The organism is Pseudoalteromonas sp. AWH4_217 (assembly GCF_056161105.1).
Window position 1 is genome coordinate 1 of the sequence record NZ_JBSWYM010000009.1, and the last position, 57671, is coordinate 57671.

43 protein-coding genes (1 of these 43 running past the window's edge) are annotated in these 57671 nt (G+C 46.6%); 31 read left to right on the forward strand and 12 right to left on the reverse strand.

Going from position 1 to position 57671, the window contains the following annotated elements:
• The first annotated feature begins 470 nt into the window (after nucleotides 1–470).
• The 8 genes from ACXAH1_RS12465 to ACXAH1_RS12500 all read left to right on the forward strand — a co-directional run bounded on the left by ACXAH1_RS12465 (nucleotide 471) and on the right by ACXAH1_RS12500 (nucleotide 9060).
• A complete protein-coding gene (locus tag ACXAH1_RS12465; protein ID WP_475197109.1) occupies nucleotides 471–638 on the forward strand; it encodes a hypothetical protein in 168 nt (55 codons plus the stop codon).
• A 92-nt stretch (nucleotides 639–730) separates the two neighbouring features.
• On the forward strand, nucleotides 731–1372 hold the full coding sequence (locus ACXAH1_RS12470; protein WP_253048234.1) for a TetR/AcrR family transcriptional regulator: 642 nt from the start codon (nucleotides 731–733) through the stop codon (nucleotides 1370–1372).
• Nucleotides 1362–2678: an efflux RND transporter periplasmic adaptor subunit gene (locus ACXAH1_RS12475; protein ID WP_475197111.1), complete on the forward strand. Its 1317-nt coding sequence runs from the start codon at nucleotides 1362–1364 to the stop codon at nucleotides 2676–2678. Before ACXAH1_RS12470 ends, ACXAH1_RS12475 begins: the two co-directional genes overlap by 11 nt.
• A complete protein-coding gene (locus ACXAH1_RS12480) occupies nucleotides 2675–5791 on the forward strand; it encodes an efflux RND transporter permease subunit (protein ID WP_475197113.1) in 3117 nt (1038 codons plus the stop codon). The genes ACXAH1_RS12475 and ACXAH1_RS12480 overlap by 4 nt, the downstream gene beginning before the upstream one ends.
• Nucleotides 5792–7009: 1218 nt before the next feature.
• The gene (locus tag ACXAH1_RS12485; RefSeq protein ID WP_475197116.1) at nucleotides 7010–7411 is read left to right on the forward strand and encodes a VOC family protein; all 402 of its coding nucleotides are present in this window, start codon (nucleotides 7010–7012) and stop codon (nucleotides 7409–7411) included.
• Between the two features lie 68 nt (nucleotides 7412–7479).
• The gene (ltaE, locus tag ACXAH1_RS12490) at nucleotides 7480–8487 is read left to right on the forward strand and encodes a low-specificity L-threonine aldolase (protein ID WP_475197118.1); all 1008 of its coding nucleotides are present in this window, start codon (nucleotides 7480–7482) and stop codon (nucleotides 8485–8487) included.
• Between the two features lie 87 nt (nucleotides 8488–8574).
• Complete coding sequence (locus ACXAH1_RS12495) at nucleotides 8575–8802, forward strand: hypothetical protein (protein WP_475197120.1); 228 nt, start codon at nucleotides 8575–8577, stop codon at nucleotides 8800–8802.
• Between the two features lie 30 nt (nucleotides 8803–8832).
• On the forward strand, nucleotides 8833–9060 hold the full coding sequence (locus tag ACXAH1_RS12500; protein WP_138552014.1) for a hypothetical protein: 228 nt from the start codon (nucleotides 8833–8835) through the stop codon (nucleotides 9058–9060).
• Nucleotides 9061–9138: 78 nt separating this feature from the next.
• Here ACXAH1_RS12500 and ACXAH1_RS12505 read toward each other — a convergent pair whose 3' ends face one another.
• A complete protein-coding gene (locus tag ACXAH1_RS12505) occupies nucleotides 9139–10746 on the reverse strand; it encodes an esterase-like activity of phytase family protein (RefSeq protein ID WP_475197123.1) in 1608 nt (535 codons plus the stop codon).
• 278 nt (nucleotides 10747–11024) lie between these two features.
• Here ACXAH1_RS12505 and ACXAH1_RS12510 point away from each other — a divergent pair, with 278 nt between their 5' ends.
• From ACXAH1_RS12510 to ACXAH1_RS12520, 3 genes are all read left to right on the forward strand, one after another.
• Nucleotides 11025–11729: an aspartate/glutamate racemase family protein gene (locus ACXAH1_RS12510; protein ID WP_475197125.1), complete on the forward strand. Its 705-nt coding sequence runs from the start codon at nucleotides 11025–11027 to the stop codon at nucleotides 11727–11729.
• 109 nt (nucleotides 11730–11838) lie between these two features.
• Nucleotides 11839–12747 carry a phytanoyl-CoA dioxygenase family protein gene (locus ACXAH1_RS12515; protein ID WP_475197128.1) on the forward strand — a complete coding sequence of 303 codons (909 nt, stop codon included), beginning with the start codon at nucleotides 11839–11841 and terminating at the stop codon, nucleotides 12745–12747.
• Between the two features lie 333 nt (nucleotides 12748–13080).
• The gene (locus ACXAH1_RS12520) at nucleotides 13081–14772 is read left to right on the forward strand and encodes a hemolysin D (protein ID WP_475197130.1); all 1692 of its coding nucleotides are present in this window, start codon (nucleotides 13081–13083) and stop codon (nucleotides 14770–14772) included.
• Between the two features lie 99 nt (nucleotides 14773–14871).
• Here ACXAH1_RS12520 and ACXAH1_RS12525 read toward each other — a convergent pair whose 3' ends face one another.
• On the reverse strand, nucleotides 14872–15831 hold the full coding sequence (locus tag ACXAH1_RS12525; protein WP_475197132.1) for a PI-PLC domain-containing protein: 960 nt from the start codon (nucleotides 15829–15831) through the stop codon (nucleotides 14872–14874).
• 838 nt (nucleotides 15832–16669) lie between these two features.
• Between ACXAH1_RS12525 and lanKC the strand changes: the two genes are divergently transcribed.
• The 4 genes from lanKC to ACXAH1_RS12545 all read left to right on the forward strand — a co-directional run bounded on the left by lanKC (nucleotide 16670) and on the right by ACXAH1_RS12545 (nucleotide 24283).
• Complete coding sequence (gene lanKC / locus ACXAH1_RS12530) at nucleotides 16670–19390, forward strand: class III lanthionine synthetase LanKC (protein WP_475197133.1); 2721 nt, start codon at nucleotides 16670–16672, stop codon at nucleotides 19388–19390.
• Nucleotides 19387–20280 (forward strand): hypothetical protein, encoded by an 894-nt coding sequence (locus ACXAH1_RS12535; RefSeq protein ID WP_475197137.1) that lies wholly within the window; start codon nucleotides 19387–19389, stop codon nucleotides 20278–20280. Before lanKC ends, ACXAH1_RS12535 begins: the two co-directional genes overlap by 4 nt.
• Nucleotides 20277–22109 carry a S9 family peptidase gene (locus ACXAH1_RS12540; RefSeq protein WP_475197138.1) on the forward strand — a complete coding sequence of 611 codons (1833 nt, stop codon included), beginning with the start codon at nucleotides 20277–20279 and terminating at the stop codon, nucleotides 22107–22109. The genes ACXAH1_RS12535 and ACXAH1_RS12540 overlap by 4 nt, the downstream gene beginning before the upstream one ends.
• Nucleotides 22110–22174: 65 nt before the next feature.
• Nucleotides 22175–24283: an ABC transporter ATP-binding protein gene (locus ACXAH1_RS12545; RefSeq protein ID WP_475197139.1), complete on the forward strand. Its 2109-nt coding sequence runs from the start codon at nucleotides 22175–22177 to the stop codon at nucleotides 24281–24283.
• Between the two features lie 29 nt (nucleotides 24284–24312).
• Here the strand turns inward: ACXAH1_RS12545 and ACXAH1_RS12550 are convergent, their stop codons facing one another.
• From ACXAH1_RS12550 to ACXAH1_RS12560, 3 genes are all read right to left on the reverse strand, one after another.
• On the reverse strand, nucleotides 24313–24687 hold the full coding sequence (locus ACXAH1_RS12550; RefSeq protein WP_475197141.1) for a DUF6072 family protein: 375 nt from the start codon (nucleotides 24685–24687) through the stop codon (nucleotides 24313–24315).
• Between the two features lie 497 nt (nucleotides 24688–25184).
• Nucleotides 25185–25376 carry a hypothetical protein gene (locus ACXAH1_RS12555; protein ID WP_138552009.1) on the reverse strand — a complete coding sequence of 64 codons (192 nt, stop codon included), beginning with the start codon at nucleotides 25374–25376 and terminating at the stop codon, nucleotides 25185–25187.
• A 125-nt stretch (nucleotides 25377–25501) separates the two neighbouring features.
• Nucleotides 25502–27754, reverse strand: coding sequence for a TonB-dependent receptor (locus ACXAH1_RS12560; RefSeq protein ID WP_475197143.1), 2253 nt, complete (start codon nucleotides 27752–27754; stop codon nucleotides 25502–25504).
• Between the two features lie 391 nt (nucleotides 27755–28145).
• Between ACXAH1_RS12560 and ACXAH1_RS12565 the strand changes: the two genes are divergently transcribed.
• The 3 genes from ACXAH1_RS12565 (at nucleotide 28146) to ACXAH1_RS12575 (ending at nucleotide 31998) form a co-directional block, all read left to right on the forward strand.
• Entirely contained in the window at nucleotides 28146–29150 is a 1005-nt protein-coding gene (locus tag ACXAH1_RS12565; RefSeq protein WP_054017425.1) for a LacI family DNA-binding transcriptional regulator, read from the forward strand.
• Nucleotides 29151–29271: 121 nt separating this feature from the next.
• Nucleotides 29272–30507, forward strand: coding sequence for an MFS transporter (locus ACXAH1_RS12570; protein WP_475197145.1), 1236 nt, complete (start codon nucleotides 29272–29274; stop codon nucleotides 30505–30507).
• A gap of 9 nt (nucleotides 30508–30516) precedes the next feature.
• Nucleotides 30517–31998, forward strand: a complete 1482-nt coding sequence (locus ACXAH1_RS12575; protein WP_475197146.1) for a trehalase family glycosidase — start codon at nucleotides 30517–30519, stop codon at nucleotides 31996–31998.
• Nucleotides 31999–32045: 47 nt separating this feature from the next.
• Here ACXAH1_RS12575 and ACXAH1_RS12580 read toward each other — a convergent pair whose 3' ends face one another.
• Nucleotides 32046–32261, reverse strand: coding sequence for a hypothetical protein (locus tag ACXAH1_RS12580; RefSeq protein WP_475197148.1), 216 nt, complete (start codon nucleotides 32259–32261; stop codon nucleotides 32046–32048).
• A 410-nt stretch (nucleotides 32262–32671) separates the two neighbouring features.
• On the opposite strand from ACXAH1_RS12580, the gene ACXAH1_RS12585 reads away from it, so the two are divergent.
• The 5 genes from ACXAH1_RS12585 to ACXAH1_RS12605 all read left to right on the forward strand — a co-directional run bounded on the left by ACXAH1_RS12585 (nucleotide 32672) and on the right by ACXAH1_RS12605 (nucleotide 39673).
• The gene (locus tag ACXAH1_RS12585) at nucleotides 32672–33697 is read left to right on the forward strand and encodes a WD40 repeat domain-containing protein (RefSeq protein ID WP_475197149.1); all 1026 of its coding nucleotides are present in this window, start codon (nucleotides 32672–32674) and stop codon (nucleotides 33695–33697) included.
• A 183-nt stretch (nucleotides 33698–33880) separates the two neighbouring features.
• Entirely contained in the window at nucleotides 33881–34870 is a 990-nt protein-coding gene (locus ACXAH1_RS12590) for a WD40 repeat domain-containing protein (RefSeq protein ID WP_253049810.1), read from the forward strand.
• 13 nt (nucleotides 34871–34883) lie between these two features.
• Nucleotides 34884–35594 carry a nuclease-related domain-containing protein gene (locus ACXAH1_RS12595; RefSeq protein WP_475197150.1) on the forward strand — a complete coding sequence of 237 codons (711 nt, stop codon included), beginning with the start codon at nucleotides 34884–34886 and terminating at the stop codon, nucleotides 35592–35594.
• Between the two features lie 109 nt (nucleotides 35595–35703).
• Nucleotides 35704–36594: a cation diffusion facilitator family transporter gene (locus ACXAH1_RS12600; RefSeq protein WP_475197151.1), complete on the forward strand. Its 891-nt coding sequence runs from the start codon at nucleotides 35704–35706 to the stop codon at nucleotides 36592–36594.
• 319 nt (nucleotides 36595–36913) lie between these two features.
• Nucleotides 36914–39673, forward strand: coding sequence for a hybrid sensor histidine kinase/response regulator (locus ACXAH1_RS12605; RefSeq protein WP_475197152.1), 2760 nt, complete (start codon nucleotides 36914–36916; stop codon nucleotides 39671–39673).
• A gap of 42 nt (nucleotides 39674–39715) precedes the next feature.
• Here ACXAH1_RS12605 and ACXAH1_RS12610 read toward each other — a convergent pair whose 3' ends face one another.
• On the reverse strand, nucleotides 39716–44212 hold the full coding sequence (locus ACXAH1_RS12610; protein WP_475197154.1) for an EAL domain-containing protein: 4497 nt from the start codon (nucleotides 44210–44212) through the stop codon (nucleotides 39716–39718).
• 330 nt (nucleotides 44213–44542) lie between these two features.
• Between ACXAH1_RS12610 and ACXAH1_RS12615 the strand changes: the two genes are divergently transcribed.
• Nucleotides 44543–44737 carry a (2Fe-2S)-binding protein gene (locus tag ACXAH1_RS12615; protein ID WP_010380974.1) on the forward strand — a complete coding sequence of 65 codons (195 nt, stop codon included), beginning with the start codon at nucleotides 44543–44545 and terminating at the stop codon, nucleotides 44735–44737.
• Between the two features lie 58 nt (nucleotides 44738–44795).
• Here ACXAH1_RS12615 and bfr (ACXAH1_RS12620) read toward each other — a convergent pair whose 3' ends face one another.
• Both bfr (ACXAH1_RS12620) and bfr (ACXAH1_RS12625) read right to left on the reverse strand, forming a co-directional pair.
• Complete coding sequence (bfr, locus tag ACXAH1_RS12620; protein ID WP_475197155.1) at nucleotides 44796–45260, reverse strand: bacterioferritin; 465 nt, start codon at nucleotides 45258–45260, stop codon at nucleotides 44796–44798.
• Between the two features lie 9 nt (nucleotides 45261–45269).
• On the reverse strand, nucleotides 45270–45740 hold the full coding sequence (gene bfr, locus ACXAH1_RS12625; protein ID WP_046003410.1) for a bacterioferritin: 471 nt from the start codon (nucleotides 45738–45740) through the stop codon (nucleotides 45270–45272).
• 358 nt (nucleotides 45741–46098) lie between these two features.
• Between bfr (ACXAH1_RS12625) and ACXAH1_RS12630 the strand changes: the two genes are divergently transcribed.
• From ACXAH1_RS12630 to ACXAH1_RS12645, 4 genes are all read left to right on the forward strand, one after another.
• Nucleotides 46099–47457 carry a DNA-3-methyladenine glycosylase 2 family protein gene (locus ACXAH1_RS12630; protein ID WP_475197157.1) on the forward strand — a complete coding sequence of 453 codons (1359 nt, stop codon included), beginning with the start codon at nucleotides 46099–46101 and terminating at the stop codon, nucleotides 47455–47457.
• A 28-nt stretch (nucleotides 47458–47485) separates the two neighbouring features.
• A complete protein-coding gene (locus ACXAH1_RS12635; RefSeq protein ID WP_475197158.1) occupies nucleotides 47486–47950 on the forward strand; it encodes a methylated-DNA--[protein]-cysteine S-methyltransferase in 465 nt (154 codons plus the stop codon).
• A 72-nt stretch (nucleotides 47951–48022) separates the two neighbouring features.
• Nucleotides 48023–48853 carry a type 2 periplasmic-binding domain-containing protein gene (locus ACXAH1_RS12640; RefSeq protein WP_475197159.1) on the forward strand — a complete coding sequence of 277 codons (831 nt, stop codon included), beginning with the start codon at nucleotides 48023–48025 and terminating at the stop codon, nucleotides 48851–48853.
• A gap of 63 nt (nucleotides 48854–48916) precedes the next feature.
• A complete protein-coding gene (locus ACXAH1_RS12645) occupies nucleotides 48917–49498 on the forward strand; it encodes a thymidine kinase (protein WP_253049828.1) in 582 nt (193 codons plus the stop codon).
• 14 nt (nucleotides 49499–49512) lie between these two features.
• Here ACXAH1_RS12645 and rlmF read toward each other — a convergent pair whose 3' ends face one another.
• Complete coding sequence (gene rlmF / locus ACXAH1_RS12650; protein ID WP_475197161.1) at nucleotides 49513–50379, reverse strand: 23S rRNA (adenine(1618)-N(6))-methyltransferase RlmF; 867 nt, start codon at nucleotides 50377–50379, stop codon at nucleotides 49513–49515.
• Nucleotides 50380–50546: 167 nt separating this feature from the next.
• On the opposite strand from rlmF, the gene ACXAH1_RS12655 reads away from it, so the two are divergent.
• Nucleotides 50547–51452 carry an alpha/beta fold hydrolase gene (locus ACXAH1_RS12655; RefSeq protein WP_475197163.1) on the forward strand — a complete coding sequence of 302 codons (906 nt, stop codon included), beginning with the start codon at nucleotides 50547–50549 and terminating at the stop codon, nucleotides 51450–51452.
• On the opposite strand, the gene ACXAH1_RS12660 is transcribed toward ACXAH1_RS12655, so the two are convergent.
• Together ACXAH1_RS12660 and ACXAH1_RS12665 are read right to left on the reverse strand one after the other, a co-directional pair.
• Nucleotides 51453–52940 (reverse strand): tetratricopeptide repeat-containing sulfotransferase family protein, encoded by a 1488-nt coding sequence (locus tag ACXAH1_RS12660; protein ID WP_475197165.1) that lies wholly within the window; start codon nucleotides 52938–52940, stop codon nucleotides 51453–51455.
• A gap of 66 nt (nucleotides 52941–53006) precedes the next feature.
• The gene (locus ACXAH1_RS12665) at nucleotides 53007–55667 is read right to left on the reverse strand and encodes a TonB-dependent receptor plug domain-containing protein (RefSeq protein WP_475197166.1); all 2661 of its coding nucleotides are present in this window, start codon (nucleotides 55665–55667) and stop codon (nucleotides 53007–53009) included.
• A 449-nt stretch (nucleotides 55668–56116) separates the two neighbouring features.
• Here ACXAH1_RS12665 and ACXAH1_RS12670 point away from each other — a divergent pair, with 449 nt between their 5' ends.
• Both ACXAH1_RS12670 and ACXAH1_RS12675 read left to right on the forward strand, forming a co-directional pair.
• Nucleotides 56117–56497: a hypothetical protein gene (locus tag ACXAH1_RS12670; protein WP_475197168.1), complete on the forward strand. Its 381-nt coding sequence runs from the start codon at nucleotides 56117–56119 to the stop codon at nucleotides 56495–56497.
• Nucleotides 56498–56611: 114 nt separating this feature from the next.
• A protein-coding gene (locus tag ACXAH1_RS12675) for a leucyl aminopeptidase family protein (RefSeq protein ID WP_475197170.1) crosses the window boundary here: on the forward strand, nucleotides 56612–57671 show its 5' portion. Its footprint extends 308 nt past the window's final position; only the first 1060 of its 1368 coding nucleotides appear in the window; its start codon is at nucleotides 56612–56614; its stop codon lies beyond the right edge, outside the window.

Genomic DNA, 57671 nt, shown 5'->3' on the forward strand with positions numbered 1-57671 from the left:
TAACACCGAAATGACCCTATACGCGGTCATCCCGCACAACTCCCTGTCATCCCGCACTTGATGCGGGATCTACTTACCGGCGGCTCGGTTTAGCAATCTTTACTCAGTAAAAAGCGCACTGCATCTCGTTATCTGACACTTAGCGTCATTATCCGTAGGACTTGAATTGACTGCAGAATGGTTCCCGGCTCGCTGGCCGGGATGACGAGGGTAGGTGAGGAGCTGGGGACGCTTTGGTACTGGAGGTCAATCTAACACCGAAATGACCCTATACGCGGTCATCCCGCACAACTCCCTGTCATCCCGCACTTGATGCGGGATCTACTTACCGGCGGCTCGGTTTAGCAATCTTTACTCAGTAAAAAGCGCACTGCATCTCGTTATCTGACACTCAGCGTTATTATCTGTAGGACTTGAATTGACTGCCGAATGGTTCCCGGCTCGCTGGCCGGGATGACGAGGTGAGCAGGATGACGAATAGAGGTGAGCTGGATGATGAGCGTATCGGAAGCCGTGGAGAAGTTCAGGATCGAATCACCGAGCAGGAAGCGCCAAGCAGGCACCCTCAGCGTTGCTATTCATCAAACCACCGCGAATTGGAGAATTGTTTCTGTGGTCAAAAATTATCAGTGCCCTAGAATTACTTTATTCATCAGGTGTTGAATTAACGTTCTGCTCATTCAACCGGCGATTGAATGGTACGGAACGAGCAGAGACATACAGGAGCATTATGAAAACCCGAGGTCGTCCCGACAAAAACGATGAAGATGGCAGAGCCCGCCTGGTGCTGGCTGCCAGACGTTGCTTTACCACGGCACCCTATTCACAGGTTACTACGCGCATGCTGGCACAGGAAGCCGGTGTAGATGCTGCGTTGATCCGCTACTACTTTGAAAACAAAGAAGGTCTTTACAAGGCTATGTTTATGGAGGTAACAGGTGAGGTTATTACTGGCATTGAGCAAGCAATTGGTGATGACAAGCCATTTGACCTGGAAGATATCTTTCACATCTTTTATGACGTGATCAAACAGTCTCCGTCATTTCCTATTTTAATGTTTAAGGAAATTGTGCTTGAGCAGGGGATCTGCCGCGACTATCTGATAGACAAACTACAAAACACCCGCAAGCCGTTTTTCTTCGGCATGCTTGCCCAGTTTAAGCAGCAAGGGCTGATCAAAGATGAACTGGACGACAGGTTACTCATTTTGAACCTGATGGGGTTGTTGATTTTCCCCTGGTATATGCGTGAAGGCATGGCAAAAGCTATGGGCATTGAATTTAACGATGAGCAGCTGTCAAAAATGGCAACCCACAATGCCAATATGTTCAAGTATGGCTGTTTTAAAGAGCGAGAAAAGCATGAAGATTAACTGGCAACAAAGACGCTGGCTGTTGGTATTACCTGTGCTGGGTATTGTCATTTTAGTGGCCCTGGCGTCGGGGAAAAAGCCGCCACAAAAACACCGCAATGGCGTAGATGCATTACTGGTCGAGACAGCTGAAGTTAAAAGTACTCTGATCGAGCCTTATGTGACAGGGTTTGGCAGGGTGCGGCCAAAAGAGCGTTGGCAGGCATTGTCTGAAGTCAGTGGTCGAGTCATCTATCGACATCCAAAGCTGGAAAAAGGTAAAGCGCTTAGCGCTGGCACCGTATTGCTGAAAATAGACCCCATTGATTATGAGCTAAAGCTGGCTCAGGCTCGCTCCGACCTTAATTCCGCGGAAGCCGAGCTGTCTCGTACTCAGCTTAACGATGAAAAGCTGGCGTTATCGTTGCGACTGGAAGAGCAGCGCCTGAGTGTGTTGCAAAAGGAGCTGAAACGTAAGCAGGGGCTTTTAAATTCGGGCTCTGTGTCTGCTTCTACGGTGGATGCCGAGCAGGCTAATGTTTGGGCACAAGAGCAAAAAGTCCTGGATGTGAAAAACGCCGTGGACCAGCATCCCGATAATATGGCAGTGGCACAGGCTAAAGTTAAACTGGCACAGGCCAGGCTGAGTGAGGCCGAGCGCAAACTGGCAAAAACCACCATCACCTTACCGTTTGACGCGCGAATAGCCAATGTGAACGTTGAAATGCAGCAAGTGGTTGCCGAGCGTGAAAGCCTGGTCACAGCGCACCGAACGGACCTGATGGAGATACCGGTACAGGTTGCACTCAGCGATATGCGGTATTTTGGACAATACCTGTCTCCTCAACTGATTAAAGGGGAATTTCCGGATGTACAAACCTGGGACCTCGAAGCTGAGGCCAGTTTATATATTGGTAATAAACAGTATAGCTGGCAGGGCAACTTAACCAGTGTGGGTGAGAGTATTGACCCTGAAGGTAATACGGTCACCTTGATTGTCGACGTAGCGTTTGATTACAAAGCTTTTGAGCCTGGCAAACGGCCACCTTTGATCAGCGATATGTATGTGCAGGTTAAAGTAAAAGGTGCGCCAAGGCCGCTGTTGTCGGTGCCTTCCGACGCACTTCATGGTAGCAGACTTTATCTGCTCGAAGACGGAAAACTGACGATCCGTCACGTTGAAGTGGCATTTGAATCCAATGGCCGAACTGTGATCAGAAGCGGTGTGCGTGAAGGTGAAGTGATAGTCGTAAGTGATGTGATCCCCGCTGTGCCGGGTCGTGCATTGCGCACTCAAAACCAGGTGAGCGAGGAGCAGACGTTATGATTGCCTACTTTGCCCGTCACCCGACGGCAGCCAACTTGCTTATGTTGGCCATTATTGTACTTGGGCTGAGCGCACTGCCACAGCTTAAGCGGGAAACTTTTCCGGAAATTGCACCCAGTCAAATCCAGGTCAGTGTGCCATATCCCGGGGCCAATCCGGAGGAATCGGAACTGGCATTATGTGTGCCACTGGAAGAAGCAATGGATGGGCTCAGCGACATAGAGCAGATCAGCTGTGAAGCGCGCGAAAGCATGGCCAAAATGATAGTCGAGATTCAAGAAGGTGGTGATATCACCCGACTGATGTCGGATGTAAAAACCGAGGTAGATGCCATCGATACGTTTCCGGACAAGGCTGAAAGCCCGGTCATTAAGGAACTTGGCCGTACCGAGTCCCTGATCACTTTGGCCATCAGTGCAGATTTACCTTCTGCGGAACTCAAAGATTATGCTGAGTCAGTTAAGCATAAGTTGCAGCGATTACCCGATATCTCTTTGGTAGAAATTCATGGTTTTTCAGATCGACAGTTACGAGTTGAGTTGTCGCTGGCTTTACTGCGTCAATATGGATTGTCCATCAATGATGTCGTAAGCCATATTGAACGGCAAAATATCAAACTGCCGGCAGGTAATTTAGAGACTCAGGGAAAAACTCTGCAAATTCGCTTTGACCAGCAAGGGGTGACGGCCAAAGAGCTGGGCGAGCTGGTGATTGCCAGTACTCAGTCTGGCGGGCAGCTAAAATTGAAAGATCTTGGTCAGATCACGGAGCGGTTTGAACTGGATGAGGCGAAAGTTGAGTTTAATGGCAAACCTGCTGCATTGCTGAAAATTAAGAAAACCAAAGCACAGGATGCACTCGATCTGGTCGAGCAAGTGTATAACTTTGTTGAGTCAGAGCGCCGGCTATTGCCGGCAGGTATTGAGATGGCATTAACCTCTGATCAGGCAAAAATTGTCTCTGATCGCCTGGCCATGTTGACGACTAACTCCTGGCAAGGTTTTCTGCTGGTCTTTGCGGTAATGTGGCTGTTTTTCACCTGGCGTTATTCTTTTTGGGTGTCGATGGGGCTACCCATTTCCTTTCTTGGCGCATTCTGGCTGATGACTGTGCTGGGTGTGAGCATCAATATGATCTCTATGGTCGGCATGCTCATGGCCATAGGTATTCTGATGGACGATGCGATAGTGATTGCCGAGAGTATTGCCAGCCACGTTGAGCGAGGTGAAAGCATTGATGACGGGGTGATTAAAGGTGTAAAACAAGTGGCGCCCGGCGTATTGTCGTCTTTTTTAACCACGGCATCGGTATTTGTCGGGCTGGCTTTTATTGCCGGTGATATCGGTCAAATTATGAAAGTGTTTCCGCAAATGTTGCTGGCTGTGTTGGTGGTGAGCCTGGTCGAGGCTTTCCTTATTTTACCCAATCATCTGTTGCATTCTCTGCATAAAAAACAGGATGAGCCGGAGTCTGGATTCAAAGCTCGGTTTAATCAGCGCTTTGAACGCTTTCGCACAGAGGTGCTGGTTGAATGGGTTGAACGTGCGGTGACTTACCGTTATGCCGCAGTTGGTGGGGTACTGGCGCTGTTCTTCCTCAGTATTTCTTTAATGGCGGGGGGATTTTTAAAGTTCAAAGCGTTCCCCGAGCTGGAAGGCGATATTCTTGAAATGAGACTGCTGATGCCGCAAGGCACGCCGTTATACGAGACTGAACAGCTGGTTGCCCACGCAGTAGATGAACTTAACAAACTAAATCAGGAGCTTACACCAGCGCAACCTGAGCAGCAGGCGCTGGTGCAAAATGTGATAGTTGAATACAACAACAATCAGGATGCCGGTGAAGAAGGGACCCATGTTGCCACTGTACGTGCCGATTTGCTCACGGCTGAAACGCGCAATACCAGCCTGCTGGTACTTCAGGATCGCTGGCGTGATGCAGTCGGTGAAATCCCGGGCGCGCTGGCGCTGGCCTTTAAGCAACCAGCAGTTGGCCCAGCCGGGCGGGCAATAGAGATCCGCTTGTATGGCAATGATCTCGCCATGTTATCGAGTGCCTCGTTTGAAATCCAGCAGGCGCTGGCCGAGTATGATGGTGTGCAAAATCTGATGGATGATCTGCGCCCGGGTAAGGAGGAGTGGCTGGTGCGCCTGTTGCCGGGGGCTATGTCTTTGGGTGTTGATGGGGCAACGATTGCCAACCAGCTCAGAACCGCTTTTTTCGGTCAAAAGGCCGATGAGTTTCAGCGTGGAGACGAAACTATTGAACTGGACGTACGACTAAGAAAAGAAGATAAGGCATCCTGGTGGCAGTTACAGAATTACCCAATCACACTGGCCGATGGCAGGCAGATCCCGTTATCGGCAGTGGCCGAGCTTATCCCGGCCCGGGGCTATGCACGAATTAATCGGGTTGATGGTCAACGTTCGGTGACCATTATTGGTGATGTTGACGCTGCGATTGCCAATACCGGTGAGATAATTGCCGCGGTCGACAAAACCGTCGTTGCCCAGCTGCTGGATAAATATCCTTCTCTGTCAGTAAGCTATGAAGGTGAGGTGAAAGAAGGGGGCAGTACAGGTTCATCTATCGGTAAGAAGTTCCTGATGGGTCTGGTCGGTGTGTTTATCATTTTGAGTTTTCAGTTCAGAAGTTATATGGAACCTGTGATGGTCATGCTGGCTATACCACTGGCACTGATTGGCGCACTTTGGGGGCATGTGTTGCTGGGCTACGATTTTACCATTCCCAGCATGATGGGATTTGTATCTCTGGCGGGCATCGTGGTGAATGACTCCATTTTGTTGGTCACCTATATTAAGGAACATCAAAAAGAGGGGCTGGATGCCCACCAGGCTGCGGTGCAGGCCGCACGCGAAAGGTTCAGAGCGGTATTTATCACCACCGCAACCACAGTCGCAGGCATGCTACCTTTGCTACTGGAAACCAGCTTGCAGGCGCAGATCTTACAGCCGCTGGTAGTGAGTTTGCTCTTTGGTATTGCGGCTTCGTCTTTCCTGGTGTTGTTTATTTTGCCCTGTCTGTATGTGATCCTCGAAGACCGAGGGCTGGCGGCACAACATCACCTGACTGAATCGCAGGTAAGAGCTTAGGTTGTTCATTTAAGTACCGTACTTGGTACTGGAGGCCAATCTAACACCGAAATGAGCTCATACTTCGTCATGGGGACGCTTTGGTATTGGAGGCCAGTCTAACACCAGAATGAGCTCATACTTCGTCATGGGGACGCTTTGGTATTAGAGGCCAGTCTAACACCGGAATGACCCCATACGCGGTCATTCTGCATAACTCCCGGTCATTCTGCACAACTCCCGGTCATCCCGCACAACTCCCTGTCATCCCGCACAAACCCCTGTCATCCCGCACTTGATGCGGGATCTACTCACCGACGGCTCGGTTTGGCAATCTTTACTCAGTAAAAAGCGTACTGTATCTCGTTATCTGACACTCGGCGTTATTATCTGTAGCACTTGAATTGACTGCCGAATGGTTCCCGGCTCGTTGGCCGGGATGACGAGGGAAGGTGAGGAGCTGGGGACGAATTGGTACTGGAGGCCAGTCTAACACCGAAATGACCTCATATGCGGTCATCCCGCACAACCCCCGGTCATTCTACACAACTCCCGGTCATCCCGCACTTGATGCGGGATCTACTCACCGGCGGCTCGGTTTGGCAATCTTTACTCAGTAAAAAGCGCACTGCATCTCGTTATCTGACACTCAGCGTTATTATCTGTAGCACTTGAATTGACTGCCGAATGGTTCCCGGCTCGTTGGCCGGGATGACGAGGGAAGGTGAGGAGCTGGGGACGCTTTGGTATTGGAGGCCAATCTAACACCGGAATGAGCTCATATGCGGTCATCCCGCAAAACTCCCTGTCATCCCGCACAAACCCCTGTCATCCCGCACTTGATGCGGGATCTACTCACCGGCGGCTCGGTTTGGCAATCTTTACTCAGTAAAAAGCGTACTGTATCTCGTTATCTAACACTCAACGTTATTATCTGTAGCACTTGAATTGACTGCCGGATGGTTCCCGGCTCGTTGGCCGGGATGACGAGGGAAGGTGAGGAGCTGGGGACGAATTGGTACTGGAGGCCAGTCTAACACCAGAATGAGCTCACACTTCGTCATGGGGACGCTTTGGTATTGGAGGCCAATCTAACACCGAAATGACCCCATAAGCGGTCATCAATAAAAGAGCCACTTAGTTTATAAAAAGTCATTGACCTAAATCTAAGTTGAGGTTTTATCTTTGCTGCACTTTCAGCGCAATACCGCGTATGAAAAATAAAAAAGGATAAAAAATATGAACTTAAATCAGGTCACATTGAGCGTTAGCAATATGGATGATGCTGTCTCGTTTTATCTTAAGCTGGGTTTTATACAAATTGTTGATACGCCCCATTATGCACGCTTCGTGTGTCCACAGGGAGATGCGACTTTCTCTTTGTCCCTGAGTACAGACGAAATCATGCATAACACCACCATTTATTTTGAGCATCAGGCACTGGATGAATGGATCGCACTGATTGAATCGCGGGACATTGCGTTGTTGCAGGCACCCACCGAAGAGTCATACCTCTGGCGCGAAGCCATTGTGGCAGATCCATCAGGTAATAAAATTAAATTATACTGGGCTGGTGAGAATCGCCTTAACCCGCCGTGGCGGGTAGAAAAACGTTACCGCGATCTGTGTAACAGCCTCTGACTTGTATAAAGGGTAAAAATGTTTTCTACTGGCGCTTTAGTTTATCGCTGCAAACAGGAAAAACGACAATGATAGATTTCAGATCCGATACCGTGACCAAACCAAGTAAAAACATGCTTCAAACTATGCTGGAGGCAGAAGTGGGGGATGATGTATATGGCGATGACCCGACGGTAAACCAGCTTGAGCAGTTTGCAGCACAGCGCCACGGGTTTGAAGCGGCGGTGTTTGTGAGTTCCGGCACACAGGCTAACTTGTTGGCCATTTTGGCACATTGTGAGCGTGGCGATGAGTATTTGTGTGGGCAAAGTGCGCATAACTATCGCTATGAAGCGGGTGGTGCAGCGGTACTGGGATCGGTGCAACCGCAACCTGTTGAAAACGAAGCTGATGGCAGTTTAGACCTGAAAAAGCTGGCAACGTATATAAAACCGGATGACTTTCATTTTGCCCGTACCAAGCTGCTTAGCCTGGAAAATACCATTGGCGGTAAGGTTCTCAGCCTGGATTATCTGGCACAGGCACGTGCCTTTTGTGATTTACACAAACTGCAGCTACATCTTGACGGCGCCCGTGTATATAACGCCGCAGTAGCGTTAGAGGTCGACATTCGGGCAATCGCTCAGCATTTTGATTCTATGACAATTTGTCTGTCAAAAGGCCTGGGTGCTCCAATTGGCTCTTTACTATTGGGAAGTAAGGCGCTGATTTACAGAGCTAGACGCTTGAGAAAAATGTTGGGAGGCGGTATGCGTCAGGCAGGTATACTCGCTGCAGCAGGCTTGTACGCACTGGAAAACAACGTCGAGCGTTTATGTGAAGATCACCAAAATGCGCGTTATCTGGCTGAGCGACTTAATGAAGTGGATGGATTTAATACTTCGGCTTATCTGGTGCAAACCAACCTGGTCTACGTGGATGTTGCCAGTGAAATTGATATTCATAAGATTGCTAAAAAGCTGGTCGAGCAGGGGATCCAAATTACCCCAGGATATCAGGGAATGAGGCTGGTGACCCACCTGGGTGTTAGCCGTGCAGATATAGATAAGCTGATCCTCGCACTTAATACTCTGTAACCGCCAAGTCACCGTTGTTGTTTATTTGTTGAGTTATTGTTTGTTTTGTGTTCATAATTGGGCTTTGTCTATATAAGGAACATTACCATGAAACTGACACTCAACAAGAAGAAACTCAAAGGTCTGACGGCTGACAGAAAGGCTTTGCCAGGTGAAATGACACCTGAGGTTGCGGGTGGTACGTATACCAACCATCCGATCCTGTGTTACCCAACGATTGACCCTGCCTGCAATACCGACATACAGCAGGGTTGCCCAACCAATGGTGACTGCTATACCGCGTATGGAGATCAGTACTGCCGGATCCCCGCATAAACTCAGTATATAGTATAAGGAAAACAAGCTATGAAATTGACACTTAACAAGAAAAAGCTCAAGGGTCTGACAGCTGACGATAAGTCGTTGCCAAACAATATGACACCAAAAGTAGCCGGTGGTTATCCGACCGATTTTGCACCTTTATGTGGACCAACTATGCAACCACATTGTAATACGGCAGTCTTTTATGGTTGCCCTACTAATGGGAACTGCTATTCAAATGAGTTTATGAACTGCCCCGATCCAAGCATCTGATTGTTCAAAAACTAAATAATAAAAGCCAGGACATCCTGGCTTTTAACGTTATTGGAGCCGTGTAAATTCGGTAGCAAGTTAATTGGTCACCAGGGTAAGGTTTTCAAATAAAAACAGTCGATTACTGTCTACTTGTGTTTTGCCTGGATCCAGGTATTTTTGCTCAAGTACACCATCGGTGGACCAAGTCGCAAAGTCGTCATCGTTTAGTACACCCAGCCTTGTGTTATCAATCAGCCACATACCTTCGAGTTTGTCGTGTGGATAACCAACCTGATCAATCAGATCGAGTACCAGAGATTTAGTGACAGGCACAATCCCAGCGTCACTCAGTGCTTCCCAGCCTTGTTCCATGACCACTTCTTCCAGTGTTTTGCCTGAAATAACCAAACCGAGCGCGTCATCTTGCGTTATCAACGGCGATGAAGCGATTTCTTCCAGGTTAGTGGCGTCACTGAGGTTGATTTTATAAATGCGTTTCATGGCATCCGGGTTGGTGCCATAAAATGCGCCATCTCGCTCAATAACCAGAAACTCAGAGTCAGATAGCGCAACGATACCAGAGTTTGAATTCTGGTTCTTTTCCTGTTTGTACAGGTATTGTCCCACTGCTTTGGTTTCCAGGTTGACGGTTACAATACGAACGATATCTAAATCTTTGACAGTCTTGGAGGGGTTATACAGGGTAGACTGCATTATACCTACCAGTGTTTTTTCGTCTGGTGTGATTGCCAGGCCTTCCATGCCTCGATTGGCACGTCTATTGGCAAATTCAGCAGGCAGGTGTAGTGCAACTCGGTCATCTTCTGTGAATGCGTTAATTCTTGCCAGCTCCACGCCGTTGGCATCAAAGTGGACAATATGCGGGCCATATTCATCGCTGACCCAGAAGCTACCATCTTTTAAGGCAACCAGGCCTTCTCCGTCCAGGCCATAATCGTCTAGTTTGAGCGGGTTATCCTGCTCATGATACGGCTGAGAGTTATCAACCAAAATGGGCGCTCCTTCAGCTGTGTAGGGCGTTTCTCCTGTGCCCCCGAGATCAGAGCTATTAGGCAGACCGGTGATTGGTGTGCCATCAGGGCGCTTAAGTAAAATTTCTTTTAACTTGACTACGCGACCGTCGCTTTGCAGCTCAAATAAGCCGATGCGGGGCGTATAGTCAGGGGTCGGAAACTTCTTACCTTTACCGTATTCCCCGGTATATGTGGCATTGGGTCCGCGGTCAGTCAAAGCATAAAACTGCGTTTTGTTGGTTGGGTGGGCAACCATATCCGAACCATAACCGCCATTTCGGATTTCGAAGGTGCTGCCTGCAATATCGCCATTTTGCAGATCACTGCGTAGCGCGGTATGAGGCAATACAGACCCTTGTGCTGAGAGCGGAGAAGGTTGACACACATAATTAGTCTGGATGATTTCCACGTCACTGAGTTGGTTATCACTGTTAATGTCGACGCCTGAGTGCAACGCTATGCCGCCAAAATAGCATTGGGGATCACCCATCGGCAGGGATCCCTGACTTAACAGGCTGGTCAATCCTTTCGCACCGGTATTGCCATTTACGCCGTTGATGCCATCTTCACCGTTAATTCCTGCCTGTCCGTCTTTTCCATTATCACCATCGCAGGCCGCAAGGGCGAATATCACCGATAAAGCCAGCAGGGGTTTTGTACTAGGTTTCATTGTCGAATCCTTTTAATGATTGTCGCCAGAGTTTGCACATTCTGGCTGATTGAGTTTTGGGGCGAATACAAAACAATCTAAACGGGTACAATAACGAATTGATGACAGGGCTTAGCCAGAGCATTGACACAATTGATATATATTGACGAGCGGTGAGACAGGCCTGAATAAAATACCGCTGGCATGGCCTGAGCTGCGGCTGGGATAAAAAAGCTGCATTACCCCGTTCATTTGTGAGAGTCTGGCAATATCAGAACAAACACAATGGGATAACAACAATGAAGACAATCGGATTGATAGGCGGTATGAGTTGGGAGTCAACGTTAAGCTACTACACTTTGCTTAATGAAGGGGTAAAAGCACAGCTGGGGGGCTTACATTCGGCCAAAATTGTTTTGGTCAGCGTTGATTTTGCAGAGATAGAAGCGCAGCAGCACAAAGGTGACTGGCACGGTGCGGCTGAGTTACTGGCTCAGGCGGCACAGTCTGTCGAAGCTGCGGGGGCTGACTTCGTGTTGATATGCACCAATACTATGCACAAAGTAGCAGACGAGGTTCAGCAGGCCATTTCCGTCCCCTTGTTACATATTGCCGATGCAACGGGGCAGGCGCTGGTACGGGACAACATAAAGAAAGTCGGGCTGCTCGGTACACGTTTTACAATGCAGGAGACTTTTTATCGTCAGCGGCTGGAAGACAAGTACGCTCTGGAAGTCTGTGTGCCAGATAGTGCCGATCAGCAGCGCGTTCATGATGTGATATACCAGGAACTGTGCCTGGGCAAAATAGTCGACAGCTCTCGGGACGAGTACTTAAAAATCATCGCGGCACTGAAAGCCGCCGGTGCCGAAGCGGTTATTTTGGGTTGTACTGAAATAGCCCTGCTTATTGGCGATGAAAATCTGGAAATACCGCTTTACGATACCACGAGTCTGCATGTACGAAGTGCGCTTAATTTATCGCTTGAACCAGAGCAATCATAGCCCAGGGTCGTAAAATACGAGCACAAAGGCGTAATAAAGCGTAATTGCTATTTTGGTGATGATAAGTAATGCTAAGTTATTGGTTAAAGGACAAAGAAAGAGTCAGGTTATGGCATCAATAGAAAAACAAAAGCTGAGCTTTTATGCACAAAATGGGTTTGTTCGCTTTGAGCAGGCGTTGTCACAAGACTTGTTGCAGCGCTTGAGAGATTTGTCTGTCAAATTGGAAGCGTCGGCAAAGGAAGATTTGGCAAAAGGGGCATTACGCAATCAGTACTATTTGTCTACTGAATCTGGCGAACCGAAACTATTTCGTTACAATGATCTGCTGTTTGATGACCCTGAGCTTGTTTTAGATTTGCTTGCCAGCCCAACTATGATGGCGATTTGTGAGCAAATGGTGGGTGAGGGCTGTGTGCCTATGCAGCTTGATTTGGTATACAAATATCAGCATCCCCACCCACATATTTCCTGGCACCACGGTGCACCACATCCCAGAAATTATCCATATCTCAATGTTGGTGTTTACCTGGATGATGCGGATTTGGATGATGGCTGTCTGCGTTATATTCCGGACTCGCAACATGAGATTTTAGATATCTATGAGCTTTCAAGTCAGTATGGCTGGAACATTCCCGGCGTCGTGCAGCAACCGGCGAAGGCGGGGGATATTTTGGTGCAGGATATGATGATACTGCATAGTTCTGAACCGAAAAGAAGTGAAGGGCCACGGCGCACTATCTATATCGAGTTGCGGCCTGTTGCCGGCATCGCAGAAAGTGAAAAGCAATCTGCACAATGGGCTGAGCTCAGAAAGCAATGGATGGCACATGTGATTCAGGCGGCTGCGCCGGAAAATGTGCCTTCAGGTTGGCTGGACTATTATGGTAAACCTGAGCATGACCTGGCAACCCTGGTTAACTTGATTAAAGATAGATGGGAACCGGCAATCCCAGCCGTGTGGTCTCATCAAAATGTTGAACACCCGGATTACCCAACACCGGCAGATTTACGCTGATACCTCGGGGTTTTACTCGATTCCATCTGCATGAGGTTGGTAAGACGCACAAAGTTTGCCGACCTCCTGACTCCACTTAGTGTGATATTCCTGACACTCGCTAATATCGGTCCGGCTCCCAACTAACGGGTGGACCGAGTGACTTACCATTGCTGCTTTTAATAATAAGCCATTTCTTCTCCGCTATTTGATGGATTTATATACTGAATGTCGGGTGTTGGGTCACTAATTATTCTTATTTTTATGCATGATATGAATTTTTTATGTTTTTATTAAAGATTTCATATTTCAATTGTGTGACAATGATGCGGCTAAATTAATTAAGGAGTAATTATGAAGTTAAAATCTCTTGCCTGTTTTGTTGCCATTGCAGCAAGCGCTCAAGTCACGGCATTTACCCAGCTGGGCGGCAGCGGGGTAATGCCCATTGGCCATGAATGGCTAACCCGAACCTCAGCTCTTGAGCTTTTGTCACAAAACACTCAGGTAGAAGATGCCAATGACCCTCGTCTGAGCTGGAACAAAGGCTTAGCAAAATCAACAGAGCTCAATATCGCACAAACTGAAGTCGCAAAAATTCTTGCCAGTCGTCGTAATGACAACACTTATTACTCAGAATATGACGCAATCTTCGCGGCAATAGTCGGTGAGCGCTGGGTGGATATTGCTGGTTTTAATGTCACCAATGCCAGTATCGATCCCACAGGTCCAAACTGTTTTAATGCCGTCGCTCAGGAGCCTGCTGACCTGCAGCAGGATCACTTTATGCGTCGCTATGACGATGTGGGTGGAGCGGGTGGTGTAGATGCCGCAAAGCGCGGACAAGCCCGGTTTATTGATCATTTCGTCAATGCTGCCATGGCGCAGAGCAAGCAGATTAAAGTGTGGGATGGGGGAGGCTATGCCAGCGCGGTAGAGGTGGATCATAACTACTTCCTGTTTGGTCGCGCTGTGCATCTGTTCCAGGATTCATTTAGCCCTGAGCATACGGTACGTCTGCCTGAAGACAACTATGAAAAAGTCTGGCAAGTAAAAGCCTATTTGTGCTCCGAAGGAGCTGAGCAGCATACCCATGCCACTGGCGACGCCATCAGTTATGAAAGTGGCGATGTGATCTGGTACCCGGGCACGCGTACAGATGGCAGCTGGGATGGTTATCGCCCGAGCAATATGAAGCCCGTGGCGCTGGTGGCATTGGAAGCCAGTAAAGATCTGTGGGCGGCATTTATCCGCACTATGGCAACGCCGGTTGAACAACGTGAAACGTATGCACGTACGCAAGCTCAGATGCTGGTTGATGCCTGGTTATCATTTGACGAAACCGCCATGCGTCAATGGTATGATGACGAAAGCCGTCGCGATCACACTTATGTACTGGCACCGGGGGAATCTGGCAAAGGGAAGTCTCTTGAACAGTGTATGGCAGAGCTGAATGTCGGGACCGTCAGCCAGCTAGAGCGTGTCGCTCAGTTGGATGAAGAGCGCCGTCAGTGCCTGTATAATGTTGAAGCCGTAGAGGGCTATGAAGACCTTAACGATCCTCTGATGGATATGCCTTACAACTGGCAATGGAAATCAACTTTCTGGAAAACGGCCCCTGATGGCTGGCAGGCACCAGACTTACCTGCGGATGCGGGCCAGGCCATGATCCTGAAAAGTGCAGAAACAGGACTGGCGGTATCAAGCGAGTCAGGTCTGGAGAATCATGCCAGACTTAAGGCCAGTGGTAATACGCCCGTTGAATTCATCAGTGTGACCGGTAAAAACCAGCAAGTGTATTTTCGCGCCAGGGAAAATGCAGGTCTGTTCCTAAGTTACAGTGCCTCTTCAAGTGGCTACGTAAAGCTTTGGGATTCTGCAAAAGACTCGGGATTTGACCTGATCGATCAAGGTGGTGTGTGGAATCTCAAAAGCACGCGTTGGGCGCAATATGTCTGGCTTGATAGCAGCTCGCAGCAACTGCACCTGAACCGTCATGGTAAGGCCAGCAATGACAACGCGAAATGGGTGTTCAAATACCAATAATGTTTGTAAGTGCCTGAAAGTCAGGCACGCACAATATCACTAGAAGTTGCAAAGCCAGTCAATTTGCCTGGCTTACCCATACATAACAACTCGTTTAGGTTATGGCGCTGCTTGTTCATTTATTGACATCGCCACTTGCGCGCTGGTGTCGTCAATGATGTTATCCGTGTAAAGGATATTCGGGTAAAGCTTAGGTGTTGTATGCTGCGCAATTTGCGATGACAATTGTGCATTGGCTTGATCGGCGGCGGTACGTATTGATGTTGGATCACCGGGAAGCAGGCAGGCTAACACTTCCTCCGTACCTTGCGTGAGTGTCCATGATAGTAAAAAATACTCTGACTGGCTTCTCACTGTTTCCATTTTTGCAAATTGATCGTTCGCCATTTTACTAAAGTCACTGGTATCGGCATACTCGTTATAAACCTTGAAGCTGGCATTGGGGTAGAAACCTTTGCCCAGATATGGTCCGAGATCGACGTTATCAGGTTCAACGATCACGATGACTTTGGCCTTACCATCACCAATTAGACTGTTCAATGTCGATTCGCAAAAGTTCTGTTTTGAACTTGTAACATACAGTGCCTGGAGCTTTGCAAGCACCTCAAATAGGCCATTCCACTGAGCTTGAGAGAATGAAGGGTAATTCTCATTGTCGCTGTCAGTGTCCATATCATGAGACAAATTTAAAATAACCAGTTCTGCGTGTTGCGCCGTAAAGGTATTAATTTCGTCAACAATGTTTTCAATCGACTGCCCTCTGGATCCTTGCATTGAAGGACCGTACACCGGAATTGAAATCTTGGAGTAATGCCCCGTGTAATAGTTGCCACTGCCGATAACAGGGCGAATGTCGAAGTATCTTGCACCAAGCGCCAATTGCTGGCCTATGTTGTAAGTTTGGGTCTGGGTATTACATGAATTTGAACCGAGCGTGCCATGCTGGACCAGGCTCATTCCTGAGTCATGTGAACCGGTAATACAAATGTTGATGAGCTTGCGATCGCCAATCAGGGGTAAACTATTTTGCATCCAGTCTGATGCGTTAAATCTATTCATTGTACCTATTCCTTTATTTTAACGCATACTTTTATATATGCGTGAGAGACGTTGATTAAAGGATTAACTTAGCGAGAAAGTCCCGTTAATAAATCATTCCAGTATAGCCTCACTACTTATGAGCCATAATGTTGAGATTTTATCCTATCTTAATACTTTGAGTTTGCCCTGCTTATGAAAGACAACCCCATGATGGGCATACAGACTAGCAAACGACATATTTTCAGGAGCAAATACCAGAGTAAATGCTCACAGAATCAGCCCAAATCCGATTAAATTTAGAACAAATTTCAGTGTTGTCTATTACAGTATATTACATCTGGATATTGGTTAATAATCTGAAATGTTTTTTATCTTACAGTGTGTTCTTTTTTCACTTCGACTGCAGAGAATAAATTTATAATATTCAGTTGTTTAGTTTTGAGGGCTTGATTTGATAAAGCTTAGGTTAAAATTTTTTTAATTTTTTTGTTTTTTTAACTGGCGTAAACTCTGTAAGCGGCTATATTCATTAACGCTAAGTTCATTTACATGTTCTGGCATTATTAAATCTAAATTTAAATCAAATTAATAAGGAATGTAATCATGAAAAAAGTAATCGATCTTCAGAAGCTTAATGCAGACGCAGGTACTTGCCACCCTTCACAAATCAGTGCTTGGTAAGGCCCTGAGTTAGATGAAATCTACCCCAGATTGAGCGCAGCTAATATTTATAATGGTAACGTTCGTTACGGGCTAGAGGATTCTAATTGATTACAACAGAGCTTCTTAAAATGAAGCTTTGTTGTATGTCTTTATTTTTAGGTGTTACTTTTATTTTTTATATTTAAGGAAGAGTATGGGTAATTCAATAGATAAGCGTATATCTGCAAGTGATTTGCCGCACTTTTTATTTAGTAAATCTAACTTTTTCACTAAAATGCAGTCATATGAAGCGCTTGATAAAGAATACCTCCATATTGTCGACGAATTATTGGATGATGTTTGGGTAATCCAACGCAGAGAAGCCTGGTATGTTGCAAAACCTGACTCACTAGAACTGCCCAGACATGGTTTTAAAATACATATCTCATTATTATCCGGGATCACCCCTGATGCACTCAAAGACATTGTGCCTGTTATGGCCGAGTTTGGTGTGGCATTTAAGTTTCTGGTCGACAGTCATGTCCAGGACTTTTTTAATTCACAGGCCTGCAATAAGGTTGCATCAGGTAAATTTCTCACCGCATACCCTGCAAATCAGGCTGAGTTTGAAGCACTTATAGAAGCGCTTTATAAGGTGACTGGCGCATATTATGGGCCATATATTTTGAGTGATAGAGCATATAAAGAAAGCCGTTGTCTGTTTTATCGATATGGTGCGTTTGTTGGTAATAAAGAATGCGATGTAACCGGTGCTTCGACACCCGTAGTCATCAATGAAGAGACGGGAGAAACTGACTATCGCTTACCCTATTTTCAGTTGCCAGAAGATATTATGGACCCATTTCCCTGTACAGCTGAAGAATCTGAAACCGAACTCCTTAATCAGCGCTATGAGGTGATAGATGCGCTGACAAGCCACTCCAGTAAAGGGGGTGTATACCTTGCCAGAGATACGCAATCTGGCTTGACGGTGGTGATCAAAGAGGCACGGCCGTATATCAACCGAAGCCTGATAAATGAACATGACGCCATATCAGGTTTGATGCACGAGGCACATATTCTGCAGCGACTTGAGCACACTGGCGTCACGCCTAAGGTGGTAGAGGTATTCAAAGAGTGGCAGCATCAGTTTTTAGTACTGGAGCATATTCCCTTTGAGACCCTTAACTACAGCGATTGGGAAAATCATAATGTACTGATAAATGGCCAAGGTGAGCAGGCTGTTCGGCTCTGTCAGCGTTATTTATTGTTGTTAACCAATATTATAGAGGCTGTGCAACAGCTTCATCAGGCCGGCGTTATCATTGGTGACATTGCGCCTCAAAACATTTTGCTACACCCCGAGACGCTACAGATTAAGTTGATCGACCTCGAAGGGGCATATGATCAACTTAACGATAAGTTTTACGCGCGGATTTCAAGCCGGGGCTTTAGCGAATACGATAAAAACAAAGGCAGAAAACCCACCGCGGATGAGGACTGGCAAGCGGTTAGTGCGTTGTGTATTCATTTATTGCACCCGATTTGTCCGCTTTTTGCTCTAAACCCAAAGGCCAAGGACGCGTATTTAAACGCACTGGTAAAAAGCCATGGCCTGCCCGAGCAGATTATCGAAATTGCTGCGTTGTTGCAGTCTGCGCAAGTCGATAAAGTGACGCAAGTGATAGAAACAGCTCTGGGACAATTAAATCAGTCTGCTTTTGAAACCTGTTTGTTTGAAGGGGAAAGGCTGAATCTGAACAAGCGTGATTGCGCACAGTTACTGGAAAAAATGCATGATGGTCTTGCTTTTTTTATGGATAATCCAGTCGGAGAAAGCATATTTCCTGTTGACTATCGAGCATTAAATACTCATCACTTTAGCGTATCTTACGGCCAGTTCGGCATTCTCTACTATCTCAATAAGCATACTAATATTGTTACAGAACCCACAATTGAATCAGCCATCAACGCGCTAAAAGTTCAGGATTTGGAAAGCATGCCTCCAGGTCTTTATTCTGGCTTGTCAGGCATTGCCTGGGTACTGTATGAATGTGGTTATTGTTCAGATGCAATTAACTTGATGAGACAGGTGCTTAACAGCGAGCTGCGTAATCAGGCTTGTGACTTATTCTATGGCGCGGCCGGATGGGGGTTAGCATGTATGCAATTTTACAGCAAAACTCAACAACCTGAGTTTTTGCAAGGCGCGAAAGAGGCCGCGGATATCATCACCAGTGAGCTAAATGAGCATCAGGGGACCTTGTACTATAAAAACCTCGATGGCCAGCCATACTCTGGTCTGCTTCATGGTAATGCGGGCATAGCGTTGTTCTTTTTACGTTTGTACCAGCTCACACATAAAGAAGAAGACTTGCGACTCGCTATGCGCTGTTTGCAGTTTGAAATTAATAGGGGTGAGCGAATCAATAACGAACTGGTATGGCGAAAAAACTATAATGAAAAAACCACTTATCCTTACTTCCAGTTTGGCTCGGTTGGGTTGGGCTGTGTGTTGTTACGTTTTTACCGTGTAACCCAGGAAATTAAATACCTGAGCCTTGCGCAAGAGATTGCAAAGGCAACACAAGGAAAGTTTTGCATCTACCCCGGCGCTTTTGTGGGCATGAGTGGTATAGGTGGGTTTTTTCTGGATTTATATCAGGTAACCGGAGAAATCCAGTATCGTCAGGAGGCGCATGCTATTGCTTACCGCATAAGCCTTTATCAGTGTCCTACTGGAGAAGGAGTCGCCTTCCCCGGAGATAAACTGGCCGCACTCACCACAGATTATGCAACCGGCACGGTTGGCATTGGATTTTTTCTATCTCGTTTACTGGAAAGTGGCCACGGAGTTGAGCTATTTCTTGATCCCTGTTTTGCCAGCTTGGAGGTAGGTAAACAGGTTGCCAAAACGCAGCAGGACTCGATATGACCCTGTTTAATAATTACATTGAGGTTAGTCAGCAAGCGGGATCGAAGGTGTTCGAGAATATGGTTGAGGCACTGGATTGTGCTTTTGATTTTATGCATACCAAACAGTCTCAGGATTTTACCGGCGGTGCATTTATTCCGTTGTATGACTTAACAACGGAATTTTATCAAAGACATTTTCCGCACGTATTTCAAGACTATATACCTTTGTACTTTTCACTCTGGAAGCTGAGGGTCAAAGAAGCGATAGGGTTGAACAATACCCATCAGGATGGCGGTATTCATTATTTTGCCAATAATGGGTATCAATCGAGAATGATCACACTCTGGAGCGCACTGTATAAAGACGCGGTGCCGGGTTTGTCTGCCAGTGATTTGGGTTTGTTTGTGATTGACAGTGAAAACCCCAAACATTTTCCAGTTTATGAACAAATGGCAAAGACCAATACACATTATTACCGCAGTGCAGCTGGCGTGCTGCGTGACATCAGACAGATCGGTAACTTATCCGTTTTTTATGATGAGAAAACATTGGAGCGGCAAGTTTTCGATTATGATAAGGGAACTACAATACAGTTCAACAGCCATTTACTGCATGGTACGAATAGCCTGGCAACGCAGTTTGAAGCGAGTCCGGATGAATATGATCGCTTTCGGGCAGCCTTGACTAGCGTTTGGGTCCACAGAGATGACTTTAATCATGAGATTTTAAACATGCATCAGGACGACTATGCGCAATTATATCTTAGCTCAATGGCACCGAAAGAGCGGGCTGACATTCTGCGCCAGCAGGTTCGGTTTTGCCAAAAGGAAATTGGGCGCATAGAGATCATTTCGCAGCTGGTACGTCATCACTTGAGTAACCCGGTTTTTGCAAAGGTGAGAATATGATCCCAGTGAGTGTTGATATCACAGATGCATCTCACTTTTATGAGAATACCACTTTAACTGGCTTGTCTTGCTCATTTGATGGTCGTTATTTTTTGCTGAGCTCAGATCAATCAGGCTGTGCGAATGTGTACCGGGTTGCAACTCAGTCCAACAGCATAGAACAATTAACGCATTCAACCACTCAGCCGACCTTTGCCATAAGTTTTTTTCCAGGAGATTATCGGTTTTTATTTCGTCAGGACGAAAGTGGCAATGAACTTGATCATATTTGGGTGTGTACACCTGGTGGGCACTGCCGGGACCTGACGCCTGGCGAAGGCCTTAAAGCCCGTTTTTTACAGTGGAGCGAAAGCGGGGAACAATTTTGGCTGCTGAATAATATGCGAGACGCCAGTGTTTATGACGTCTACAGCTATTGCGTGGATGACTATATAAATATGCGTGTATTTACCAATCTCGATGAAGTAAACATTTGTGGTATAAGTCGAGACGGTATGTGGTTGGCGTGTGAAAAAGAGTTAAGTAGTCGTGCAAATCAATTAGTGTTTTATCGCTCAGATGCTTCTTTGGGGCCGCGTTGTGACTACCAGCCCTGTTACCGAGTGGGCGATATTGAGGCGCAAACGCGGCACATGATAATGAGCTTTGCCCCGGATAGCCAAAGCGTGTTTTATACAAGCGATCAAGACTGTGAGTATAAGAATGTATGGGTTTTAGACTTAATGACGGGTAATGCCACTAGTATCATGCAGCTTGGCTGGGACGTGACGGCATTTTATTTTTCGCCATCGGGCCGTTATCAGATCTGCGAAGTGAACCGTGATGCTAAAACCTATACTCAGGTAATCGACACCAGTACACACAAGCCTTGCATTTTAACAACCGAACAGAGCGCTGCTTTTGGGCTGTGTTTTTCACCCGATGAAAGTTTGCTTGGCTATTATACTCAAAGTTGTATTTGCCCAGCTAGTTTGCATATCTGCCGCACTGATGGCAGCAATCAACGGCTGCTTCAGGCACACAATCCCAAGCTACCTCAGCAGCGTCTTGTCCGCGCTGAAGTGATATACTACCCAAGTTTTGACGGCTTATCGATTCCTGCTTTATTGTATCGGCCGAGTCAGGCCCGTGAAGACGAGCCTGTAGCGGCCATGCTCTGGATCCACGGCGGGCCCGGCGATCAGTCTCAGCAGAAATTTGACCCTATGATCCAACATTTAGTGAGTAATGGTTATGCCGTTTTAGCTGTGAATCACAGGGGATCCAGCGGCTATGGCAAAACCTTTTTTCACATGGCAGACAGACAACACGGCAACCTTGATTTAGAAGATTGCCTGTACGCCAGACAGTACCTGAGTGGGTTAGATTGGGTGGATGGTGAACGTATTGGTATTATGGGTTGCAGCTATGGTGGGTTTTTAGCCCTTGCGGCATTAACATTTAAGCCTGATGCTTTTGCACTGGCAATTGACATCTTTGGTGTAACAAACTGGTTGCGTACTTTAAACAGTATTCCGCCCTGGATGGAGGGCGTACGTAAGCGAATTTATGATGTGATGGGTGACCCCAATCAGGATTCTCAAAGGCTTAGACAGATCTCACCATTATTTCATGCTTCCCGTATTCGGCGTCCCTTGCTGGTGGTGCAAGGAAAAAATGATCAGCGCGTATTACAAGTTGAAAGTGATGAAATTGTTCAGGCCGTCAGCAACAATGGTGTGCCAGTAGAGTACTTACTGTTTGATGATGAAGGGCATGGGTTTAATCGAAGGGAGAACTTAATTGCAGCATCTAACCACTACCTTAATTTTTTAAATCAATATTTGTAGCGGCGATATTGATGTTGTCGTCATGTGAATATATGCACACTGATCAAACTGAAATGGGATAAATAATGACCTCATCAATGCTAACTGATACGCACATTTATCCCAGGTCAACTTTACCCGGGCGTGAGCGTTGGCATATTGGGGAGATGTTAAACCAGCCAGGGCTTGCTAAACAGCTAAGTAACTATCTGAGCGAACAGCCAGGTATGATACAAGTGATGGCTAACCCGCTGACCGGCAGGGTCTTATTGCTGTTTGATCCCGCTTGTTGGCAAACGAAAACCATTCGGCAACTGCTCAGGCAAGCTATGCAGTATTGCCAACAGCAAGGCGGCTACGTACATAGCCAGATCCCTGTACAAACAACAGGACTGGAGGGGTTCAAACAAAGGCTATATAAAAACCACTTGTATAGCTTAGTGCAACAGATTGAAGATGAGCAGTGCCGAGCAATGAGACACACTGCTATCAGAGCCAGTGCCATCAATTCCTTCTTTAAGATACTGTCGCCCATTATGACGGGCCTGATGATCTCAAGTGTGTTGTCGCCCATTGCTGCACTAACAAAGCTAGGTTTATCACAAGGGGCGCAACTGGCTTTTTTCACCGGGGCGTTCGGGCTCTCTAAAGGGGCTGAATCCGTTACGGCTCACTATAAAAATAAGCACTGGAGCAAGTACTCTAATGAAATAGACAAAAAAATGAGTGAGAAAGTATTTGCCCATATACAGTCGCTGCCTATGCCTTTTTTAGACAGCAAAAGTCCAGATAAACTTCAGCATCTGGTTAGCCATGATGTGGATATCATCAAGCGCTTTCTTAATTACACGCCGGCTGAATTTACAGACAAAGCGACAACCATGGTGTTTAGCTCTGTAATTATCCTTGCTATTTCTCCAATTGCATTTGCGCTGTGTTTGCTTCCGGTGCCATTTATTACCAAACTAAATAAGCGTCATCAGGCCAGTGTCCGGGAACAAGCTAGTAAAGCGGATGAGCTGACAGACAGCTACAGGAAGGTGCTGTCTAATAACTTAAATGGCCTGTCGACGGTTAAAAGCTTTACTGCCGAACACATTGAGTTTGAGAGGTTTTGTAACGCTAAAGACACAGCCTGTGAACATACTGTGAGGCTGGATAAGGAAAACTCATATTATTCCAGCACAAGCGAGCTTATCTTTGTAATGGGGATTATGGGGCCTGTTGTCTATGGTTGTATGAATGTTTTACGAGGTGGTATTGGCACCACAGAATTTATGGTTCAGATTGGTATCGCACCCAGCATATTAAACTCAGCGACCGGGTTGGAGTATGGAAAGTCTTTATATCGGGATGCTATAGCCGCGGCAACTCGCTTGAGAGCGGTATTAAGTATTGAACCTGAAATGATTTCGCGAGTCGACCAGCAGCCGCTTACAGTGGGAGTCGGTGGCATAGAATTTAGCAATATTCATTTTGGTTATGATCAACATAAGGTGATTAAAGGGGTATCTTTTGAGGTCATGGCCAACAAAAAAGTCGCTTTTGTTGGGCCTACCGGCTCAGGGAAAAGTACACTTATCAAACTGTTGTTGGGCTTTTACCAGGCACAGCAGGGGCAAATTTTTATTGATGGGAAGAACATAGAACAGGTAAGTTTAAAAAGCTTGAGGCAATCCATTGCATTGGTGAGTCAGGAGCCATTTTTATTCAATGGTTCCATCTATGACAATCTTGTCTATGGTCGGCCCTCCGCCACCTTTGATGAAGTGGTCGCGGCTTGCAAGATAGCACAAGCTTATGAATTTATTGATGCTCACCCGGACGGTTTTAATGCGCAGATCGGCGAAAGAGGACACAAACTATCTGGTGGTCAACGTCAGCGCCTTTCCATTGCGCGGGCGGTACTTAAAAATGCCGCAATACTGGTCTTAGATGAGGCCACCTCGGCGGTTGACAATAAAACGGAGGCAGCCATCCGCCAAGCCGTTGATTTAATCTCGCACACTTGTACTGTAATTATTATTGCTCACCGTTTATCGAGTATTCGTTATGTTGATACGATTTACCATATTAAGGAAGGTGAGATCAGTGAAGCCGGGACACATGAACAACTATTAGCCAGGAATGGCGATTATGCCGCATTGTGGCAATTACAAATTTCCGAACAAGGGGAGTTTGTAGCGATTAGGTAACTAATCGCTGCGTATTAAAAGGCGGGAATTTAAGGTGATTTTTTCTCGTAATAGATATCTTCCACATCTTCAATCACACTTTCAATCACCTGCTCAATGGGCTGACCTTGTTCTAGCGCCTGCGATACATCTTCCCGCAGGCTTTGATCGCCAGCGCCTTTTGTGGTGGTAAATTGGGTGAGTAAACTTTGCCCGGTTTTACTCAAGCAGTAGGAGTTAGCTGCCACAACTAGCATTCCTATCGGGCCCAGCGCCATCTTGGCTGCAAGGCCGGCCCCGACATGAGCCAGACCTTGTTTACCTTTACCCTGGGCCAGCAGGCTGACGCCCGGTGAGAGCAGGGTTTCGCCTGCGATACATGCGGCATCTTTTGCCATTTCTTTATTAGTCCGTTTGACAGTCATCCCAGCTATCCTTTCTAACACATTGACTCTTAAGTGTAATCACACTTTGTAAAAAATCCAGGCGAGGCGATATTTCTTAGTGTCGATCAATCACTGCATTGCCAGCAATGTAGCCCTTTGAAGATCAGGTTAAAGAGGTTTTTGCCCAGGCCTTTGACAATGATGATAATCAGATTTATTTTTGCTCCAGGGCCGATTTCGATGCGCTCCAGACGGAGTTTAACTATACCGATTTGCGGGCTGGGGTCGGCAAGTACTGCTTTGATGACTGGCCAGGTTTAACTTTGAGTCGTTACTAACTTATGCTCGCAGCTACTATAGTGACGGCGAATTTAGTGTTGGCGTTGAAGGTGACTTCTGTGGTGGGGGAGAAGGGGGAGGCGATTAGCGTGCTAATGACTTGTGTTGGCAGTTTAACGAAACGGTTAAGAGTGTCGGCCAAAAACAGGGCCCGCCAGAGTCAAAATAGGGCAGGCCTGACACGATTAATGCCTTAATCAAAAGTACAAATAGGAGTCGCAGTGACACTGAGGGTCATCTTTGAGTTCATCAATATGTACGTCGACTTTACTTTGTGAGCGCGCATCATATATGGTAACCATGTTATGCTGCTTGTCTATGCTGAGCACCTCGACCGGGTGTTTGTGATATTCAACCCATTCTCCATTGCGGACATCTTCAATATTCATCTTTTCTACCCCATTAGTCAGTGAACCTGTGCAAAGAGTCATGAACATATTGTTGTAATAAAGAGTTTAGTGACAAAAACGAAAAAGCCCAAGCATAGTGCCTGGGCTTTACGATTTTCAGGGAGTTAGAAGCTGTAACTTACGCTGAACTTGACGCTGCGCGGCATAATATAGCGGCCGTTTGGTGCGTCGGCATTACGTGGGTCGCCCTCGGTGATACCCTGTTCATCGGTCAGGTTATCCACCGATACCATCAGTTTTACCTGCTCTGTTGGCTCCAGCGTAAAGCCCAGATCGAACTTTTCATAGCCATCCAGTACCACCGTGTTTTCATTGTTACCAAAACGGTCATCAACGGCTGAGATGGTTCCGTAAACAGTGGCAAACATATCACCCAGCTCAAACTCATAGCTAGGTGTGACACGCACCTGCCAGGCTGGCTGACGCTGTGCTTCGTTGCCCACATTGTCGGGACTTTCAGTGATTTCGGTTTTCTGCCACGTGGCGTTCATGTTTACGCTAAAGCCTGAGCTATGATTGAAGTTATAATCGACTTCAATACCCATGGCCTCGTTGGTCAGGATTTCTGCCGGGTCGCCTGGTTTTCTGACGAAGGTGTCGCCCTGTACTTCGTTGGCAAACAAGGTCGCGAACAGGTCGCTGCTTTCACCCATATATTTGTAGCCGATTTCTGCCTGAGTCACTTCTTTGATCAGACGTTCCCCATCCTGATAAGCTCCATAGTTGTCGCGGAAGTCGTCGAAGTAAGGCATTTTGTAGCCTTTGTTCATACGTGCGAATACACCACTTTGGTCGTCCAGTTTAAAATCAGCGCCCAGAGTCCAGGACGTTTTGCGTTCATCATAGGTGACAAACTTATTGATGGTACCGTCAAGATCTTCATCAACAGAGTAGTCTACTTCGTGCTTTTCGCTACGCAGGCCTAGGTCAAGAGTTAGCGCGTCGGTGGCGCGATAGCTGTGTGTGGTATAAAAGGCGACTGTGGTTGCATCGCCGGTACTATTGATATCGTAGTTGAAGCCACAGCCGTCATCGCTGCTGTTACAGTCGATACCAGTAAGGGCCTCACCGCCGGCGCTCAGAACATGATAAGCTGAGTTACCCAGGCTCCACCAGTCTTTTGCTGAGGTGGTTGCCGTGTATATACCAAATGCGCTGTTAACCTTTGAAAACTCTTTACTGATGGCTAAGTCATTGGTGAAGGCATCAATCTCTTTCAGCACAACCCAGCGGCCATAGTTTTGCACCATGGTATTGCCATCGTAGACAGTGCCTGTCACAGAGCCTACTGCACTTGTGCCATTGTCTGCCACGCTGGCCAGGTTAGTTGCTGCACCATCAGGGACCAGGCCATAGGTATTGGCATCACCCTGAGTCAGACTAAAGCGGTCTATCAGTTGCCAGCCGTTGGGTAATTCGAGTTTCAGACTACCGCCCGAAACGTGGCCTTTCCAGCCACGACCTTCGCCCAGGTCAATTTCCATGTCCTGTCCGGCAACATGGATGGTTGCCTGACGGTTAAGCGTACCTAGCTGGGTAAAGCCTGCGTCAACGCCATCAACATTTAGTGGTGTAGGCAGATACCAGGCGCCGGTGTCATCGGTTTGGCGGGTATAGACATTAAACTCACCCTTATCGAACTCTTTGGTCAGATTAACGGTAAACTGATGACCTTTTTCAGAAGTAAAGCCAGCGTCACGGATACCAGAGGAGCGTTTTGCATAGCCGCCGATCATATAATAGAAATCGTCGCTAAGTTCACCGCTTAACACGCCGTCAATGCGCTGAAGCCCGTAATCAGAAGTGGTATATTTAACTGTGCCCTCTGTTTCTTCTGAACCACGCTTAAGATGGAAGTTCGTTGTCAGGCCCGGCTGACCATTTGATACGACCGGGTTAGGGCCGCCACGCAGGCCTTCCATGCGGGCAATGGTTTCATCAAGACGGAATATCGATGAGTTTTCTAAAAATGATAATGTTGGTGCAGGATAAATCGGCGAGCCTTGCAGGCTCACTGTCAAAAAAGGCGCATCGCCGCCGCCAGGAAATCCGCGCACAAATACATTGGCGCCAGACTCTCCGCCAGAGCTTTCGACCCAGATCCCGGGTACCGATTTAAGCAGATCAGCTGTGCTTTTCGGCGCTAAACGTTCAATTTGTACGGCATCGACGTTGGTAACCGCAAAGCTGGCGTCCAGCTTACGAATACCAGCACCACCAGGCGTACCAGAAACGATGATGGTTTCGACTTTTTTGCCTTGCTTCGCGTCTTGCTGCTGTGCATGTGCTGTGCCCGATACGGTGATTGCCGCTGCTACCGCTGATGCGATTAGAGAATATTTGTTGCCTAGGTTCACAGGAACTGCCCCCTTGGTTGTCATATGTGTTGTCAGTCATTGCATAGCTTTGTGTATGCATGCTCTTTGCTATTGTTATGCGCCGCCCATAGCCTGTTTGTTTGGCTTTAAACTCCCTAACCATTCTGCGAAAGGATAGGCACAAGCGTCAGGTTGCACGCGGCGTCATTTTAAAATAGAACGTTATGCAAACGTTTGCAATAGGGTGTTTGCAAGTTTTTCCCCACTTTATGGCAATCTGGTTACTGGACGGATGAGTGGCGATGCTCGCTGAGAAAAGCTGAGACAGGTAAGCAGGCGCTGCGCTATAATGCTAGGTCAGAGCATTGACTCTGTTTTAAAAATGAATATATTCAAATTGTTACATTGGTTCTTTGGTGGTGCGTTATACATGCAGTCAAAAAAAATGAAACTGGCGGATCTGGCAAAGCTGGCGGGCGTGTCTACGTCAACGGCATCCCGGGCGCTGAATAATAATCCGCTGATTAAGGAAGAAACCCGCAATAAGTTGCAGGCGCTGGCTAAAAAGCACAACTTTAGCCTCAATGCGGCGGCCAGCCGCCTTAGATTACAAAAAACCAATGTGATTGCGGTATTAATTAACTTTGATGCTGAAACGGAGCAATCAATCGACGATCCGTTTTTGCTTAAAGTGGTCAGTGACATTAATCTGGCGGTTAATCGCCAGGGCTACGAACTTTTGCTGTCTAACTCGTATATGGCAGGTGACGACTGGCACGGGTACTTTATTGATGGTCGTCGGGCCGATGGCGTGATAGTGGTTGGTCAGGGGAAGCAGCAGGCACGCATCGAACGTGCCGCCAGCGAGGGCACCCCTCTGGTCGTATGGGGTGATCCCAAAACACAGGGAGAGTATGCCATTGTCGGGAGCGATAATTATCTGGCTGGCTGTACCGCGACCCGACACTTGCTGGACAGGGGAGCTCGACGCTTGCTATTTATGGGCGATCCTGCCCATGCAGAGTTGGCAGAGCGCTACCGCGGGTTTTGCGATCAAATCAGTAAAGAGCCGGAGGCTTCGGCTTCACTATTGAAAATCGACATCACCAGTTTGGCGGCGTATGAGGTGATTAATCAGACTTTGCTGAGCGAAGGACTGAGCTTTGATGGTATTTTTGCTTGCAGTGATATGGTTGCCCTGGGCGCAATGAAAGCCCTTAAAGAGCGTTATGTCAGCATTCCCAATGATGTGCGACTGGTCGGGTTTGATGATATAGCGATGGCAGATATCAGCTCGCCTTCACTGACCACCATCAAACAGAATACCCGTCTGGCAGGGCAAGTGTTGGTAGATAAGCTTCTGGCGCAGTTAAAGGGCGATAAGCCTGATTCTGCCCAACTGGATGTTGAACTGGTCATGCGTCAGTCAAGCTGATTACGGCCGTTGACGCTGTAAACAAACTGAGCAATTTTTTTTACTTTAGAATTGCAAACGATTGCAAAAATGAATTCCCGCGGCTAGACTGACTGTTATTGAATAGTTACAGAGTCATCCTATGAAGCACACCAGAGTCGTGCTGGCCATGGCGGCCTGCTACTTTTTGTTTGCGATTTTACTCAACAGTGTCGGCACCGTCATTTTGCAGGCGATCAACACCTTTGCAGTGTCAAAAGCCCAGGCTGCCAGCCTGGAAGGGTTTAAAGATATCCCCATTGCCATTGTGTCGTTTCTTGTTGCCTCGTTTATTCCCAGGATCGGTTATCGCTTAGCGTTATTAGGCGCTTTGTTTGTGGTTGCGGTTATGTGTTTGCTAACGCCTGTACTGGGGGCTTTCTGGGCTTTAAAAGCCTTATTTGCAAGCGTTGGCTGTGCATTTGCGATAGTCAAAGTAACGGTTTACGCGTTAATAGGTCAGGTAACAGACGATGCAAAGGGGCACTCGAGTTTGCTTAACACCATTGAAGGCCTGTTTATGGTTGGGGTACTCAGTGGTTACTGGATCTTTGCCGCGTTTATCGGCGAGCAGGCTGATTCACTGGCATGGCTCAATGTCTATTACCTGCTGGGCGCACTGACCCTGGTGACCGCATTGTTAGTGATCAGTGCACCCATGAAGAAGCCCCAATACAGCAAAGAGCAGCCACTAAAAGACGAATTTTTAGGCATGCTGAAACTGGCCTATCAGCCTCTGGTATTGGTTTTTGTGTTATCGGCGTTTTTATATGTGTTAATTGAGCAGGGCGTAGGCACCTGGCTGCCGACTTTTAACAATCAGGTACTGAATTTGCCAGTGGATATCGCGGTGCAGCTGACCAGTATTTTTGCAGCCAGTCTGGCCATTGGGCGTTTGCTGGCCGGTCAGTTACTCAAGCATATCCATTGGTACAAGCTGCTAAATGTGTGTTTAGTTGGTATGGCGGCGCTGGTATTGCTGACCTTACCTATGACGGAAAATCTACATCCAAAAGAAGTGAACAGTTTGTTTGAAGCGCCGCTGGCAGCCTACCTTATGCCTTTAATTGGACTACTGATGGCACCTATTTATCCGGTGATCAACTCGGTAATGCTGAGCAGCCTGGATGAACGTCAGCATGCACCAATGACAGGTCTTATTGTGGTGTTTTCGGCTCTGGGCGGCACAACTGGCTCATTAATTACCGGGTTTGTTTTTGAATACATTGGTGGTCAGCAGGCGTTTTATCTGTCTTTGATCCCCATGAGCGGCATCGCCGTCACGTTATTTTTGTTTAAGCGACGCGCACAGGCACAGACCAGCGCTTGCGCGCTCTAGGAGTTACAGATGCAGTTTGAACAATCAAACTTGTTTAAAGCGGTGCAGATGCAGGGCATTTTTTCGGATAGTAAACAGTTTGCAGATGCTATTCCAAAACAGAGCTGGGAGCAGGCCTGTGCGCTGTATGACAGCGAATGCCCTCAAGATCTGACTGAGTTTGTCGCACGTCATTTTGATTTTGCGCCACAGCCAGAACTGACTGAACTCCATGCTACCTCGGTCAAAGATTATATCGACCAGCTATGGCAACGCCTGGCGCGTGACCCACAGACGGGCAATGTGTCGTCATTGCTTGATTTGCCCGCGAGCTATACGGTTCCGGGTGGCCGCTTTAACGAAATATATTACTGGGACAGTTATTTTACGGCTTTGGGCCTGATGGATGCCGGCCACGTCGAGCAAGTGTCGAATATGCTGGATAACTTTGTCAGTCTTATTGAGCGTATTGGTCATGTGCCAAATGGTAACCGCAGCTACTACACCAGTCGATCACAGCCGCCAGTGACAGCTTTGATGGTGTCTTTACTCTGGCAAACGCATCATCAGGATACGACATGGCTACGTAAAGTGACTGATGCGCTTAGAAAGGAGCACAGTTTCTGGATGGCTGACAGCGAGCAGCTGAACGATGAACTGACTGAAAGCCGCAGGGTCGTACGTATGCCTTGTGGCGGGGTAATGAATCGCTTCTGGGATGACTGCGCAGAGCCAAGGCCTGAATCTTACAAGGAGGATATCGAGTCGGCCAGTATGCTGGAACCTGAATATCGCGCATTGTTTTATCGTAATATTCGTGCTGCGTGTGAGTCCGGCTGGGATTTCAGCAGCCGCTGGCTGGACGATCCTGATCAGCTTTGCAGTATTAATACGGTTCAGCGTATACCTGTTGACCTTAATGCCCTGTTGCAACAGCTGGAATGGCAGCTCAGTGAATGTTACGCGGCACTTGGCAACAGCGTACAAAGCGCCTGTTATCTGCAACTATCCCAGCAACGCAAACGGCTTATTCAGGCCTATTTATGGGATAAAGAGCAGGGCTGGTTTATGGATTACCACATTGCCTTGCAAACGCGCAGCCAGGTGATGTCACTGGCGGGGGTGGTACCTATGTTTTTGGGACTTGCTAGTCAGTCTCAGGCGGAGTCTATGACGCAGAGACTGGAGCTGGACTTTCTAAAAGCCGGGGGGCTGGTGACCACGCTAACCAATACAGCGCAACAGTGGGATAGCCCAAATGGCTGGGCACCCTTACAATGGTTTGCCGTGAAAGGCATGTTGAATTATGGCTATGTGAAGCTGGCAGTCACAGTGGCCAGACGCTGGCTGGCTATGCTCGAGCGCGACTTTGAGCAACACGCTTGCCTGCTGGAAAAGTATAACGTGGTTGAACCTGGTGTACGCGCAGGTGGCGGTGAATATCTGGTACAGCAAGGCTTCGGCTGGACCAATGGGGTGACCAGCCGGTTATACCGGTTGCTGGAAGATTAGCGTTCACGGGTCATGATGTGACGGCTGTCATGACCCGTTTTACTTGCTCAATCCATAAATACAATGCGCACAATAATGGCGACCAGAACAATAACAAACAGTACCAACTCAAGTTTGTAAACGATTGATTTAGCTTCTCTCTCCGCCTTGTTTTTGGCAATTTCCTTCTTTATATTAGTTTGCTCTGGGTGCTTCTTTTCATAAGCCTGATTGGCTTTCTCGGCAAATTTTTTACGTTTGTCAGCGCTAAGCGCCTTATTCATAGCGGCACCATGATCAGAAACATGACCTTTGGCTGTGCGCCTTGGGGGGGCGGGCATGGAAACCTCCTGAATTAGCATTTAAAGTTAAAACTAATTCGCATACATAGAAACCATTCTTGAGATACTTAAATCATGGGCGATAGCCAGGCAAAATTGACTCTTTAGTTGCGCTAAGTTGAGAAAACCTTAACAGTCGGCAATCAGTTTATTCTCCCAAGTTGGTAATGTGTTTATGCTTACCAATATTAAGTATAGCCCCAGATGCAAAAGACTGGCAGCAAACCTCGCTGCCAGGGGAAATAAGAGACGCTGCCAAATGAACCAGTTCACGGCAGGCAGGTCAAAATCTATATATTTGTGTAATATTTGTACATTACAGCACATTACAGGTTAAACAGGAGGTGAGGCTGGTGACTCAATTAGCAAAACAACTCTTCGTTGGTTTGTATATGGCTATCGTCTTGAATTTGACCGGATGTAAGGAGCCACTTCAGGATACTGACACGCAATTGGTCAATTTAGAGCAAAGTGGGGCTCAGGGTCAGTTTTCCGCTGATGGTCGTTATGCCGTCTTGCATGACCCCGGAGATAAACTTGCCGTTTTTGACGTCGCAACGCAACTGCGTTTGTTTCAGCTAGCCGATCCTGTCCCCGCAAGCGATGCTAAAAAGGGCAATATTCTGGCATTCAGTCTCAGTGAAGATAACACACAACTCGCCATCGGCTTTCGTCAGTTTGTTGAAGTGTGGGATATTGAGCAAGGAAAACTTTTGGGAACCGTTACTGTTCACCCAAGCGATGAGCTGGCGAAAGTGTCAGCGCTACGTTTATATACTCGCCCACACCATCTGTTGGTTGGACTCAATGATGGGACTGTCAACTTACTTGATCTTGACAACCAGTTGGTTAAAAAAGCCAAGCTCCACAACAGCAAAGTGATACATGTCGCGAAAAGTGCGCAGGGCCAGGCTCTGCTGAGTGCGGGTCACGATGGTCAGATACTGCTGTTTGATAGTCACACCCTAGAGACAAAGCGCGGCTTTGCTTTTGAGCGCCGTATAACCAGCATTGCACAGAGTCATGATCAAACCCGGTTATTTGCGTCCGATGCACTTAATGAGCAGCGTATTTTTTCGCTTTATTCTGGCACAGAGTATGACGTCAGTCTGAGTTACCCGGAACGTTTCAGGTGGTTTCGTGCAGCGGTATTCAGTGATGATGAACGCTATTTAGCGACTGGGTCTTCAAAAGCCTGGTGGACGCTATGGGATGCTCAAAGCGGTCAGGAAATTGGCGCCTATTTTATCAAAGCACACAGCCGGGACGCGACAATACTGGATATGCATACCAATTCACGCGGTGAACTACTCACTCTGAGCAGTGATGGTTTTATTGAATTGTGGCAGATCAACACCTTAGTAAATGGCCGCCAGTGAATGGTGCGGTTCTTGCTGTTGATTTCTCGAATGGTGTGTTATTGAGTTGTAATGGAGCGAGAGTCCCATTTTGGATAATGTACGCGTAGAGGCGAGTTTCTTAGCAGGTAGAATATATGTGTACTTTTTACTCTCTGTTAATACACGTATAATGGCGTTTTTTGTGGTGTCACGAGTAAAATTATGTGGTTAAGGGTATTGCTGGCGACATTGTGTGTGGTCTTGTTGAGTGCATGCAGTGAAGAAGTTCAGCTAAGTAAGGGAAACGTTGGCAGGTTAAATGAAAGTGGCATCGCACTGGGTCATTTTTCAAAGGACGGCAGTAAGCTTGTTACGTTTGACAATCAAAAACAAATCCAGGTGTGGGATGTTGCTACCCAGCATGTGGAGTTTACCGTACCGCAGGCAAAAACCCCCGGTTTTGTGAGGGATGTGGCACTGTCGGAAGATTTGCAGATGCTGGTGATTGCCAGTGAGACAGAGCTGGCATTTTGGTCGCTTAATAAAGGTAAACTGGTGACTAAAGTTGCTTTTGGTGGTGTGACTCCTGGCGCGGTGATCACCGCAATGGCCATCTCGCCTAAAAATGACAAGGCCATTGTTGCCATGGCCGATGGCACCATCAATATGGCGGATTTACATACACAGATAAATAACCGTTTTGCACCGCATTCCCGGCCAGTTCAGCATGTTTTCTGGGACGAAAAAGGGGAACTATTTGTCACCGGTGCGCAGGATGGCAAGCTGGCGCTGTGGAAATTTGGCTCAGCAGAGCCTATTTTTATGAAAGAGTTTGATCACAGAGTAACCAGTGTTGCTGTCAGTGATGATTTCTCGGCACTGTTTGCCTCGGATGCCTTGAATGAACAAGTTGTTACGTCGCTGACTGACGGGCAGAGTATCAGTGAATTGCAATATATGTCGCGGTTTAAAGTATTTCGCAAGGCTCTGTTTATAAGAGGCAGTGAACTGCTGGCAACGTCGTCGTCCAAGTCTCATTTAAGTATCTGGAATACACAAAATGGCGAAGAGCTTGGAACATGGCAGATTGACTTTGTGCACGACGGCGCCACTATCATAGATATGTATGCGGCCGATAGAAATACGCTTCTGACATTGAGTAGTGACGGTATTTTGGAGGCGTGGACGCTTAACGCGTTGGCTCAACGCTAAAAAAGGTGAGGGCATGAATAGATGGATTTGGGCTTGCTTGTGGGTTATCAGTAGTGGTGTTTCTGGTGCCACTACCATGCCAGATAATGCTGTGCAACCTGTCGCAGAGCAGGTAACGGGTTTAACAGCTTTAAACCTGATTGCGTTATGTTTTTGTGTTTATTTGTTGTGGGCACTGGGGCGATATTTGTATTTACAACAGCGTCATTCTGACAAAGAACAGTGTGCAAAACAAAAATGGCAGGTCTATCAAAATCTGGCAAGTTCTCTCGATGCAAAGAATTACACCATCCTCAGCCGTCACTTATATCCAAACCAGCTTGAAGCGCTGTCTCTTGATTGTGTTGTGTTGTCGCCTTTTGGTGTCTTCGTGATTGTTGTGATTGACCAGAAGGGACTTATTGCCGTTGAAACAGATAGCCAGGTTTGGCCCTGTCGCTACAAAAACAAAACACATTATCTGCCGAATCCACTTTCTGCTGCGGCACAACGCGCGTCAACACTGGCCAGTGTGCTCAATACGCCGTTTGGTGTACGCTGGATTGCGGTTTTTCCTGATGAAGCTGAGTTTAGCCCAACCCGACCAGCAGACTGTTGTACCGTGAGCGAGGTTGCACTGGATATACTCAGATATACCCGGTGTCAGTTTAGCCATGAGCAAACTCGTTTATTTGAACAAGCTGTTTTAGCCTATGGTGACCATCACAAGCGGCTTAGTGCCTGAAATATAGTTCTGCACAGACATTTTTGATGCGCAGTCATTGAATTCAGGGTACAATTGCGACTCTTTATCATTTCCCCTGCTGTATTTTATAAGGCATTAAACTGCTCGAATGACCGATCTGACTACACACCAAGCGTCTCGTAATCGACTTCTTATCGCACTTGCACTCACCTGTACCTTTATGATTATTCAGGTTATTGGTGCATATTACGCCAATTCACTGGCGGTGCTTGCCGATGCTGGACACCTCTTTGTGCACAATAGTTCATTGTTTATTGCGCTACTGGCTTCAGCTGTTGCTATTAAACTGGCCAAAACCTACAACGATGGCTACAAAAAAGCTGAGTATACCGGCGGTCTGCTCAATGGCCTGCTGTACTTATCTATTGCCGTGATTATTCTGCTTGAAGGCGGCGAACGCCTTGGACATCATGGTCAAGGCCATGATTTGAACGTAAATGCGTTTGCGATGTCGAGTATTGCGGCGGTTGGGTTCTTATTTCACGGTGCATCAGCCTGGGTGTTATATAAAGGGCGCAAAGATAGCATCAATGTTTACGCAGTGTTTTTACACTCTTTCTTTGACTTACTCTCTACTATTTCTACCTTTGTAGCGGGTGTACTTATTCACCTAACTAACTGGGAAGTCATTGACATTGTCTCCAGTATGCTGATTTCGGTGTTTGTTTTGTTTACAGGAATTAAGGTTATTTATACCTGTATTCAGGGGCTGAGAGAAAAAGCGCAGCTGTTGCCCGATGTGCAAAAACTGGAACAGTCAATCCTGTCGACGGAGCATGTCGACAGTGTTCATAACGTCACCGTGACTATGTTGGACAACCAGTTGACGGTTGGTGCGCATATTGTACTGAAACATCACTGTACCAATGAAATGCACGATGAGGCTTGTCGTTTGGAAGTCGAGCGGACCCTGATGAATGGCTTTGCGGTTAAACAATGTGTTTTGCAAATAGAAAGCCACGATTGTCCCGACCACTAAACTTGGCAAAACTCGATTTTTCCTTTACTTTTTAACAGTATCAGTAAAATTTAATTCATAAGTCAGCGCAAGTCAGGCGACATTTGTTTTGAATAGATGCAGGCGGTTGTTTATACCAATTTGCTTAATTAAGTGGTCTGCTTTGAGGCGAGAAAATATGCTCGATAACCAGACAAAAAATTTTGCTATTTAGTTGTTCTAAATAAGAAATTTTTAACACCGTTAGCGTCATATTTGCTCCTTCAAATTGACCTGGTATTAAGTGAAATTGGTATTATACAGCTGCATGAAAGTGTTTAGAGCCAGAGGAGCCTGAGTATTGTTTGGGAAAATTAAAGCATTACCTAAGGTAGCAATTGCGATTTTACTCGGGTTGTTAGGTGGTTTTGCAAACCTGTTACCTTTATGGTTCCTGGATAGCTCCGAGTTTTTACTTGGGCAACTGTTTGTAATTCTTGCATTAATGTCGCTGGGTTGGCGCTATGCACTATTGTGTGTGGCAATTGGTGCGGCTTTTATTTTTTACCGTTGGGGCCACTGTTGGCCCTCTATGGTATTTTTGTTAGAGATTGCCTGGTTACAGGTGTTTTGTGTCAGGCCCAATAAGCCTCTGTTTATGCGGGGGTTAGCATTTTGGGTGCTATTTGGCGTTCCATTGCTCTTCCTGTTTGGCAAGTTTGCCCTTGATCTCAACCTGCTTGTGATCATGACTGCTCTGGCTAAGTATTTTATTAATGCTGCAATCTGTCTGGTTATTGTTGATTTACTGTCGTTGTTTTTGTTCAAACAACTTTGGCAAGCCAAGCCCCTGTATCGTATTTTAAATTATATGATCAGCCACCTTATCATTCTGGTGGTTCTGGTCACAACGATTATGCTGACTAACAGCCACTATGAGCGCATTGAATATGAGGTCAGGGCGCAGCTGAGCGACGTGGCAAATACAACTGCACAGCGCATAGACAGCTTTTTGGGCAATCATCGCAGGGCACTGGCGGATGCTGCCTATAATATTGAGAGGGGTCTGGACAAGCAACAGACGATAACCCGATTGGTCGAGTCTTATCCCAATATTCGAACCGCTATCACGGCAGAGCAGTCCGGGCTGGTGACTCACTTTTATCCAGATACCTTAAGAACGAGTCTCGCAGGAGAAGTACCTGCAGTTTCTGATCGTCAGTATTTTATCCAGGCGCCTTACTACCCTGGTGGGTTTGTTTCAGGGATATTCCGTGGCCGAGGCTTTGGTGATGATTCGATTGTGGCGATATCGGCGCCTGTTTATCAACAAGGCGAGTTCGCCGGGATCGTGGAAGGTTCGGTATTTTTCAACACATTTGAGCAGTTTATCCCCCGAGTTTTGTCTCATATGGGGCACCTGATGATACTCGATAGTAATAATAAGGTGGTGTTTAGCTCATTAAAGTCTGACTTTAATACCCTCGATGAGATCAATGACGCTACCCTGGACACGTTAACCAATGACAATCAGAACCTGTATATAGGTAAAACAGAAGAAGTATTTTATCGACGAAGTGTTCGCTCCGAGCAGTTTGGCTGGCAGGTCATCAGTTTAATTGAGCGAAAGTACGTCAATATGGCGGTTGCATCTGCCTGGGGGCAATCATTTTTCCTTGCTTTGTTTATTATCGCGCTCAGCAGTGTACTGGTGAGTAAGCTGACCCGCATGTTGATTAACCCAATGCATGACTTGAGTAGCCGGCTCAATAGTTTTGATCCTGCCAGTCGCAATGATGATTTGTCGCCCAAAGAAGAAGCGACTTTTCTCGAAGTCATTACGTTACAACAGCAATTTACCCAACTGGCATTCAAGCTCTCAATGAGTTTTAAAAAGCTGCAAAAAGCGAATCAGGAAAATCAATCTCTGAATGCTCAGCTGACAAACTTTAACGCCCAGTTAGAGACGCAGGTTCAGGAAAAAACGGAAGAGCTGATTGACGCGCTTGACAGGGCAAACAAAGCCAGTTCCGCTAAGAGTTTGTTTTTGGCCAACATGAGCCATGAGATTCGCACGCCACTCAATGGCATCATTGGTATGACTGCGGATATGCAGCGCAATACACTCGACGAGGCGACCGCTGAGTCGTTGCAGATTATTTATCAGTCGGCGCATAACTTATTGTTAATATTGAATGATATTCTCGACTATTCAAAAATAGAAGCCGGAGCACTAGAGTTAGACAAGCAGGATGTTGCCTTTCATAAGGTATTGCATGCTCTGACAACCTCGTTTTGCAAAACTGGTGTCAAGCAAGGGGTATCGTTTAGTTCTGATGTTGATGCTTCGGTACCTGAATATCTGTTGCTGGATGAGCTGCGAGTCACGCAAATCATTAATAATTTGCTTAGCAACGCGGGGAAGTTTACGGAGCAGGGCAGTATTAAGCTGAATGCTCGATATATTAATGGTGCTTTACATATCGCCATCATAGATACCGGCGTTGGCATTGCGAAGGAAAAACAAAAACTGCTGTTTGGCGAGTTTATTCAGGCTGATGTCTCTACCACGCGCAAATATGGCGGAACGGGTCTGGGATTAACGATTTGCAAGCGGCTGGTAGAAGCTATGGGCGGTTCTATTGAGGTGGAAAGTGCCTCAGGTCAGGGTAGTACATTTTCTGTGATTATTCCTGCTGAACCAGGAGAAGCTCAGCATGAAGAGAAACAACAGGTTAACGCACCAAACTTACGTGGTGTAAATGTTTTATTGGTTGAGGATAACCCCATAAATCAGATCGTTGCCGCTAAGCTTATGGATCATACAGGGTGTAGCCTGACCAAGGCAAATGATGGCCTGGATGCACTGGCTCTGTTGAAAGGGAGTAATATTCCTCTGGTGTTGATGGACTGTCAGATGCCAAATATGGATGGCTTTGACTGTACGCGCCGAATAAGGCAAAACCCGGAGCTTTATGGTACACCCTATATTGTGGCCATCACAGCCAATGCCTTTAATGAAGACAGGGTTAAATGCCTGCAGGTAGGTATGGATGATTTTGTGTCTAAACCCATTGAGCCCGATGCGTTGTATCAATGCCTGCTGAGGTGGCAGGGCTAAACAACCAAATTCTGCTTGGGCATACAATGGTATGCCCGTCAGTTAGCTTACCTGTGCAACATCGGGCGGATACTTTTCAAATAGCCCTTTTACACTAAGCGGCTTTGAAAAATAATACCCCTGCATGTACTCGCATCCTAAATCCCTGAGAAAGCTGAGTTGTTGAGCGGTTTCAACGCCCTCGGCAATACAGGCCATGTTGAGATTTTGAGCAAGCATATAAATGGTTTTCACAATCGAGCGATTGTGGGGATGTGTTTCCAGGGTCCGAATAAAGCTTTGATCAATTTTTATAATATCGATAGGAAACTGGCTCAGGTAAGTAAGCGAAGAATAGCCTGTGCCAAAGTCATCCAGAAGCAGTGTAAAACCAAACTTTTTAAGCTCAGAGAGGGTTTTGCTGGCCTTATGCCTGTCGGCCAGAAAGCTGGTTTCGGTGATCTCTAACTTGAGCTGATGACTACTCAGATCAAACTCAGTGATAATGCTGTTCAGTGATGCCGCCAGATTATCACGCATAATATGCTGAGGTGACAAATTCAACGACAGATAAAATGAACTCTGTTGCTGAAAAAATGGAGCCAGCTCTTGCAGTGCATTACGCAGGGCTTGTGTTGTCATTCGTTCAATCAGCCCTACGTCCTCTGCAATGGGAATAAATTCAGCAGGTGAAACCGGCGTTGAATCTAACTGCCAGCGCATCAGAAGTTCCACACCCGTAAGAGCGTGATTTGTCGTATTTATGATTGGCTGATAATGGTTATAGAGCTGGTTGTCTTCAACAGCTTCTTTGAGAGCAGCCTCCAGGCTGAGTTTTCTGCTCATGTGAGCATTCATTTCACTGGTAAAGAACTTAAAGTTATTTCTGCCACTTTGCTTGGCACTGAGCATGGCGATATCCGCGTTGCGAAGCAAGCCTTCGGCAGTTTGCTCGTCAAATGGAAAGATAGCGACCCCCACACTGGCCGATATACTCATTGAAATACCATCCACGTCATATTTACTACACAGGTTGCTGATCATTTTCTGTACCAGTTCAGTGACCTGCGCAATGTCTTCGAATGTCTTAACCAACACAATAAACTCGTCGCCACTTTGTCGACCCAGTATGCAGTGCTGTGTCAATACACTGTTGATCCTTTTGGTGACTGCAATGAGGAGTTGATCTCCAGCTGAGTGGCCATAGGCGTCGTTAATGGGTTTGAACTTGTCCAGATCGATAAACAATAATGCGCACCCAGTGTTATTTTTGGTCGCGTTATAAATCGCAAACTCAATGTGCTGGAGCATGAGATTTCGATTGGGCAAATCGGTCAGGGCATCAAAGTTAGCCAGGTAACGAAGCTCACTTTGTGCCTGTTTCTGCTGTGATAAATCGGAGCCCACAATGACCAGAAATTCAATATCGCCCTGCTCATCGGCAATGGCATTGATACTGAGCTGGACTGTACTGTGTCGATCATCATCAAAAGTAATGTCGACTTCCTGCTTAATGTTTTCACGAACTTGTATTTTTCGTAGCGCGGCCAGTAGCTGACCGAGTTGCTGTCGGCCCAGCAACTTTGTTAATTTTGCTCGTGTCAGTTGTTCCTGTGGGTCATGATCATGAAGATCCAGTGCATCGGATAAACTCTGGTTTACGGATAACAGCTGCAGGTTGTTATCCAGGATCAATAACCAATCCTGGATCTGGGATAGGGCTTGTGCAAACATCGCGGCATTCAGCTGGCTTGCTTTGTGCTCAGTAATGTTGCTGTATACTCCTGAGACTCTGAGCGGCTTTCCATCGGTATTCCATTCACTGACTTTGGCGAGATCGTGATACCACAGCCAACCTTGTTGTTGAGAATAAATCCGATACGTAATAGACAGCTGACTGTCTGGTGCTGCCAGAAAACGTGCCCACTGACGTTGCACCATTTCTTGATCTTGTGGGTGAACCTTCTCAAAAAATGACTCCAGAGATAAAGGCTTACGTTGACTTGGGCCTTTCGAGTTGCCGAGCAAGGAGATTTGCCGAGTCTGGATATCCATACTCCATAATCCGCTCTGTGTTTTTTTAAGCGCTAAGTCTATCTGGGCTTTTGCATGGGCAAGTTCATCGAAAGTCTGCTGCAAAGCGCGCTGCTTTAGGCGGTGTCTGCGATAGATAATAGCGAGAGAGCCTAGTGCTAACAGCACATAGCTTACCATTGCCTGCGGTGTATTCCACCAGGCATGCTTAACCTGAAAATGAAGCTGCGAGTCCGAGAGCACTTCATTGCTTCCCGGTCTGTACTCCGTTAGCGACAGCGTATATTTACCTGGCTTTAAGTTATTAAAAAACAAGTAGTTATTTTTGATGTTTTGGATGTCTGCAGAAACAGGGCCGGACAGACGTGCATTAATAAAATGCTGCCGCACGCCAAACAGATTAAACTGGCTAAACTCAAATCGATACCCCATATCATCATATTCGAACTGCAGAGCCTGATCATGTAATTGTGCTGGTGACACCAGAAAGGGCCTGGACATCAGTTGCACATTTGAAAACCTGATCCTTTCCGCACCGGAGGACAAAATAAAGGCGTCGGGATTAAATTTAACCGCACCATTGGGTGTGCCAAATACAAGTTCTCCGGAGTATAAGGCTCGGCTAGCACCTAAGTTAAACTCATTGGTGACCAGCCCGTTTCTGTGGTCATAATGGTTGAGTTGCAGTGACGCCAGGTTAAGAGAATAAAGACCACTTTGACTGCTTATCCAAAGTTTATTGTGCAGGTCGCGTTCAATCTCATATAGGGTGTTCGAGTGCAGTCCCTGATTTTCTGTGAGATGTATAATCGGTTGATAACTGCTGGTTTCCAGGGCCACCAGCCCCATACTATTGGTTGCGAGCCAAAGCCGCCCCTGGCTATCTTGCTCCCAGTCGTTTACTGCGGGGTATGCATTACCCGGCTTGATATGGGATTGCCATATAGTACTTATTTCATGGCTTTGTCTGTTATAACTCAGTAAACCCTCGACCGTACTAAACAGCAGTTCATCCGGTCTGCCGGGTCTGGCAGGTAAAAACAACAGGTTTTGCAGGTTGTCGAGTTGAGCTTCCAGCTCACTCAGTGGCGTGATGGTTTGCAGCGCCAGATCATATAGAAAAATATTATGATGTGTATGAAACAGCAAAGTACGCTGATCGACCATAAATGAACCAACAAGGTGATCCGCATCACCCACCGGGAGAGGTGCCCCCGATCCTGCCAGAGCGGAAACTTGCCCGGTTTGAATATCAAACTGTTTTACACCTGTTTTGGTATCGAGCAGTAGGATATTGTCTGCCAAATAGGGCGAGGCGTAGATATTATAGACAGCATGACTACCATAAGCTGGCTTGCGATTTTCGTCTCTAAAATAACTTTGGGTCAACCTGGAGTGATTATTGGCCGAAAAGTGATGCAGTCCGTCATCACTCCCGAGCCAGAGCGATCTGTCGTTGTCCTGATGAATCGCCCAGAAGTTATTGTTGAAGTTGTCTTCGTGAAAAGCCAGTAACTTAAAACGGTAAGCCGATGTTGGCCAAACAAATGCGCCGCTATTGTTGGAGCCCATCCATATGTTGCCATGGTTATCCAATAGCATGGTTGGTATGGTGTTTTGTGGAGTCAGGTAGCGACTTTCATTAAATGAAAGTATTTTGCTGGCGTCGTGGTTTCGGCGATTTACAAGATATAAACCTGAGTCTGTCGCCAGGTATTCCCCGTATGGACCCTGTTCATGCGCCCAAATATTAAGATTTGGAATAAGCTGATAAGCTTGTTCGGTTTGCAATTGTTTGTCACTGGCCGGAATTACAAACAAGCCTTCTACAGTGCCCACAAGTAACCCTAGTGCGGGATCGGGCTTGAGCAGTTTTACATTATTGTTGAGCACTGATTTTTCTGTGTGACCTAAATGACTAAGTGAAACGAGCTGGCTATTGTCTAACTGAAAGAGGCCCGTTTCTGTGCCGACGAGTAACGTACCGTGCCATGCTAGCAAAGTCCGGATATAAGCACCATCTGGTAGAGTAGCTAAGCGTTGTGAAGTGTAGGTATTGGTATCTATCTGATACAGCATGTTTTCAATGGCAATGACGTAGTTGCTACCAAATTGGGTAACAGCACTTACAGCGGCATCAGGTGCAATACCCTGACGACTGTCCCGGGAAAATAACTTAATCAGGGAAAACGTATTGGTATTGAGTAAAAATGCTCCGGACTGGACGGTTGATATAAAAAGCTGATCATCATCTAACAAGCGGATCAAAATAATGTCACTACCAGAGAAGGTCTCCTGGCCATGAAAAGCACTAAACTGGTTGCCATCAAAACGGTTCAACCCCTGATGGGTCGCTATCCAGATATAGCCGTATTTATCCTGTGCAAACCCGGTAACACTGGACTGGGACAGTCCTTCTTGCGTTGACAGTCGGCTGATCTGATTTGCATAATAGGGCTCTGCAACCACACAGTGATGGCATAATAATAATAACGACAATATAACTGCTTTGAGCCAGTTGTTCATTCACACGTTCCCGGGCGCACATCAGTGAGCAGTCCATTCACGTTTTTGTGCAGTAACATTCGCTGAGTCATACTTTGCTCAGATTATGCTAATTATACCAATTTATATGGTGAGCAGAATGAGATTTCACAAAAATGCTGACGTATCGCTTTTTTTGAGAAAAAAGTCCTGCCACAACGAAATTATAAACCATTGAACTAAAAGGTGTATCAGAACTCACTTCAATGCAACTACGAATTATTCTCATTATTTCCGTATTTGTTGTTGATAACCATTTTTGTTTAGATTAAAATTGTACTCAGTTAAAGTTATTGAGAATGGTTTTCAGTTATGTATATCTGCATTTGCCACGGTGTCACGGATAAAAAAATCGCCGAGTCAATTGATGATGGTGCAAGGTCAATGCGCGATTTGAGCAAAGAGCTGGGTGTGGGTTCACAGTGCGGTAAGTGCTGTAACTGTGCTAAGAAAATACTGAACGAAAAGCTCATTGATATTGTGGATGTGACTGAGCAGGTCGCTTAATACCCGATATAAACAATAGCATTCTCGAGAAAAAGGGCCTTATGGCCCTTTTTTAGTATTACATTTGAGTCTGGAGATAATTTTCAATACCAGTGACTTTGATAAGATGCTGCTGAGTTTCCAGCCAGTCTATCTGCTCTTCCTGCTCATTGAGGATATTGTCCAGTGCTTCGCGGCTGATGTAATCCTGCTTTTCTTCGCACAAAGCGATGGCGTCAACCAGATCCCCTAAGGATGCTTGCTCAAAAGCCATGTTGGCCGCAATCATTTCCTCACTGTTTTCACCAATTTTGAGTCTACCCAGGTCTTGCAGGTTTGGTAATCCTTCAAGAAACAAGATGCGCTCTATTAGTCGGTCAGCATTTTTCATTTTCTGGATTGAGGTTCTATAGTCCGCTTTGTCCAGCTGAGTGAAACCGAAATCCTTAAACATACGCGCATGCAGGAAGTACTGGTTAATGCCAACTAACTCGTTCGCTAACACAGTATTGAGTGCGTTAATAACTGCTTTATCGCCTTTCATGATGATTCCTTATGCCAACTGAGATTGCAGGTAATTTTGGATACCGATTTTGTCAATCAGCCCAATCTGTTGTTCTAACCAGTAAACATGATCTTCTTCTGTATCAAACAGCAGTTTTTCCAGAACCGCTCTTGACTGGTAGTCCTGCTCTTGTTCGCAGATTTTGATCGCATGTTTAACGCTTTCTACCACTTCCAGCTCGAGCTTGAGGTCGTTTTCCATCATGGATTTGACGTCACTACCGATCAGCAGATCGCGGCGTTTAGTCATATTTGGGACACCTTCCAGGAAGAGGATGCGCTTGATCAGCCAGTCCGCATGGGTGGTTTCTTCTTCCATTTCGTGATTAAGACGCTCATAAAGCTTATTCAGTCCCCAGTCGTCATACATGCGAGAATGAATAAAGTACTGATCAATGGCTGCCAATTCGTTAGCCAGTAGCGCGTTGAATGCATCGATTACCTGTTGCTTGCCTTGCATATGTGTCACCTCAATTCGTTCTAAATTGCCGCCAGTGTACGTATATAAATTCACATGTCAACAAAAATGCTTTATAAATCAACATATTAAAAACTGATTATTATTCTCATTTCAGTTCAGTTTTTGGACTCTAAATAGCAATCAGGTGCAATAGGCGGTGTGTGTTTTGCTGTCGATAATTTACAGAGCTTGGCGATATGTCATTTGATACCCGATCATACCTATAAACTCACGGTCAGTGCGCGCATAATGGCACCAGATATATCGCAGTTTGCGGTGTTTATTGAGTTCCGAATATGGCGAGTATGGGCGCATGATTCGGTTATACTGGGTGTGAGTTGCAAAGAAGAGTGATGACATGTTGTCTTCAGAAGTATGCGCAAATGCGCGAAAAAGTCGGGATGCCCGCTTCGACGGTTTATTCTATGTCGCTGTTAAGAGCACCGGGATTTATTGTCGCCCGATTTGCCCTGCGCCCGCAGCGAAAGAGCACAATGTTGAATATTATCAACATGCCCATAATGCAGCACAGGCAGGATTCAGGCCTTGTATCCGTTGTCGGCCAGATAGTGCGCCTGGCAGCTATGCCTGGATGGGGACACAAACGACAGCCGTCAGGGCTAAGAGTCTGATAGATGGAGGCTTTCTGAGTGCAGGGAGTGTAGAGCATCTGGCAGAAAAACTGGGTATAACCTCGCGTTATCTGAGTAAATTATATCGACAGTATTATGGCATCGCACCAAAGCAATATGCGCTTTATAAGCAATGTGATCTTGCAAAACAATTGTTGCAGCAAACAAGCTTACCTGTCACTGAGATTGCGTATGCTTGTGGTTTTAACTCGCAGCGGCGCTTTAACGATGCATTCAGCCGACTTTATCAGATAACCCCGTCAAGCTTGCGCCAAGGTGTTCAGGCAAGTCGTCAGATCGAATTGATGATGTCATTTCGCCCTCCTTATAACTGGTCAGCCCTTAGAAGCTTTTTGGCACATCGGCTGGTGACGCCGTTGGAGTGGTTAGAAGGTATGGCTTATGGGCGCAATTTTAATTTGGGGGTTTATCATGGTCGTTTTACAGCCAGGTTTGAGGAGCAAAAAAATCGTTTCAGGGTAAGCATTGAGATCAACGATCTTAAAGGGTTACCCCAGGTTGTGAGTAATATTCGTCGGGTGCTGGACCTGGATGCTGACACTGTGTTTATAGAATCACACTTACGGCGGCAGTGTCCCGACATGTCTCTTGAGGATGGGCTCAGGCTACCAGGGATCTGGACGCCTTTTGAAGCGGGTATTCGGGCAATTTTGGGCCAGCAGATCAGTGTTGTTGCGGCAAAGAACCTAATGATCAAACTGGTGGAGCAGCTCGGTAATCAACAAGCGGATGGTACGTTTCAATTTCCAAGTCCGCAAGCGATAGCAGGATCTGAACTGACATTTTTCAAAATGCCCGCGCGTCGAAAACTCGCTATTATTGCGTTAGCGCAGCACTATGTATCAGAGCCGGATTGTATGCCTGAATCTTGGCTAACAATCAAAGGGATAGGGCCCTGGACCGTGGATTACGCTAAAATGCGTGGTCTGAGCGCACCTGATATTTATCTGGGTGGTGATTTAGGTGTACAAAAAGCAATTGACCGGCTAGGGCAGATCGATGTACCCAGCTGTGCCCCTTTCAGAAGTTACCTGACTTTTCAGCTGTGGCAGCAACTAACTTGAGCAAGCATTGATTCAGTGGAGAAAAACTATGATGATTCAAACACATTTGGCAAGTCCGGTAGGCGAGATCACGTTGCAGGCGAGTGATAAGGGGCTTTCTTACGTCGGCTTTGCTCCCAAGGTACACTTGTCTGAGGGAACAAACCGGCACCTTGATAAAGCGTGCCTTCAATTAACAGAATACTTTGCAGGAAAGCGTGAACGATTTGATGTGGCATTGGATACACAAGGTACCCCTTTTCAGAAGGCCGTGTGGCGATTGCTATGTGACATTCCTTTTGGTGAAACCAATACCTATGGCTGGATGGCGGCAGAGCTAAACAATCCCAAAGCTGTCAGAGCCGTTGGTGCGGCAAATGGCAAGAACCCAATTAGCATTATCGTACCTTGCCACAGGATCATAGGCGCCAATGGCAAACTAACAGGGTATGCTGGTGGGTTGGACAGAAAATCATGGCTGCTTGCCCATGAAGGGATAAAAATTACCTTGTAATGTTTGCGCCGCGTAGCCAAGCCATCAGGTGGGTTATATAATAAGAGAAAGCCCGACTTAAAGTCTGTTTTAATGCGATTTATTTTAATCTCTTTGTTGTTTTTGTTTGTCGCTCACCACGCCAGCGCAAAAGTGTCTGTCAGATTGTGTTATGAAGATAAGCATATCCCACCTTTCTTTTTGGGTAATGGGTTGGATGTACCCAGAGAAAACCCGGGGGCAACCATTGAGATTTTACGCCTTCTTGAGACTCGAGTTGGCGGTGTGCAGTTTGAGTTTGTTCGTAAACCCTGGCAACGCTGCCTGTATGAAATTAAACGAAACCGGGTGGATGCCGTTATCGCCAGCTATCGTCCTGCTCGGGAGTCCTTTCTGTCTTACCCGCTCAATGAAGATGGGTCGCCGAACACACTTAGCTCAATCAGCCGGCTGGGAACGTGTTTGGTCGGTATGGCACAATTGAAAACAGCCATGAGCACCCAGCACTATCCCATTAACCTTGCTGTGCCCAGAGGTTATTCCGTGGCTGACTCTGTCGGCAGTGATAAATACACCATACTGAATACTGACTCGCAAAGTGATGCCTTTGAGCTTGTACTCAAGGGCAAGGTACACGGCACCTTTGGCTTGTGTCAGGTCGATGGCAAAGCGGTGTCAGCATTCCCTTATCGTCGGCAGTTAGAAGCCGTTTATCCGCCTTTAGACATCAGTTTTGGTTATCTTACGTTTTCCAAACAGTTCAGAGAGCTACATAGTGAAACAGCACTTGCCCTGTGGTCCTCATTAAGCACCACTGAACTTCATCACATTTATATTGCGTATATAAACAGGCAAAGTTATCCCGGTGATACACAAGATAGCAGTAAGGTGCCTTCGCAACCGTCATGGCATGTGTTTGAGTAAGCTGGCTAATCTGCGGCAGTTTGGGTAGACTATCGCGAATTTTTAGCGGCTGATACATATACCATGGCGCAATTATACTTTTATTATTCAGCAATGAATGCTGGTAAGTCCACAACGCTTTTACAATCTGCATTTAACTACCGAGAGCGGGGTATGAATCCGTTTATTCTTACCGCGGCGCTTGATGACCGTGCGGGTGTAGGCAAAGTGGCCTCTCGTATTGGCCTTGAAGCTGACGCGCATACCTATGAGCCAGCCACGGAGCTGTTAAGCCTTATCAACAAACACCACGATGAGCAACCGCTGGACTGTATCCTGGTAGATGAAAGCCAGTTTCTGAGTAAACAGCAGGTTTCGCAGTTGACCGATGTGGTCGATTTATTGGGTATACCCGTACTTTGCTACGGGCTAAGAACGGATTTTCGTGGTGAGTTATTCGAAGGGGCGCAGTACTTACTGGCCTGGGCAGATAAATTGATTGAACTTAAAACAGTTTGTCATTGCGGCCGTAAGGCGAATCATGTGTTACGACTAGACGCCTCGGGACGCGCGATTGCGGATGGTGCTCAGGTTGAAATTGGCGGTAATGATCGGTACGTATCGGTTTGTAGAAAGCATTATAAGGCAGAGCTCAATAAGCTTTGAGCGCTGCCCTGATTTTAAAAGCGCCAGGCGATAAAGCGGCTGACCTTCTGGCCCTGCTGCATTTCGATAACTCTGATATCGCTTGGCTTGACAGCTTGCAGTGCTTTTTTTAACGCTGGCAGGTTGTCTTTTTTGGATACCAGTGAAGTAAACCAGCCAACCTGCTCTGCGAACATCACACTTTCTTTGATCATGGTTTTGATAAACGCCAGTTCGCCACCCGGGCACCAGAGTTCAGGTGCGTGACCGCCAAAATTCAATTTAGCACTTTGTTGTGCTCTACCCAAATTACGCCATTTTCTTGCCGTGCCCGCTTGCGCCGCTTGTTCACTCTCATGAAAAGGGGGATTACACAGGGTGAGCTGATAGTGATCTTTTGCAGAGATGATCCCGCGAAAAATCGCCCGCTCATCTTTTTGCTGTCTGACTTTAATACCCAGGCCATTAGCTTTGGCTATGGTCTGCGCCACCGATACTGCCATCGGGTTTATGTCTGAACCTGTAAAGTGCCAGCCATATTCAGCCTGACCTATCAAGGGGTAGATCAAGTTGGCACCAGTACCAATATCAAGACAACGGATCTGTTTACCCGTCGGGGGAGTTCCATGGTTATCGTCGGCCAGTAAGTCCGCCAGGGCATGAATGTAATCCGCACGTCCGGGCACAGGTGGGCACAGGAAAGGCTCAGGTAACTGCCAAAACTTGACTCCATAGTCGCAGGACAAAAGTGCCTGATTTAATGCCACAATGGCTGCTCTGTCGGCAAAGTCTATGGTGTCCTCTCCACGTGGACTGGTGATGAGGTACTGCTTTAAAGCTGGGTTTGCAGTACAAAGCCGGGCGAAATCGTAGCCCTGTCGGTGTTTATTTCTGACGTGCATTAGGTATGTGTCAATTCTCTTACTTGGTGGATTGTGCATTATATCTAAATTCTGTTGCTCGCGCCGCTACTTTGCCGAAGGAAGCAGGAACAGGCACGAGTAGGCAATCTTGCGATGACTATGTCTGGCTGGTACGATGAGTTTAAACAATGATGAATTAATCTAGCATGATCAAGCAAAACTCTCTCTTTGTACCAGTGTCAGATGGATACCAGCTGCATCTTCGCCATATCTACCATGAGCAGGCAATGGGGCCGACGGTGTTGATGTTGCATGGCGCCGTCGAGAATGGAAAGATTTTTTACACCCATAGTAATAAAGGGCTTGCCCCTTTTCTGGCAGAGCAGGGTTATCAATGCTTTGTGGCTGATTTGCGTGGCAGAGGAGACAGCAAGCCGGCCATCAGCAAGGAAGACAGGCATGGGCAGACAGAATCTATCATTGAGGATATCCCCGCCATTTTAAAATTTATCACAGATAAAACAGGTAAACGTCCACAGTTTTGGGTCGCTCACTCTTGGGGAGGCGTGCTGCTAAACAGTGTACTGGCTCGGTTTGAGCAAGAGCGTGAACATGTCAGTGCTTGTGTATACTTTGGGACAAAACGTAGCCTGTATAATCGTCATCCAGAAAAGTTGCTCAAAGCTAATTTGATTTGGTACACATTGGCATTTTGGCAGGTCAACAAGCATGGCTATCTTCCGGCTCGGCGGCTTAAATGGGGGTCGGACAATGAGACGCGTAAGTCTCACGCACAAAGCGTACAGTGGGCAAAGCGAAAACCTTGGGTTGATAGTGATGATGGTTTTGACTATGCGGCAGCACTTAAGGACCGTGCGTTACCGCCGACTTTGCATATAGCAGGAGTCAAAGATAAGGCTCTTGCGCAGCCCATTGACATTAAAAAGTTTATGGCTGAGTCAGGCACAGGCGTTCAGGAGATAAAAGTGTATGGCCGGCGCTATGGTCATCAGCATGATTATGATCACATCAATATGCTGACCCACAGCGGTGCACGTCAGGATCAGTTTTCAGATCTGCTTGCCTGGTTTGAGCAATACAAAGAAGCCTGATCACACAGGCGACTTAGCGCCGGGTTGCTCCATCGCCAATTCCTTAGTCATCAGTGCTTCAAATTTTTTCCAGTTAATCAGAGGCGCAGAATTAAGAGGTTTGCGAACCTGTGCCTTGCTCAGCGTTGTGACCACTTTGTGGCTTTTGTGGAATTCCATACACTCAGGCTCGTATTTTTGGTACATAAAATTCAGGGCCTTTCTAATCTCTCGTTCAGGTTGCTCAAGTAGCTTTTCATAACTCAGAGTATGAATATTTCGGGGCAGCATGGCTTTAAAATGCGTCATTACATCGTCCGTCATGTCACTGTAAAGCTGGTACTCCTGCAAAGAGCAGAAGTAGGGCTCATCTTCTGCGAAATGATTACTATAGACTGACCAGGCATTGGGCATAAACTCCCTGGTTATATGTATAAAGCGAGCATCAGGAAACATTTTATAGATCAGGCCAATATTCTGAAAATTTGCTGGCAGCTTGTTTATCACCGCCTCTTCTGCAACACGGTGTCGCTTAATCTCATCAACGTACAAATTACGGCAATGATCGAGCATGGAGGTACTGAGTGTTTTTACGCAGTCCGGAAACGGGGCTTCGTTACGCATGCTCAGATAGGGCACAATATCGTCACTGATCACTGTACTCTCACCCATTGAGCCAACCTGTGAGTGCTGGATCAGCATTTGTTCAAGTAAGGTAGAACCAGTCCGTGGCAGACCGACGATAAACACGGGTGTAAAAGTCGCTTTTACTTTGTCCGCTGGCTTGTCAAAGAAGTCTTGATTAAAACTCTGTTTCAGGTATTCGAAAAAGGGCAACATAGCAGATGTGTGGAAATCACACATATCGTGCTGAGCTGAATTCGCTTGCTGATAATGACTGAACGCGGTGTCTACGTCTGATAACTTCTCAAAGGCTTTTGCTTTAGCGTAATGGACCACTATCTGTACTCTTGGGTTGTCGATATCTTCAGCCAATGAATCGAGTAGCGCCAGATAGTCGTTGAGCTTCTCACCTTCAGTGAGTTTGATCAACTCGTGGATCATAAAGACGGTAATCGCAGAGTGGGGGCAGGATAAACCGGCCTCGAAGACATTTCGAGCGTTATCAATAAAGCCATAGTCCAGATAAAACTGACCCAGATGGTAGTGGGCCTGTGCATTATGTCTTGCTACGCTTAACGTATATTCGAGCACAGTTTTGGCATCAACGGGCGATCCGACGGCAATAAATGCATCGGCCAGCGCATACAAGGGATCGAGCATTTTTGGTAAATGTTCGCACGCGCGTTTTAAATAGTATATGGCATTGTCATATTGCTCAAGTCGCATACAGATCCTGCCAAGGCCAAACAGGGCTTTGCCATTTTTTGGGTTTTGTTTCAGGACTTGTTTAAACATGAACTCGGCTTCACGCAAGCGATTCTCTTCGAGTAATTCTGAGGCTCTTTCTAGCAGTAACATGTGGTTATAAAGAAGTTTTTTATACATGATAGAAATAAAAAGGGGAAATAGCTATAGCTACTTCCCCCTTTGTTTCTGGGTTACAGTAAGTCGTTAGAATGTGTAGGTTGCTTTCACATAGTAGAAGCCACCATTGATCCCAAATGGAGACGTCTCGTAGTAGATACCACCCCAGTTGTTTGCAGGAGTAAGTTCTGTGGCACCTTCCTCCAGGAAGTCGACTACTTTCTCTGCATCCTGATCAAAGATGTTGTTTGCACCAACAGTCAGGCTGATGTTTTCAGTCGCAAAGTAAGTTAACTCAGCATCGAACGTGAAGCTAGGATCGGCCATGATAGCTGTTGCATCATAGTCTACGTGTACGCCCTGATACTCACCATAGTAGTTGTAACGAAGGAAGCCTGAGAAGTCTTCCCACTGTTGCGTCCAGGTATAGGTCGCCCTGTGTTCTGGCAAGTCTTTTTCCAGGCGCGCTACCTTGAAGTCACCAGTTATCTCTGAGAACTTATCAACTTTGGTTTCATTCCAGTTATATGCAGCACTGAATGTCGCAAAGCCACCCAACAGGTCCATAGAATAGTTCGCAACTATATCTACACCCTGAGTTGTGGTATCGAAGTCGTTGGTAAAGAAAGAGACCTGCGCTATGCTGTCCACATTTGGAACGCCATCCGCTTTTAATGCCGCTTTTTGTTCCAGCGTTAAATCGACCTTTTTAGACTGGCTCAGACGATCTTCAACTTCAATATTGTAATAGTCTATGGTCAGGAACAAATCGCCCGATTGATAGACTGCACCAAAGGTGTAACTTTGTGACTCTTCCGGCTGCAGCTCACTACCACCGAGTATTTGTGAAACCGGGTTAGTTGGTGGTAATAGTGCCGAGTCAACCAGTACACCGCTGCTCAGGTTAGTTTGAACGTTACTGACATTGGCCTGGCCAACGGTCGGTGCACGGAAACCTGTACTTAGTGAGCCGCGTAGCGCCAGATCTTCTGTGGCGTGATATTGCCAGGTTACTTTGTAGTTGGTTGTTGACCCAAAAGTATCGTAGTCCTCGTAGCGCAATGCCCAGCCCATCAGGAACTCTTCAGTAAAGGGCGTTTCGATATCGATATAGGCTGCGTAGCTGCGGCGTGAGAACTCACCACCTTGTGACGGTTTAAAGCCAGGGAAACCATTAGAGCCTATGCCAAACCCTTGCTGTGTTAAAGGGCCCGCGGTAAATGAGGGCTCATCACCCGGGATTACTTCAAAGGTTTCTTCTTTCCACTCCAGACCACCAGCAACGTTGACATCGTAAGCGAGGCCAAAGTCATAACCTTTTGAAAAATCAGCGTTGAAGTTCTTCTCAAGCTGAATGTATTTGCCCGGGCTGAAATCCATCGGCGTGTCAGGACCCATAGAGGCGTTGATGGTGTTGGTGATAAAGTAGCGAGACTCGTTTCGGCCTACTGAACCGCTGAAGTCATAATACGCGCCTTCCATAAAACCACTTGTAAACTCACCCTTGGTACCTATGGTAAGTGACGTATCAGTGATATTACCACCGAAGAAAGGCGTAAAACCGGCGGGCAGCATGTTGTTAAAGGCAAAACAATTTGCTGCGGCAAGCGAATCCAGGGCTGCCTGATCCGGTAAGCCATTAGCTTGTAGCTCAACAACGGGGCAGTTGATCTGCTGGTCGTACCCATCCAGAGAACCCACTAAGATAGTTGGCGTTGCATCATCCCACAATTTCTGCTGATCTTCATCGGTTGGATGACGCCTGGTTGGCGTGCCATTAACGTTACGGATCACGCCGTTATAAACTTGTCCACGTGTAGTTGGGTTACGATAGTAGAAGCCGCCTTTGACATCCCGCTCTGAATAGTTACCGAACATGTAGAACTGGGAATCGTTGGTCAGTTCAAGTCCGACATTACCAAACAGGGTGATGTCGTCGTTGATTTCTGGTGCACCCCAGACCTGAGCCGGGTCTCTCACACCTTCTAAACCTGCATCAATAAGAGCTTGTGCATCCGGGCGTTGTACACTACGGCTGGTTGGATCGGCTTCTTTATACTGGAAGCTTAAGTTCGCAAAGCCCTGATCAGTGAATGGCAGGCCAATGTTACCTTCTATCGTAGTTGTATCACCGTCGCCTTCATAGTATTGGCCTTGTTTGACTGAGATACTGCCGCCTTCAGAGGCATCTTTAAGTACAAAGTTGAGTACCCCGGCGATGGCATCAGAACCATACTGAGCTGCTGCACCATCACGCAGAACTTCAACTTGCTTAAGTGCAATACTCGGGATAACAGAAATGTCCGGGCCCTGAGCACCATCGTTAATACCCCCGCCCAAGAACGCAATGACAGATGAACGGTGGCGACGTTTACCATTCAGTAAAATTAAGGTTGAGTCGGCGGGCAGACCACGTAAGTTGGCCGGGCGTACCAAACTTGCTGCATCACTAATTGGGTTAGCGTGAACGTTCAGAGAGGGTACTGAACCTTTTAACAATTCCAGCATATCGTCGCCACCGGCCTTACTCAGATCATCACCGCCTATGATGTCGATTGGTACGGGTGAATCACCCACTGAACGCGGTGCTGCACGTGAGCCTACCACGGCGATTTTCTCTATTTTTTTGTTTTCGGCACCGGCATCAGACTCTTCTGCCTGTACGCTGGTAATCGCTAACCCCATTGTTGCTGTTGACGCTAGTGCAAAATTAATCGCACGACTAAGCGCGTTTGTCTGTAGTTTCATCCTGTTTCCCCAGTTATTATATGTTGTCATTTCTAACAATATACATAAGTTGCACATCTTTAGTTAACTGTGTATGTACTATTTATTAAAGATAATTGCAAATATGTTCATTGCACCTATAAAGGTAGCAGTGAATTTTACTAGGTCAAATTTTTCAATAACTTTTTGTTTGCGGTACAAAAAACAGTCTTTTTTGGTATCTGTAGAGGTACAGGTTGGCATGAAATATGTTCACTAAAATGTCATTATTGTGCACATCAGCATGATTTTTCATTGGGATGTTTAAAATGTAAACTGTTGCTTTATTCATCTCGCTTGTCCACGGGTGAGATGAATAAAGCTGGTATAAGACTAATAGGTTGGGAACAGTTGGTGAGACTTACGTATGCTAACGTCTCGTTTTTATTTCTGCTAGTATTGGGGGTACTATGGTTCCCCCAAGTATGTGAATGCGATTAATTAAAGTAGTACATAAAGCGCCAATTCGAGTCGCGAGGATCAGTAAAAAGCGCCAGCAAATAAGGCTCCGACGAGCTTTGGTTGGTTTGAAAATAGCTTTGGCTCAGGAAAAACAAGAAACCCGCGAAATGCTGGATATTTACAAACGCTACCCGCATGGTGGCGTGTCTAAGCAAGAGTTGACCGTGGCAAATCAACAGTTTGTTGATATTTTAAAAGGATTGGGTCTTGGTGTATTTGCTCTGTTGCCTTTTGCGCCCGTTACCATTCCGCTTATTGTAAAGCTGGGTCAGTGGTTAGGGGTTGATGTGCTACCCAGCTCATTTTCTGTAGGAAAAAAAACTAAAAACTCCCATAAATCAAAAGATTAAAAGTAAAAAGATAGCTGATCTTATGTTATTGCTGCGCTTTATGCATCCAGTGAGTGAAATATTTTTCCCACCTTGGTATTCTCTTGTCAGGTTTATGTAATTCAAGAGGCACGTATGAGTCAGTTACTTGTTCACTCATCACAAGGAATACCGGTATATTTTATTAAGGAAAGCCAGCTAGGCGAATGGTTAGAGGAAAATGCACCACAAGCCAAAAATATCGCGCTGGCCACCAGACAAAAAGCGCAGAAAACATTATTGATCCCTGATGTTCAAAGCGGCGAAATCTGCGCTGTTTTGTGCCTGGTCGATTCACAGGATGATATGTGGCTGGCTGGTGATTTACCTGCTCAGTTGCCGCAAGGCACATATAGATTGCAAGGCGATGAGGCATTTGTTGAACAGGCCGCGCTAGGTTACCTGCTAGGTGCATATACATTCGATGCATACAAGAAGGCTACTGCACCCAGTGCCAAACTGGCCATTGAGTCAGAAGTCATGTTGAAAAAATTGCAGGATCAGGCCGATGCTATTTATCTGGTCAGAGATTTAGTGAACACGCCGGCTGCTGACATGATGCCTCAACATATGGCAGAGATCTGCATTGAGATGGCAGCGCAATTTGGCGCACAGTTTTCCCAGATTGTGGGTGATGAATTGCTGGAACATAACTATCCAACTATTCATATGGTTGGCAGAGCGAGTGAAAACAAGCCACGCCTGCTGGATCTAAGCTGGGGTGATGAGGATGCACCAAAGCTGACTTTGGTTGGTAAAGGCGTCTGTTTTGATTCGGGTGGCCTGGATCTTAAGCCGGCATCCGGCATGCGTAACATGAAAAAAGACATGGGCGGCGCGGCTCACGTACTGGGTCTTGCTCATATGATCATGGCGGCCGGTTTACCTGTGCGTCTGAGAGTATTAATACCTGCTGTTGAGAACGCTGTGTCGCGTAACGCATTTCGCCCTGGGGATGTCATCCAGACGCGTAAAGGTCTGACGGTCGAAATTGACAACACAGACGCAGAAGGTCGCTTGGTATTGTGTGATGCTCTGACGGAAGCACAATCGGAACAGCCTGATCTGTTAATCGACTTCGCGACCTTGACTGGTGCATGTCGAATTGCGTTGGGCACAGAATTACCGGGTTTCTATAGTACCGATCAGGATGTGG

What these genes read in the sequence shown, in the direction of transcription:
- ACXAH1_RS12580 (WP_475197148.1), bottom strand. Translation starts at nt 32,261, where the DNA reads ATGAATAAGGCGCTTAGCGCTGACAAACGTAAAAAATTTGCCGAGAAA.
- lanKC (WP_475197133.1), top strand. Translation starts at nt 16,670, where the DNA reads ATGGGTAATTCAATAGATAAGCGTATATCTGCAAGTGATTTGCCGCAC.
- ACXAH1_RS12500 (WP_138552014.1), top strand. Translation starts at nt 8,833, where the DNA reads ATGAAATTGACACTTAACAAGAAAAAGCTCAAGGGTCTGACAGCTGAC.
- ACXAH1_RS12635 (WP_475197158.1), top strand. Translation starts at nt 47,486, where the DNA reads ATGATGATTCAAACACATTTGGCAAGTCCGGTAGGCGAGATCACGTTG.
- ACXAH1_RS12475 (WP_475197111.1), top strand. Translation starts at nt 1,362, where the DNA reads ATGAAGATTAACTGGCAACAAAGACGCTGGCTGTTGGTATTACCTGTG.
- ACXAH1_RS12545 (WP_475197139.1), top strand. Translation starts at nt 22,175, where the DNA reads ATGACCTCATCAATGCTAACTGATACGCACATTTATCCCAGGTCAACT.
- ACXAH1_RS12550 (WP_475197141.1), bottom strand. Translation starts at nt 24,687, where the DNA reads ATGACTGTCAAACGGACTAATAAAGAAATGGCAAAAGATGCCGCATGT.
- ACXAH1_RS12615 (WP_010380974.1), top strand. Translation starts at nt 44,543, where the DNA reads ATGTATATCTGCATTTGCCACGGTGTCACGGATAAAAAAATCGCCGAG.
- ACXAH1_RS12495 (WP_475197120.1), top strand. Translation starts at nt 8,575, where the DNA reads ATGAAACTGACACTCAACAAGAAGAAACTCAAAGGTCTGACGGCTGAC.
- ACXAH1_RS12535 (WP_475197137.1), top strand. Translation starts at nt 19,387, where the DNA reads ATGACCCTGTTTAATAATTACATTGAGGTTAGTCAGCAAGCGGGATCG.
- ACXAH1_RS12520 (WP_475197130.1), top strand. Translation starts at nt 13,081, where the DNA reads ATGAAGTTAAAATCTCTTGCCTGTTTTGTTGCCATTGCAGCAAGCGCT.
- ACXAH1_RS12525 (WP_475197132.1), bottom strand. Translation starts at nt 15,831, where the DNA reads ATGAATAGATTTAACGCATCAGACTGGATGCAAAATAGTTTACCCCTG.
- ACXAH1_RS12565 (WP_054017425.1), top strand. Translation starts at nt 28,146, where the DNA reads ATGCAGTCAAAAAAAATGAAACTGGCGGATCTGGCAAAGCTGGCGGGC.
- ACXAH1_RS12465 (WP_475197109.1), top strand. Translation starts at nt 471, where the DNA reads ATGACGAATAGAGGTGAGCTGGATGATGAGCGTATCGGAAGCCGTGGA.
- ACXAH1_RS12595 (WP_475197150.1), top strand. Translation starts at nt 34,884, where the DNA reads ATGAATAGATGGATTTGGGCTTGCTTGTGGGTTATCAGTAGTGGTGTT.
- bfr (WP_046003410.1), bottom strand. Translation starts at nt 45,740, where the DNA reads ATGCAAGGCAAGCAACAGGTAATCGATGCATTCAACGCGCTACTGGCT.
- ACXAH1_RS12630 (WP_475197157.1), top strand. Translation starts at nt 46,099, where the DNA reads ATGTTGTCTTCAGAAGTATGCGCAAATGCGCGAAAAAGTCGGGATGCC.
- ACXAH1_RS12645 (WP_253049828.1), top strand. Translation starts at nt 48,917, where the DNA reads ATGGCGCAATTATACTTTTATTATTCAGCAATGAATGCTGGTAAGTCC.
- ACXAH1_RS12540 (WP_475197138.1), top strand. Translation starts at nt 20,277, where the DNA reads ATGATCCCAGTGAGTGTTGATATCACAGATGCATCTCACTTTTATGAG.
- ACXAH1_RS12590 (WP_253049810.1), top strand. Translation starts at nt 33,881, where the DNA reads ATGTGGTTAAGGGTATTGCTGGCGACATTGTGTGTGGTCTTGTTGAGT.
- ACXAH1_RS12610 (WP_475197154.1), bottom strand. Translation starts at nt 44,212, where the DNA reads ATGAACAACTGGCTCAAAGCAGTTATATTGTCGTTATTATTATTATGC.
- ACXAH1_RS12665 (WP_475197166.1), bottom strand. Translation starts at nt 55,667, where the DNA reads ATGAAACTACAGACAAACGCGCTTAGTCGTGCGATTAATTTTGCACTA.
- ACXAH1_RS12515 (WP_475197128.1), top strand. Translation starts at nt 11,839, where the DNA reads ATGGCATCAATAGAAAAACAAAAGCTGAGCTTTTATGCACAAAATGGG.
- bfr (WP_475197155.1), bottom strand. Translation starts at nt 45,260, where the DNA reads ATGAAAGGCGATAAAGCAGTTATTAACGCACTCAATACTGTGTTAGCG.
- ACXAH1_RS12555 (WP_138552009.1), bottom strand. Translation starts at nt 25,376, where the DNA reads ATGAATATTGAAGATGTCCGCAATGGAGAATGGGTTGAATATCACAAA.
- ACXAH1_RS12670 (WP_475197168.1), top strand. Translation starts at nt 56,117, where the DNA reads ATGCGATTAATTAAAGTAGTACATAAAGCGCCAATTCGAGTCGCGAGG.
- ACXAH1_RS12510 (WP_475197125.1), top strand. Translation starts at nt 11,025, where the DNA reads ATGAAGACAATCGGATTGATAGGCGGTATGAGTTGGGAGTCAACGTTA.
- ACXAH1_RS12655 (WP_475197163.1), top strand. Translation starts at nt 50,547, where the DNA reads ATGATCAAGCAAAACTCTCTCTTTGTACCAGTGTCAGATGGATACCAG.
- ACXAH1_RS12640 (WP_475197159.1), top strand. Translation starts at nt 48,023, where the DNA reads ATGCGATTTATTTTAATCTCTTTGTTGTTTTTGTTTGTCGCTCACCAC.
- ACXAH1_RS12485 (WP_475197116.1), top strand. Translation starts at nt 7,010, where the DNA reads ATGAACTTAAATCAGGTCACATTGAGCGTTAGCAATATGGATGATGCT.
- rlmF (WP_475197161.1), bottom strand. Translation starts at nt 50,379, where the DNA reads ATGCACGTCAGAAATAAACACCGACAGGGCTACGATTTCGCCCGGCTT.
- ACXAH1_RS12660 (WP_475197165.1), bottom strand. Translation starts at nt 52,940, where the DNA reads ATGTATAAAAAACTTCTTTATAACCACATGTTACTGCTAGAAAGAGCC.
- ACXAH1_RS12505 (WP_475197123.1), bottom strand. Translation starts at nt 10,746, where the DNA reads ATGAAACCTAGTACAAAACCCCTGCTGGCTTTATCGGTGATATTCGCC.
- ACXAH1_RS12470 (WP_253048234.1), top strand. Translation starts at nt 731, where the DNA reads ATGAAAACCCGAGGTCGTCCCGACAAAAACGATGAAGATGGCAGAGCC.
- ltaE (WP_475197118.1), top strand. Translation starts at nt 7,480, where the DNA reads ATGATAGATTTCAGATCCGATACCGTGACCAAACCAAGTAAAAACATG.
- ACXAH1_RS12575 (WP_475197146.1), top strand. Translation starts at nt 30,517, where the DNA reads ATGCAGTTTGAACAATCAAACTTGTTTAAAGCGGTGCAGATGCAGGGC.
- ACXAH1_RS12600 (WP_475197151.1), top strand. Translation starts at nt 35,704, where the DNA reads ATGACCGATCTGACTACACACCAAGCGTCTCGTAATCGACTTCTTATC.
- ACXAH1_RS12480 (WP_475197113.1), top strand. Translation starts at nt 2,675, where the DNA reads ATGATTGCCTACTTTGCCCGTCACCCGACGGCAGCCAACTTGCTTATG.
- ACXAH1_RS12570 (WP_475197145.1), top strand. Translation starts at nt 29,272, where the DNA reads ATGAAGCACACCAGAGTCGTGCTGGCCATGGCGGCCTGCTACTTTTTG.